The sequence below is a fragment of the Hyphomonas oceanitis SCH89 genome (assembly GCF_000685295.1).
Taxonomy (GTDB): Bacteria; Pseudomonadota; Alphaproteobacteria; order Caulobacterales; family Hyphomonadaceae; genus Hyphomonas; species Hyphomonas oceanitis.
The window spans coordinates 165,132-209,439 of record NZ_ARYL01000003.1; the positions used below are offsets into that span (position 1 = coordinate 165,132).

The window sequence follows — 44,308 nt, forward strand, 5'->3', positions numbered from 1 at the left end:
AGCATGCCGGCGCCTGCCTATGCTGCACCTGTTCCGCAGCCGAGCGACGGCCTGTGGACCTATTTCATAAGGGCGTTGACGAAGAACTTTGCCCAGTTCAATGGCCGGGCCCGCCGAGCGGAATACTGGGGCTATTTCCTGTTCGTGCTGATCACCTACTTCGTCGTCTTTATTATTGATGTCGTTCTGAGCCTGTCATTCTATGGAACGAGTGAATATGGCGACCCGAACATCGTTCCGGTCCTGACCATCCTGTTCTGGCTCTATAATATACTTCCAGGCCTATCGATCAGCGTGAGGCGGTTGCATGACCAGGACCTGAGCGGCTGGCTCGTCCTGCTCAACCTCGTGCCCTATGTCGGTGGGTTCATTCTTCTGGTCTTCATGTTCATGGACAGCAAGCCGGCCACCAACAAGCATGGGCCGAGCCCGAAGTATGCTGGTGCCATGACAGCCGATACATTCGCCTGACGCTGTATAAGTCTGCTTAACCAAGTATTGATGATGAATAGATGGCCGCCTCCTTCGGGACGCGGCCATTTTTTCGCGTGATGCGGGAGTTTTAGGGGTGTTTTGGGGCAAAAAGCCGTTTCGTCGCAGTAACGGTTAATGCATTCGGCCAAATGTTAACTCTCTTCACTTGAAAAAGACCTATGCTTATCAATTCATTAGGAATGCCAGCGTAAATATACTCAAACTACAACAAAAGTTGAGTGATGGTGATACTAATGATGATTTCTGAAATGCAGGAAACTGCACCCCTTTCCGTCGGCGAGTCTTTCCTCAAGTCTCTCTCCCTTCTTGAACAGGCGCACCGTCGTCTTCACAATGTCGTCAAGGACGATCTCGAGCGCGGTGGTGAACGGTCGCTGACCGGCGTCCAGGCTCTGCTGATCTATGAGATTGGCGATGACGAAGCTCCGGCTTCGGTCCTGCGGGCCCGTGGCGCCTTTGCCGGCACCAGCCTGTCGTACAACGTCAAGAAACTCCAGGAAGGCGGCTACCTGATCCAGACGCGTTCCGAGGATGACAAGCGTACGGTGACCTTGCGTCTGACCGAGCGTGGCCTGAAAGTGCGTGACCGCGTGGCTAACCTGTTCGAGAAGCAGGCTACCGCTCTTGAACCAACGGCGAGCGTGCGTCATGACGATCTCTCGCAGCTGAACAAGACCATTTCGCGCCTTGAGCGCTTCTGGTCCGACCAGATCCGCTTCCGCCTCTAGGCGAACGCCGCAATCTGCGTCTCCAAGTAAAAGCCCCTGCCGCATGGCGGGGGCTTTTTGCTGTGAGGGGCAGTTAGGTTATTGACCTCAACCTTGGTTGAGGTCCGACAAGGCCATGTTTGAAACCACTGGAGAACAGACATGACCCTTGAGCACGCGACGATCCGTATTGCCCGTCCGACGGATGACCTGGACGCCTTGCTTCCATTTTACCGGGACGGGCTGGGCTTCAGCGTTCTTTATGAATTCCGCGACCATGATGATTTTGATGGCGTGATGCTGGGGCATCCCGGCGCGCCCTATCATATGGAGTTCACAACCGCGCACGGCCATGCTGCGGGGCGTGCGCCGACCGAAGACAACCTGCTTGTGTTCTACCTGCCGGAAGCGGATCGGTTCGCGGCGGCCGTGGAGCGTATGCGCGCGGCGGGGTTCAGTCCGGTTAAGGCATTCAATGCCTATTGGGACGCGAAAGGCGTGACGTTCGAGGATCCTGACGGTTATCGTGTTGTGTTGCAGAATACGTCCTGGGGTGCCTGATAAAGGCTGGATACGGGGCGCCATTTTTTGCTGGGCGGCGCTGCGTTTTTCCATTAACCTTTGCAACCATGCGGGGATGGGGTGCAGTTCTTCTCGGTGCGATTGTCGCCGTAGGTCCGGCTGAGGCGGGCCCTTGGGCGCGTGATCTGGGCGGCTTTTACCTGCGCGGCCTCGTCTCCAGCGAGACGCTCGAGGGGATCAACGGCTACCGGGCGGATGTCTATGGCGAGTATGGTCTGACCGACCGCTGGACGCTGACGGGCAAGAGCGAAGCGGTGGCCTACCAAGACAGTATTGGCAGCATTGACCGCCAGTCATATCGGCTGACAGCGCGGCGTCAGCTCTGGTCGCGTAAGGGGTTCACGTTCGGCGTTGAGGGTGGTCCGGTATATGGCAGCGCGATTGCGGGCACTTATGGCTGCGACGAGTGGGGCGCTGAGGCGCGGCTTAGCAGCGGCTATTCAGGCGTGCGGCGCAGCCTTGGTTATTACCTGTTCGCCGATGTCGCCGCGATCAGCCACCAGGACGGTTGTGTTCGCGAGCGGGCGGAGTTCGGTTATGGCGCCGATATCAGCGACCGCATCTTCGTGACTCAGCAGGTGTGGCTGGAACGCAGCAATGACAGCGCGGACTCGAACAAGTACGAGTCGCAGATCGGCTATCACTTCGGGCATGTCGATGTGGCGGTTGGCTATCGCGAGGAATTTGGCGGCGCGTATGAGGAGAGCGCCTGGCTGGTGGCGCTCACCACACGGCGCTAAGGCTGAGGCGCTTACTCGTTCGGGGCGTCGCCTTCAGCTGACGTGTAGCCGGTCTCAAGCATCAGGTAGGCGATGAGGGCATCGCGGTCTGCCGGCTTGCGGACGCCGGCAAAACTCATGCGGTTACCCGGGAGGTAGGCGCGCGGATTGGTCAGCCATTCGTCGAGATGGTGAGGCTCCCAGATGAAATCGGCATTAGTCAGCGCATCGGAATAGGCAAAGCCTGGAAGCGAACCGACCTCGCGGCCAAAAAGGCCGTGCAGGTTGGGGCCGACGAGATTGCCGGCACCCTCAGCCGTGAGGTGGCATGACTGGCAGAGTTTGAACGTGCGCTTGCCGATCGCGTAGTTGGCCGCGTTGTAGGGGGCGGGGAGGCTCGCGAATTCAGGGCTGGGTTCGCCGGGCGCTACAGCAACAGGTGCGGGGGCCGGGGTTGACGCTGCGACCGGCGCCGGGGTTGCGGCAGGCGCTGCGGTGACTTCAGGCGGGGTGGATTCGTCGGCGCCAGAGCCGCCACATGCGGCAATCATGGCAAGGGCGGCGATTGCGGCAACGGGCTTCAGCATGGTCTTTGTATCCTCTTGAGACAGTCGAGGGGCAATGTGAGCCGAAGCGTTGCGGGTTGCAACCGCCTGAAACGCGACACTTCGCGCTGACAGGCATGGCCTGATGCGGGACCGCGACAAAACCCACCTGCTGGGTTAGGGTCTGCGCATGCCTGATTCCGTTCGTCCCCAGCCGCAAATACGCAAACTGCCCCATGATGTGGTCAACCGCATCGCGGCGGGTGAAGTGGTCGAGCGACCCGCCGCCGCCGTCAAGGAACTGGCGGAGAATGCACTGGATGCGGGGGCGACCCGCATCAACATTGCCATCGAGGATGGCGGCCTGAAGCGGATGACGATTGAGGATGACGGCTGTGGCATGTCATCGGATGACCTGCTGCTGGCGCTGGAACGCCATGCGACATCCAAACTGGCGCCGGGCGCTGATGGACGGGTAGACCTCCTGAACATCCACACGATGGGTTTTCGCGGTGAGGCACTGCCGTCGATTGGCTCGGTCAGCCGGATGACCATCACGTCGCGCGCGACTGGTGAGGACGCGGCGGACGTGTTTGTCGAGGCTGGACGGATCGAGGGGCCAAGACCGGCGGCATTTACCGGGCGCGGCGAGACGGGCACACGCATTGAAGTGCGCGACCTGTTCCATGCGACGCCGGCCCGATTGAAATTCATGAAGGGCGAACGGTCCGAGACGATGGCCGTGTCGGATGTGGTCAAGCGGCTCGCCATGGCGAACCCGACCGTGGCGTTCAGCCTGGAAAGCAATGGGCGCAGCCTGTTCCGACACGCGGCAGAACCGGAAGGCGAGGATGGCCAGCTGTCGCGCCTTGGCGCCATCATGGGGCGGGACTTCCGCGATAATGCGGTGGCGATCGATGCGGAGCGGGAAGGCGTGCGGCTGACCGGCTTTGCAGGCCTGCCGACGCTCAATCGCGGCAATGCGCAGATGCAGTTCATGTTCGTCAACGGACGGCCCGTGAAGGACCGGATGCTCAATGGCGTGATCCGCGCGGCCTATCAGGACTTCCTGGCGCGCGATCGCCACCCGATGGCGGCGCTGTTTGTCGAGCTGGACCCGGAATATGTCGATGTAAACGTGCACCCGGCAAAGACGGAAGTGCGCTTCCGCGATGCGGGCAATGTGCGGGGGCTGATGATTGGTGCGCTGCGGCACTCACTGGCGGCGGCGGGGCACCGGGCCTCGACGACGGGGGCGGGGTTTGCGTTGGGCAAGGCGAAGGCCGAGGCGCCGATGCCGAGCGGGGCGCTGTTTGCGTCGCGGCCCGCCTATGGTGCGAATGACGGTTACGGCGCGGCCAGGCCTCCGGCGGATGCTTACCAGCCGGGCGTATTCGCGGAGCCGCCAAGACAGCCTTATGATGCAGAGAATGCACCGACGGCGCGCATAGAGCCGGTGCCAGCGCCTGCACAGGTGGATTTCCCACTCGGCGTGGCACGGGCCCAGCTGCACGAGACCTATATCGTGTCGCAGACGGCGGATGGCATTGTGATTGTTGACCAGCATGCGGCGCATGAGCGCCTGGTCTATGAGGACATGAAGCGCCAGATGGCGGCGGGCGGCGTGAAGCGACAGGCGCTACTCATTCCTGACGTGGTGGAGCTGACCGAGGACGAGGCAGCGCGCGTGCTGGAGCGGGCGGGTGAGCTGGCCGAGCTGGGGCTGGAGATCGAGGCATTTGGGGCGGGCGCAGTGTGCGTGCGGGCGACGCCGGCGCTGTTCGGCGAGATGGACGCGATCGGCCTGATCCGCGACCTGGCGGATGATTTTGCAGAGTATGAAGCAGGGTTGGCGCTAAAGGAGCGGTTCGAGGAAGTCATGGGAAATATGGCCTGTCGCGGATCTGTGCGTGCGGGCCGGCGGCTGAATGGCGATGAGATGAACGCGCTGCTGCGGCAGATGGAGGCGACGCCCCATTCCGGCCAATGCAATCATGGTCGACCGACCTATGTCGAGCTGAAGCTCGCCGATGTAGAGCGCCTGTTCGGGCGGCGCTAGCCATCGGCTTTCAGCGCCGACGCGTTCACATGCGGACACATCGTGAGCTATGACATTCGCATGGAAATCGGCTTGCCTTCAGGGCGTATTTTCTGTGGCATTGACGTTGCGCAAGCGCCCTTTCGTGTGATTGCGCGCGGGGTAAATCCTGCCTAGTGTCCCGCCCATGAGCCGGGTTTCACAAGCGATCAATATCAGTGACTTGCGCGCGCTGGCGAAGCGTCGCCTGCCGCGCATGGTGTTTGATTATATCGATGGCGGGGCCGAGGACGAAGTGACCTTGCGGCATTCCGTCGACCGGTTTGCCGATTATGGCTGGCAATGGAATTCGCTGGTCGATAGTTCGCAAATCGATACCAGCACCACTGTGCTGGGCGAGACGATTGCCCAGCCATTCTTCATTTCGCCCACCGCCGCCTCGCGCCTGTTCCACCCGCGCAAGGGCGAGCTGGCGGTTGCTGCGGCGGCACAGAAGGCGGGTATTGCCTATTCGGTATCGACGCTTGGCAGTCAGACGCTGGAGGATATTGCGGCGGTCGCGCCCGACGTGCCGAAATTCATCCAGATCTATGTCTGGAAAGACCGGGGTATCGTGCGCGACTTCATGGCACGGGCGAAGGAAGCTGGCTATACCGGATGTATACTGACGGTTGATGCGACGGTTGCAGGCCTGCGTGAGCGTGACCCGCGCAATGGATTCTCGATTCCGCCGAGCATCAACGCGAAGACGGCGACGCAGGCGATGGCGAAGCCCGGCTACCTGTTTGACATGTTCACGTCATCGCCCATCGGGCCGGCCAATTTCGAGAGTGTCGATACGGGCGGGCGCGATGTGATGGCCGTGATCAACGACCTTTTCGACCGGACCATGTGCTGGAAAGACCTTGAATGGTTCGTCAATGAATGGGGCGGGCCGTTTGCCGTGAAAGGACTCAGCACGGCGGCGGATGCGCGCCGGGCAGTGGATAGCGGTGCAAGTGCCGTCTGGGTGTCGAACCATGGCGGGCGGCAGATTGATACATCCGTGCCAGTGATCGACCTGTTGCCGGAAATCCGCGCGGCAGTCGGTGCGGGTGTTGAGATTATTGCAGACGGCGGCGTGCGCCGGGGCGCGCATGTGCTGAAGCTGCTGGCGCGCGGGGCCAATAGCGTGGCGCTGGGACGCGCTTACCTCTTCGGCCTGGCGGCCGGCGGCGAAGCCGGTGTGACGCGGGCGCTCGACATACTCGCAACCGATGTCACGCGCGGCCTGTCGCTGCTGGGTGTGCCGAAAGTGGCGGACCTGGACGGCACATTGCTGAGACTGTGCCGCCCCTGATGCGCCCTATGTGAGGAAGCCGAGATTTTTCTCGGTGAAGTTCGACAGGTTGGGCAAGGCGGCAGAGAGTTCGCCAGAGTCGAGCCCGAACCATGAACCGAGCGTTGCCGCATATTGCTCCACCGAGACTTTCGGGATGAGGCGTCCGTGCGTCGACGTGAACGTATCGGAATCAAGATCCGGCGTGGGGATGTCGCCATAGATTTTCTGACCGACGACAGAGCCGCCCGCGACGAAGTGGTGTCCGCCCCAGCCATGGTCGGTGCCGTCGCCATTGTCGATCGTCGTGCGGCCGAATTCCGACATGGTGAACAGGGTGACATCGTTCCAGACGCCCTGGTTGATCATCTCTGTGCGGAAGGCGGAAACGGCCTCGGAGAGCTCGGTGTGTCGCGAAGGTATCTGACCGGCTTGTCCGCTGTGCGTGTCGAAATCACCCATGAAGACATAGAAGACCTGACGCTTTACGTTGAGGGCATCACGGATGCTGATGGTTCGGGCCACGCTGGCCAGCTGGTTGGCAGTATAGCTCGCCGGGAACGTGGCCGTGAGCCCCGGCTTGCCGCTGAGGGCGGCGTCATAGGCATTGTTGTTGATGACCGCATTGCCGGACTGACTGATATAGTCGCGGGCATAGAGATTGTCTTCGGAGAAGCTGGCCTTGGCGACATAGTCGTCGAGCGCGCGCCGCGCGGCATCATACTTGGACTCGCCGCCGAGCGTGTAGATGTCGTCGACAAGCTTTACCTGCTGTGCCCCGGCAAAAGAGGTTGTGAACTGGCTGGCTTCCGTGCCCGAAAGGAACACGTCATTGGGGCCTGCCGAGACCATCGCATAGAGCGGGTTCATCGTGGAATTGGACCGGATGGCGGCATCGGCAAAGGCGCCGCCCCAGCCATACTGCGCGCCTTCCACACCAAGCGACATCCATGTGGATTGCTGGTCGTTGTGCGAGAAAAGGCGTGGCGGCAGGCTGAAGGTTGCCTTCTCGAGATCGGGGCGGGTCGTCGGTTGTATCAATGGGCCGACATTGCCGACGATGGCCATTTCGCCCGCTTCAAACATGGATTGGAAGCCTGCCAATTGCGACGGCAATCCATACTGGCGCGAGCCGAAATTGGCGGCGTTGGTTGGGTTGATGGGCAGGAGGTTGCTGCGGTCGCGAGAACCGCCCGATCCATAGGCGCCGAACAAGCCAGGCCGGGCCTTGGCCAGCAGGTCGTAGGAGGCCACATCGCGCGGGAAGACTGTATCCGCATGATCCATGCCGCCTTTGAGGAAGATGCAGACGAGCGCCTTGTATCCGGACGTGCTGGCAGCAAAGGCCTTGCCGCTGGTCAGCGTGCTGAGGACGCCGGTGCCGGCAAGAAAGCCTGTCGCGGCTCCGGCCTGGAGAAAGTGGCGGCGATTCATTTTAGCCATTCTGGTTATCCCTGAATCTGGAGCTATCGCTGGATGGCGTAAGCGGATGAGGTGATCGTCATGAAGGCGGCGAGCTTGGCACGTTTCTCGCGGTCGGAATCAGACGCAACGGGTATGGAGGAGACGGCATCAACGATGTCGGCCTTTGCCGCATCCGTCATCGTGTTGCCGGTGAGCAGGAGGTCGAGATAGTCGGTTAGCGCCTGAGCATCGTCGGCAATAGCGATTTCCGGGCTGTAATCCGGGATGAAATTGTCGGCAGGTCCGCTGGTGTCGAAGATGAACGCCGTCATGAAGTTCATGAAGCTGACGATTGAGCCCTGGTTCACCACCTGGAACTCCGGCGCGGTCAGTCCCTGTGCACCTGTCTCTGTTCCCGGGGCGACATAGCCGGGCCGGTAGAAGTTGAACACGGATGGAGACCGCATGGGCTGCTGGCCAAGGCCTGTGGATGGCGATGACGTATCATCGAGCATGCCTTCACGAGACGAATCTATGTTTCTGACATCAAAGGCGCGGGCCCAGTTGACGAACTTCAGGACAGGCTCGCGGATCTTGCCTTCGCTCTCATAATTGTTGGCGTCATTGACGCTCGGGTCGAGCAGGATGGCTGCCACTGTGGCTTCGAGGTCGCCGCGCTTGCCGGTGCCGAAGACGCGTCCGTTGAGGGCGGTGAACGTACCGGCGTCAAATACGTCCGCGACGCGTTTGACATATTCCGGGCTGGGCGAACTTGCGGTGAAGCGCTGGATCAGCTGGCGGGAGACGAAAGGCGCCGTGTTCGGATGCTCGAAGATCGTGTCGAGGGCAATCTTGATGCTCTCGTCGCCACCCGTGTTCGGAGGAATGACCACGCCAAGAAAACGCTTCTCTTCAGACGAATGCATGTAATCGAACATGACGAGTCGCTTGTACTGCGAGTTTGCGTCTTCCTGATAGAAATTGGGGCCGGCCCAGCTGAGGCCGGTAAAGACTTTTGCGAGGCCTTCGACATCGTCATTGGTGAAGGTTTCGACCTGCTTGCCATTGACCAGTTTCGGTGTGCCATCCTGATTCAGTTCGACAACGCCGATGGTGAAGAGCTGCATGACTTCGCGGGCATAGTTCTCGTCCGGCATGCGGCCGGTTATCGGATCGCCCTTTTCGTTGCGCCAGTAGGTGAGGTAGCGCGCCATGGCGCTGGAATAGGTCACTTCCTCCAGGAGGTCACGGAAGTTGCCGAAGGCATTCTTCGACAGCACGTCCATGTAATAGGCAATTTGCGGCGTTGCGTTGTAGGCGGTGTCATCCGAGACGACGAACAGTTGGGACAGGGCAAACAGCATGCGGGTGCGCAGCTGGTCATTGCCGGCAATCATGTTGTCCCAGAGTATATCGCGATGCTTGTAACCGTCGATATTCTCGCCACTATCCCGGCGGGCGAGCAGGTCACTCAGGTAGAGCGACGCCGGCTTGTCGATTTCAGCCTGCAGCCAGTCTTCCGCATCAGTACCGACGAGCGACACGATGCTTGAAAAGTCACCACCAAAGGTTGCCCGTCCCAGCCATTGCTGGGCCTCGACCCTGTTGTCGATCCGCGTGTCATATGTCCCGGTCGGCGTCGGGCCCGTGGTGGGCGGAGGAGGTGGCGACGGGGGGGGAGGTGGCGGAGGAGGAGGGGGAGGCGGCGAGCCCGGCGTGGTGGGCGGGTTCGGCGTATCTATGCCGCCGCCTGTGCCACCGTCACTGCCACCACCGCCGCAGCTCGCGACGAGGCTCGCAAACACGAAGCTTGCGGCGACTGTCTGCACATATTTGCGCGACCGCTGTTTCATTGAAAATCCCTCTACACTTGCTCAACGTGTATTGCGGCTTCTCCGGCATTCGTGAACTGAAGGATTGGTTAGAATCCGCTGTCCCCATTGGGCTTTCGTGACATTCTGTCCATGCCCGGAGTTGAACTGATGGGCTCATTGCCTCATCCCCGACAAGAAGCGCAATAGTTAATGTCATCAAAATCTGAGGAATATCAGGGGGCCGCAGGCAAAGCCTCGAAATTGGTCGCCTAATGACTGCTGCAGCCATTGGGATTCGCACGGGCTCCCGCTCGCAACAAGGTAGAAACATTAATTATTTATAGGGTTGAAATTAAAGCAGTCTTGCGCGGATTTCAGGCTAGCTTTTCGGCTTTGGCGCGGGCTTCGACGCCTTGCTTTTTTCCGCCTTGCGTTGGTTCTTGCGCTCGCGTTTGAACGCGTCCGCCTTACCCGATGCGACCCACCAGAAAATGCGCCACGCCTCGCCGAGCGTCATATGAGGGGCAGGCGCGATCGTGCCGACCTTCTCTTTCGCCGCGATACGGGGGGCCTTTCGTTTGCGCGACCGGCGCTTGCCGACGGGCTCTGCGGGTTCGGGTGGCGACGTGATCGTCTCCACCTCCTCCGCATCCGTATATTCCACTTGGGCCGGCACATCGCCCTTCTCGAATTGCGGTTCGAGATTGTGCAGGAGATGTTCGTCCGAGAAGTCGATGGCCAGTTCGACCCACAGGGGCAGGTGATCTGACATCTGCCAGGTCAGCCAGCGTTTGGAGTAATAGTCCTTGTCTTTGTTGCGATCCTTGGGCGAGCCATCGGCATTGAGGTCGCGGTGGCGCGTCGGCAGAACCGGTGCGTAATGGTCATAGTGCTCAGGGGTGAACAGCGTTTTGGTGAAGTTGAAGACGCCTGCTGACAGGAACGTGACTTCGTCCTTGCGCGTGCGGAATGCGATCTGATCGTAATACTTCGTGCCGAGAATGTTGGAGGGGAAGAGGTCTGGCGGCAGCTGGAACCCGGCCTTTGTCAGCGCCTGCATGGTCTCGTCGACAGTGTTCTTGATATTGAAGTCGCCCAGAAGGATGAAGTTCTCGTTCTCGCGTTCGGCGCGGCCCGCCATTTCCTTGGCGATATATTCGATTTCCTTGACGCGGCGCTGGTAGCCTTCGCTCTCCTTGCCATCGTCACCAAAATAGATGTGCACGGTACAGAGGGAAAACTTGAACCAGCCAGCCTGGAACGACACCATGAAGGGCGTTCGAGCGAATTGCTGTTCGTCCGGCAACAATGCGTGCTTGGGCAGAACGATCTCGCCAGCGATGTTGCGGAAGCGCACCTTCCGGCTGTCATAGACGAAGGCCATGCGCTCACGGTTGCCGGATGGGCCAACGGTGACATCAGTGGCGATGAAGTCCCAGCCGGGCCCCATGAGGCGGATGACATCCTTGATGGGCGAGAGGTCTTCGTTGACTTCCTGAATCGCGCAGATGTCGAATGCCGACAGGATCTCTGCAATGTAGAACAGGCTTTCGCGGCGGCGGGGGCCGTGGCGGAACTTGTTATTGTCAAAGTCGCGCAGGTTCCAGGTGCCGATAATGATCGAGGCATCCTTGGTCTTGCGGGGGACGCCATCAGGCAGGGCCGACTTCAGGCGGGCGCGCAGATCAAGCAGGCGCCGGGATGTCCAGTCGCGCTCGGAGGGCGAGAACAGGCGTGTGTCCCGAAGGTCGGTATACCAGGCCATGCCCCGTCAACTCCGCATTCTGCGATGGTTAGCATCTCGGCAAGTTTGGTTACTGAAGAGTTAAACCGAGACCACCCGCCCCGGATTCATGATGCCGAGGGGGTCGATGGCGCGTTTGATGGCGCGCATGGTTTCGGTGGCGGCAAGGGGGCGGAGGTTGGCGAGTTCGTCGCGCTTGAGGCGGCCAACGCCGTGTTCTGCGCTGATCGACCCGTCATGAGCCATCGTCTGGTCATAGATGATGCGTGTGACGGCAGGCGTGTGACCCTTGAGGACGGGCGCATTGGCGCCAGCCGGTTCGCAGACCGAATAGTGAAGGTTGCCATCGCCGACATGACCGAAGATGACGAATTCTGCGCTGGGCACGACCTCGAGGACGGCTGCATTGCAGCTCTCGATGAAGGCCGGGATGCGGCTGACGGGAACGGCGATGTCCTGATTGATCGATGTGCCATAGGCGCGCTTGGAGAGCGGGATCGTCTCGCGGATGTGCCAGAAGCTCTGGGCTTGCGCCTTGCTGGCGGCGACGACGCCGTCTTTCACGAGATCCTGTTCGAAGGCGGCTTCGAGGGCTTTCTCTAGTGCATCACGGGCATGGGCTTCGTCGACCATGGAGACTTCCATGAGTACGCGCCATGGCAGGTCTGAGGGCAGCGGGTCGCGGGTGCCGGGCACGTCTTCCAGCACCATGGCGATGGCGCCGGACGGGATGATCTCGAAACTCGTAACCGTGTCGCCGGCATGCTGGCGCACGAGCGCGAGGAGGGAGACAACGTCTTCCGTGCTGGAGCAGCAGACCCAGGCGCTGGCGCGCTGGACCTGCGGGAACAGCTTGAGCGTCGCGGCGGTGATCAGGCCGAGCGTGCCCTCGGCGCCAGCGAACAGGTGTTTCAGGTCATAGCCTGTATTGTTCTTGCGCAAGCCCGACAGGCCATTCCAGATTTCGCCGGAGGGCAGGACAACTTCGAGGCCGAGGATCAGGTCACGCATCATGCCATAGCGCAGCACGGCGACGCCGCCGGCATTGGTCGAGATCAGGCCTCCGATCGTGGCTGTGCCTTCGGAGCCGAGGGAAAGGGGGAAAAGGCGGCCTGCGTCTTCGGCCGCCTGTTGCGCGGTGACGAGCGGCGCACCTGCTTCAATGACGAGGGAATTGTTGAACTGGTCGACGCTGCGGATTGCATGCATGCGGGTCATGGAGACGACGATCTCGCCATGCGGCGTGCCGGCATCGACGAGGCCCGTATTGCCGCCCTGCGGCGTGAGGGCGACGTGGTGGGCAGCGCAGAGTTTCACGAGTGCCGCAGCTTCCGGCGTGCTGGCAGGCCGGGCGAGGAAAGGGGTTTCGCCTGTAAAGGAGCCGCGCCACGGCGTTGCGACCTTGCCCAGCTGTTCGGGATCTTCGCTCCAGCCCTTTGGGCCGAGCAGGTCCTTGGCAGCGGCGAGGAAGGCGGCGGGTGGTTTTGTCATGATGTGTGTTTTCGCATTTCTTCGGCGATGGCGATACCGCCCTCGTGGGTGGACAGGCCGGCGATCACACCCGCGCGTGCCTCTGCGGGCTTGTTCTGGCCAAGCTTGGTTGTGCCTTCGAAACGCTCGGGCACAAGGATAAAGGCGCGGATGCCGCGCAGCATGGCCTCGAAACGTCCGGGCGTCATCTTGTGGCGCGTCCATTCGGGCTTGGGCGCGAGCGGAGCTTCATGGAGGTGCGAGAGATCGTCGAGGACCTGCGTTGCGCCTGCATCGTCCAAGAGCGTGACGGGGCCCTCGGCCTCGACTGACAGGTAGTTCCAGGTCGGCACCTGATCGTCCATGCCATACCAGTCGGGCGAGATGTAGGCATCGGGGCCTGTAAACACGATCAGGGCGCGGCTGCCGGACTGCAGCGCGGCCGTGACGGCATTATTGGCCGAGAGATGGAAGCGCAGGGCGACCTTGCCGTCTTCCTGGTCGATCAGGACGGGGGCATGCGCAGCCATGACGCGGCCATCCTGTGTGGCGCAGACAAGGGCGAACGAATAGGCGCGGGCCCGCGCGACGAGCGTGGCGATATCGGTCTCGTGGAAGGGGCGGGCTGGGTGCATGCGTGTGACTTAGCAGGAGTGGTGTGACGGCGCGAGAGGATCAGTCGCGATGGGCAGCGCGGGCGAGGCGGTCATTGATGGCCTCGCCGAGGCCCGTTCGCGGAATGGGGGCGACGGCGATACGCTCATAGCGCAGGTCGAAAGCGCGCAGCATGGCGAACAGGTTGGCGGCGGCTTCAGCCAGGTTGCCACTGGGCGAGAGATTGCCCTCCAACGGGCAGTGGTCGCCAAAGCCGAGATAGCCTTCGCCGGACATGGGGGTCGCGGCGTCGAGGCGCAGCGTGGCGCGGGGCGCATAATGGCTTTTCAACTGGCCGGGCGCGGTGATGCCGGAGCCGCCGCCGGGACGGGCCAGCGTGAGGCCAAGCACGGCTTCGATCTCGGCGGTTTCGAGGGCGCCGGCGCGCAGCAGCATGGGCGTTTCGCCCGTGAAGGCGACGATGGTGGACTCGATGCCGCGCGCGCAGGGACCGCCATCGAGAATGTAGGCAACCTTGTCGGCGAGATCGCTGCGGACGTGTTCCGGCGTGGTCGGGCTGACATGGCCGGACCGGTTCGCGGACGGTGCCACGAGCGGACCACCAAACGCATCAAGCAGGGCCTGCGCAACCGGGTGGGCCGGACGGCGCAGGGCAATCGTATCGAGGCCGGAGCGGGCGAGATCGCAGGTCTGGCCAGTGGCAGCGACGGCGAGGACCATGGTGAGCGGGCCTGGCCAGAAGGCCTCCGCCGCCTTGCGCGCGAGGGGGGTGAACACGGCTTCGCGCTCCGCCATGGCCTGTGAGGCGACATGGGCGATCAACGGGTTGAAGTGCGGGCGCCCCTTGGCCTCATAAAGGCCTGCGACAGCTTCCGGATTGGCCGCGTCACAGGCGAGGCCATAGACAGTCTCGGTCGGCATGGCGACGAGCCCGCCCGTTCGCAGCACGTCTGCGGCACGGGCCAGCACGTCTGGCGTCGGAGTTACGATCTTCGCGGTCATGCGCGCGGCCATAGCATTGCGGTGCGAGCGGCGGAACCTATTTGCGTGTTGCCTTGCCGGTGACCGTCACCTTGACCGCATCCTTCACCCATTGGGCATTCGGATCGGACGTCTGGCCAAGATCGAGTTCCTTGCGGTCGAACGTTGCTTCGCCGTTAAGCGTCGCCACATCGCCATCGATATCGAGCGTGAAGGCGAGAGGCGTGCTGACGCTGCGCTGTTTGAGCTCCAATGTGGCAGTCGCGGTATAGCCCGTATCGGTCTTGGCGAAGTCTGACAGGCGGACCGTGGCGGCGGGATAGGTCTTCACGTCAAACCATTCCGGGGCACGCAGGCTGTCATTATAGAGCTTCTTGGGCGTAGAAGCCGTTCCCGTCTGGACCGTGACAAGGACGGCAGAATTGGCCAGATCGTCGGGATAGAAGGCCACATCGGCTGTCCAGTCCTTGAACGTGCCGGTGAAGTCATTGCCGTCATGGACGCCAGCAAAACTGATTTCGGAGGCGTCGTAGTCGACAGTCCAGTTCGCCTCGATTGCGGCAGGCGCTGCGGCTTGTGCTTCACCTTCCGCAGCAGGCGGTTGTGGCGCCGGGGAAGTACCGGAGGATCGGCCAATCAGCGGCGCAGCGGCAATCAGCGCGAACAGGAGCGCCGAGCCACCGAAGGCAACAAGGAAACCGCGCGCTGGCGGTTGCGGCGGGGCCGTTCTACCGAACAGGCCGGGGATCATGCGCTTCAGAACGCCTTCCTCGCCGGAGAATTCATGCTTGATCGCGCCAGCTACGTGCAGGACGAGCAGGCCGATAATAACCCATGCGCCTTTTGAGTGGAGGGTTTCGAGTATCGCGTGGACGATTTCGTTGCCACGCAGGCCACCGAGGAAAGGAATGTTGGGCCAGCTGACCGTGCCGAAGAGAACGGTCGGAACCTGGAATTTCGAGGTCGAGACCAGGGCCCAGCCGAGCAGGGGCATGGCGATTATCAGGACATAGAGGCCCATGTGAACATAGTGCGATGCCGTCTTCTCGAGTGGCTTCATGTCCGCCGGGAGGGGCGGCGGCGGATTCATCACGCGCCATGCCACACGCGCAACGGAGAGGATGAGGATCGAGATCCCGATCGACTTATGCAGCTGGTAGCGTGTTTCATTCTCTTCCATGTTCCAGCCGAGCCAGATCATGAAGAGGATGAGTATCGCGATCGCCCAGTGAAGGGCGATCGCGACGGCTGTGTAACGTGATGTATTTGTAGCGGACATGAAGTCGGGTTGTTCCTTATTCGGCCGGAGCGCCGACTTCGGCGAACTCGGCTTCGATGACGATTTCGACTTCGTCGCCGACATAAGGCGTGCCAGCCGACAGGCCGAATTCCGAGCGTGTCAGTGTGCCCGTGGCGGAGAAGCCGATATGGTCTTCTTCAGGCGCCCAAGGGAAGTTGGCGACGCCGTTGTACTTCACGTCGAGTGTCACGGGCTTGGTCACGCCGAGGAAGGTCAGGTCGCCGGTCACGGTGCCGGTGTCAGGGCCTGTTGTGGTGATATCGGTGGACTTGAACGTGATCTCCGGGAACGCGCCGGCATTGTAATAGTCAGGGCTCTGGCTGAGTTCTTCGTCGAACGAGTTGTACGGGCTGTCGGGGTGACCGGCCTTGAAGTCGCCAGGATAATCGGTTTCGACAGATGTCGGGTCGATCGTGGCGGTCAGCGACGTGGCAGACGCATCATCGGAATTGAAATCCAGCGTGGCGTCAAAATTCGTGAAGCGGGCTGTGTAGTTCGACAGACCCATGTGCTTCACGCGCCAGGTCAGAGATGCGTGTGTGGGGTCGAGCTTGTAGGTGGCTGTTTTGCCGTATTTCACTTCGGCAGCGGGTGCCTCGGCTGGTGCAGCGGTTGGTGTCGCTTCGACGGGAGCGGCGGCAGGTGTTTCAGCCGTTTCGGCTGGGGTCGAGGCTGGGCCGCTGCACGCAACGAGCGCGATGGCGGATACGGAGGCTAGAAAAAGGCGCATGGGGATAACTCCTGATGGCTGAAAATTGCAGAACGGTAATTCTGGACTGCACTTGGACCTTGGCCGTAGGCGCGGTAACTGCTTATCGCGAATAACATCTATTCACAATCCGGAGACACCCCAGATGGCCTATGATGCGCCTCTCGACGAAATGGCTTTCACCCTTGAAGCTGTTGCAGGCTTGAAGCGCCTAGAGGGCCTTGCCGGGCTGGAGGCCTATGACCCGGAACTGCTTGCGCCAATCCTGGACGAAGCAGCCAAACTCGCGCGCGACGTGCTGGCACCGCTGAACCAGACTGGCGATTCGCAAGGCGCGACGCTCACAGAGGACGGCGTAAAGTCGGCGCCGGGCTTTGCCGAGGCGTATGCGGCGTTTCGCGATGGCGGCTGGATGGGCCTGACTGCGCCGGAAGAATGGGGCGGGCAAGGCCTGCCAAAAGCCCTATCGCTGGCGGTGATGGAGATGTTCCACGGCGCGAACATGGCGTTCGGCCTTTGCCCGCTGTTGAGCTTTGGCGCGATCGAGGCGCTGCTGGCGCATGGGACGGATGAGTTGAAAGCGGCCTATTTGCCAAATCTCGTCTCCGGCACATGGACCGGCACGATGAACCTGACCGAGCCACAGGCGGGCAGCGATGTCGGCGCCCTGAAGACGAAGGCCGCGCCGCAGGACGATGGCAGCTATGCGATCAGCGGCCAGAAAATCTACATCACGTGGGGCGACCATGACGTGGCCGAGAATATCGTCCACCTCGTTCTGGCGCGCCTGCCGGATGCACCTGCGGGATCGCGCGGCGTCTCTCTATTCCTCGTGCCCAAGTTCCTGCTCAAGGAAGATGGTACGCCGGGCACGCGCAATGGCGTCAAATGTATCGGCCTTGAGAAGAAGATGGGCATCCATGCCTCGCCGACCTGCGTTATGGAATACGACAATGCCAAGGGCTGGCTGATTGGCGAGGAAAACAAGGGGCTCGCTTGCATGTTCACGATGATGAACGCGGCGCGCCTGAATGTCGGCCTGCAGGGCGTGGCGGTGGGCGAAGCGGCCTACCAGACGGCCTTCGCCTACGCGCAGGAGCGCAAGCAGGGCATGATCAAGGGCGTCGATGGCCCGGTGCCGATCCTGCATCATGCCGATGTGCGCCGCACGCTGACCACGATGCGCGCCCACGTCGCGGCGGCGCGGTCCATCTGTTATGCCTGCGCAGTGGCGGCGGACCTTGCCGAATCTGCGGCAGACGCGGAAACGCGTCACGCTGCCAAGCTGCGCGAAGACCTGCTGACGCCGATTGCCAAGGCGTGGTCATCCGACATGGGTGTCGAAGTGGCCAGCATGGGCGTGCAGGTGCATGGCGGCATGGGCTTCATGAACGAGACGCTCGCGGCGCAGCTTTACCGCGATGCGCGGATTGCGCCGATCTATGAAGGCACGAACGGCATTCAGGCAATTGACCTTGTCGGGCGCAAGCTGAGCGGGACGAATGGCGAGTCGATGCGAGTGATGCTGGGCGAGGTCGAGGCTTCGGCAGCAGCGGCGCGGGCGACGAATGACCCGCAGCTTGTGCAGATCGCTGACCGGCTGAAGGCGGGCGCCGATGCGCTGCGCACGGCCAGCGACTGGATGCTGGAGCAGATGAAGAGCCGCGATCAGGACAAGGCGCTGGCCGGTGCGACGGCCTATCTGGAACTCGCAGGCGATGTGATCGGCGGGCACTTCCTGACCAAGGCGGCCGTGGCAGCCCGCACCAGCGACGGCGCAGCGCGGGCGCGGCGACTGGCACTGGCGGGCTTCTTTGCCGAGACAGCGCTGGCAGCGGCGCCCGGCAAGGTGGCCAGCATTACCGAAGGTGGCAGCCGCTTCCTGGAGAATAGCGAAGCGCTGTTCGGGGTCTGATTGCCGGCTCAGGCCTTCAGTTTCGGCAGGACAGCAAGGCAGAGCAGCGAGCCGCACGATACGGCGGCGGCAATCGCGGCGAGCGGCGTAATGCCGAGCGTCACGAAGGGCGCCGCAGCGGCGGTGCCAATGGCGGTCGTCATCAGGATTGCCAGAAGGACAAGCGCGGCGCCACGGGCGTCATCGCCGCCGGATGCAACAATCGCGCGGTAGAATCCGGGCGGCCCCCGAAAGCCGAGCCCGGCGTTGACGGGCGCAAACAGGATGGCGAGCGCGATTGGGTCGCTGCCGCCGAGCAGGCCATAGACCAGCAGTGATACAACGCCCGCTGCCGATAGGGCCGTGCCGAACCAGATCATTGGTTCAGCGCCGAACCTGTCGACGAGGCGACCGGAAAGGTTTGAGGCGATGATGAAGACCGCAATGCCTGCGACCTGCATGATGATGAAATCATTCAGCGTGCCGCCGAGACCTTTCGTGATCATGGCCGGTGCCCCGAACACGAAGATGAGCAGGCCGCCGAGCGTGAAGGCCTGGCTGAGAGCATAGCGCAGGAACACGGGGTTCACGGCGAGGCGGAGATAGCCGCCAGCGCCCGGCGTCGGGTCTGGCGCGGGCAGGCGGTGACGCAGGACGCCGACCAAAGCTGCGACGACGACGCTGAGGACGCCGATCACGATGAACGAGCTTTTCCAGCCAAAGGCGACGAGCAGCCAGACGCCGACCACTGGCGCGAGCGCCGGGACGAGGGATTCGACGCTGCCCATGAAGCCGAGGGCCCGGACGGCGCGCGCCTCGCTGAACATGGCGCGGATCATGCCCGGCGCGAAGACTGCTGCGGCCGAGCCTGTGAGCCCTTGAAGGAAGCGCAAGCCCACCAGAACGGTCAGGGAATGGGCAAGGATGCACCCCAGCGAGATCAGGGCGTAGGCCATGAACGACCAGACAAGCAGGTTACGCTGGTCGAAATGCGCACCGAGTTCGCCGTAAAGGATGAGCCCGACGCAGCCGCCCGCCACGAAAGCGGCCAGCACCAGCTGGGCCATGGCCTGGCTGCCGCCGAGCGTATCGGGAAGCGTTGGGATTGCCGGCAGGATAAGGTCTGTTCCGGCAATGCCGAGCGTCGTGCCCAGAATGAGCAGCGCAAACGCCAAGGCAGGCGCGGACGGGGGGGCGGGCGTTTGAGACATGGGAGCGGGCATATGGCCGGAATCGCCCAGCGTGTCGACATCAGGTTGCGAGGGGCCGGGCCTGCCTATATGACGGGCGAAACCGCCGCAGGAGGCATCATTCGGCCATGGCGTGGACCAAGACATATTCCGGCAGTGAGCCGATGCGCGTCAACAAGTGGCTGGCGACCGAGGGCGTATGCTCGCGGCGCGAGGCCGATGCGCTGATCGAGAAGGGCCTCGTCAAGATCAATGGCGAAGTACTGACCGAGGCTGGCTACAAGATCGAGGACGGGCAGACGCTCAGCCTGACTGAGAAGGCGGCGCGGCGGCTGGATAACCAGCTGTCGCTGATGTTCCACAAGCCGATCGGCATTGTGTCGGGCACGCCTGAGCCGGGTGAGATACCCGCTGTACGCCTAATCAATGAGCAAAGCCTGTCGGGCCGGGCACATGCCATTCCCGGGCGCAACAACAAGCTGGCGCCGCTGGGCCGTCTGGACAAGGATTCGCGCGGCCTGCTGATCATGTCCGAAGATGGCGTGCTGGCGAAGGCGCTGATCGGTCCGGAAAGCAAGCTGGAGAAGGAATACCACGTCAAAGTGCGCGGAGACGTGACGGAGGAAAAGCTGAAGCTGCTGCGCCACGGGTTGGAGCTGGATGGACGCCAATTGCGACCGGCAGCGGTCACGGTCATCAAGGGCAATGAGCTGAAATTCCTGCTACGCGAGGGCCGTAATCGGCAAATCCGACGGATGTGCGACCTGGTGGACCTGCGCGTGCTGGACCTTATGCGGGTGCGGATCGGGCCGCTATCGCTCGCCGGGCTACCGGAGGGCAAGTGGCGCCCGATCAGTGCGCGGGAACGCGATGAGCTGCTGCGCTGGGAAGCCAAGGGCTTTTCGGCTGAGCCGACGGCGCCCGTGATCGCTGAACCGGTGCGGCGCCCGGCGCCGGCTGGCAAGCGACCACCCGCCGGGGGCAAACGTCCGGCCGGACCCGGCAAGAAGCCGCTGGGCAAGCCGCGTAGCGATGCGCCGCCCTCGTCCAAGCCGAAGCCCAATGAGCCGAAGTTCAAGCGGACGAAACTGACGCCTCGCAAACGGACGCCGATAAAATGAGAGACCTCGTCATCGTGATGGGTGTCGCAGGCAGCGGCAAGACCACGGTGGGCGCCGGACTGGCAGAGGCGGCAGGTTGGCCCTTTGTCGAGGCGGATGCGTTTCACCCGGATGCCAATCGTGAGAAGATGGCGTCGGGGACACCGCTGACAGATGAAGACCGCGCCGGCTGGATCAGCGCTATCACTGCACATGTGGCGCAGAGCGACGCGCCGCGCATGGTGCTGGCCTGTTCAGCGCTGACGCGGTTCGTGCAGGCGCGCCTGGTGCGCGATAGCGGGCGTGTATGCCGCTTTGTCTGGCTGGATGTGCCAGCGGACGCCTTGCGGGCGCGCATGGCGTCGCGGGCAGGGCATTTCATGCCGGTGAGCCTGCTGGATAGCCAGCTGGCGGCGCTGGATGTGCCTGATAGCGCAGAGCGGATAAATGCCATGCGCCCGGTGAGCGAGCTAGTTCAGATGCTACAGGAAGCCTTGCCGTCGCCTGACCCAGCGTGATGGCTCGACGCATGGCAAGCTTGGCATATGCTGGGTCATGGACGGATTTCAGACAAAAACACCGAAGCGGCCCAATCTCGACTATCCGCACGGCGATGTGCGGCCCGGGCTGGCCGAAGCGATTAAAGTCGCGCCGGGGATTGAATGGGTCAGCATGCCGCTGCCTTTTTCGCTCAAATTCATCAACCTTTGGCTGATCGATGATGGCGACAGCTGGACGATTGTCGACACAGGCATGCCGCTGAAGGAAACGCGCGATGCGTGGAAGGCTCTGCTCGATACGCGCGTTACACCGGAGAAGCCGCTTAAGCGTGTGATGGTAACCCATATGCACCCGGACCATGTCGGTTGTGCGGGCTGGCTCTGCTATAAATATGGCGCCGAGCTGTGGATGAGCCGGCTGGAATATACGACGTGCCGCATGCTGGTGTCGGACACGGGGCGCGAGGCACCGCAGGCGGGAATCGACTTCTATCGCCGGGCGGGCTGGAACGATGCCCAGATTGACAATTACAAGGAACGGTTCGGCGGCTTTGGCCGCGGTGTCAGCCAGATGCCTGATTCCTTTCGTAGGCTGGCGGATGGCGACACGTTGCAGATGGCCGGCGAGACGTGGGAAGTGGTCATGGGAAATGGCCACTCACCGGAGCATTCGTGTCTGTATTCCCCGGCGCTGAGCGTGGTGATCTCGGGCGACCAGCTGCTGCCGCGCATATCATCCAATGTGTCAGTGCACCCGACGGAGCCGGAGGCCGATCCGCTGCTGGACTGGATGATGAGCTGCGAGAAGCTGCTGGCGCACTTGCCGGAGAATGTGCTGGTTCTGCCAGCGCACAATGAGCCTTTCCGGGGCGCGCATGCGCGGTTGCGCCACTTGATTGACGGGCATGAGACGGCGCTCTCGCGCCTTAAGGGCCGGATGCATAAGGGGCCTTTGACCGTGATGGACACGTTCACGAGTCTTTTCGGCCGGGCCATACAGCCTGACGAAGTTGGCATGGCGAGCGGCGAGGCCATTGCCCACCTGAACTGCATGATTCATCGCGGCGAAGTTGTCCGGATTGCTGGCGAAGACGGCGTTGATCGCTACGCCCTAGCCTGACACCTGCTGCTGAAGCCCTTGTCATGACGGGCAATTTGCAGTGCCGGAACAGTTTACACCTTCGCAAGAGAAGCGTGTTTCGTCTAAGTAGATTCCTGAGAGACACAGATCAGGTGAGGCCTCAATGGCAGACGACGGCGAAAAGGCCCACTCCGTGGATGAGGACGAATCCCTAACTTTCGGCCAGAAGGTTAAGCGGGAACTCCACGAATGGGCGGTCACGCTCGCAGTCTTCATTCCGGTCTTCATGATTTTCTCGGGCCTGCTGTATGAGCAACGGGTTATCCCGTCCGAGAGCATGGTGCCGACGCTGCAGGTCAGTGACCGCGTGGCCGTGTCCAAGTTTGCCTATGGCTATGACCGGTACTCATTGCCGTTCAGCCTTGGCCGTTACCTGCCTATTCCAGAGGGGCGGATTTTTGCCCGTACGCCCAAACGCGGCGATGTCGTGGTGTTCGAACACCCGCATACGGCGCGTGTGATGATAAAGCGCGTGATCGGCCTGCCGGGCGATCGGATCCAGATGATCGGCGAGACCGTCTACATCAACGGCAATCCCATCGACAGCGAGTTTATTCGCACTGTGCGCTATGTGCCCCATGGACGGAGCCGTGCCGTGACCGCGTATGAATGGCGCGAGACGGCGGAAGATGGAACGTCCTGGCTGACGCACCGTCAGGAAAAGGGTGATCGGGGCGACAATACGGTCCTGTTCGTTGTTCCGGAGGGGCACCTGTTCCTGATGGGCGACAACCGGGACAATTCGCTCGATAGCCGGTTCCTGTCGGGCCATTGTCCACCGATTGATGGCGTAGTGGACCGTGTTGGCTGTCCGCTCAGCGTTGAATCTGACCAGGCATCCGTTGGTTTCGTGCCGATGGACCACTTGGTCGGACGGGCCGAAACGGTGATCATGTCGCTTTATCGCTGCAAGTTCGAAGACAGCGAGCCTTGCAAGAAACGCGTGTGGCGCGGGCTGTAGGCTTGCATTCATCAACAGGTTGCCGCGCGAGCGGGCGATTGACGCCTTGCCGCATGCCGCCACCACCGCTAGTGGCAATTCCTAGACCGGGCTCGCGGGGCCCTGAGCAGGTTTGAAGACAGGCTGATTGGCGATGCCAGATACGACATCGACAGAAACCCGGCGCGGCCCGATCGTGGTCTCGCGCCATGGCCGGCCACAGCTTGACCGGACAGCTGGCCCGCGTCTTGGATGGCGCGATTACAAGGATTGGTGGGCTCGCTACGAGGAAAGCCCTCTGCGCGACGACCAGAATGCGCCGGAAGTCCTGAAAGGCCTTGTTGCCGATTCCACACTCGTGTTTGCATCGGCGCGTATCCGGGCACAGCAGACGGCTGAACGCGCGGCGCCTCATATGGCGGCTGTGCATGACCCGGTTTTCAATGAGGCGCCATTGCCGCCGCCGCGCCTTGTGGGCGTGAAATACCTTCCCAAGACATGGAATATCCTTGCGCGCGCAGCCTGGCTGAGCGGCCATGCGCTGGATGGCGAGAGCGTTTCGGAAGCGCGTGTGCGGGCGGCTGAAGCCGCCGCGAAACTGCATGCTGCGTCTGAAGGGCAAAAAGTCTACCTGGCCGCGCATGGCTGGTTCAATCGCATGCTGCGGCCGGAGTTGAAGAAGCTCGGCTGGCGCTGTGTGCACGATGGCGGTGACAGTTACTGGAGCCATCGCATCTACGAATACACCGGCAAGTAACCGCTTAGGTGGTTGTGGAGCCCATGTGAGCGCTCTAGAGTCACCCAATATGACCAACGGGCAGAACACTATGGCTGATGCAAAAGACAAATCCGTCGAGAAGATGAGCTTTGAGGACGCACTCGCCGAGCTGGAAGGTATTGTCAAACAGCTGGAAGCCGGTGAAGTCGAGCTGGAAAAATCCATCGCTATTTATGAGCGCGGTGCGGCGCTGAAGGCGCATTGCGAATCGCGCCTCAAATCGGCCGAGCTTAAAGTTGAGCAGATCGTCCAGGGCGCAGGCGGCGTTACGACCGAGCCTGCAAGCTTTGACTAGGGCCGATGCACCTATGGGGGATGAGGCTGACTTCGAGCTGCGCCTGAAGGAGGTTGCCGACAAGGTGACCGTCGCGCTTGACCAGCTGATCCCGCCTGCCAGCGGACCGGAAGCGGACCTTATGCGAGCCATGCGCCATGCCGCGCTCGCCAATGGCAAGCGGATGCGCCCCTTCTTCCTGCTGGAAACCGGCGCCATGTTTGAAGCGCCGGAAAAGACCCTGCTGCGCACAGCTGCCGCGCTTGAGTGCATCCATACATATTCGCTGGTGCATGATGACCTGCCCTGCATGGACAATGATGATTTCCGGCGGGGGCAGCCGACAGTGCACAAGGCCTTCAACGAGGCGACTGCTGTGCTGGCCGGTGATGGCCTGCTGACGCTGGCTTTCAAGATTCTGGCGTCTGCCGAAACCCACGATGATGCCTCTGTTCGCGTGATGCTGATCGAAAGGCTTGCGGATGCCGCAGGCGCGCGGGGTATGGTGGGCGGCCAGATGATCGACATGCTGGAAGAAGACAGCCCGCGCGACCTGAATACGATTACGCGGATGCAGCGGCTGAAAACGGGTGCGCTTATCTCCTACGCCACGGAAGCGGCGGGGATTATCGGTCGGGCACGGGAACTGGAGCGCAACGCGCTGGCCGGATTCTCGAATGATCTTGGTCTCGCCTACCAGATTGCAGATGATTTGCTGGATGCGACGGGCGATGAAACCGCCGTTGGCAAGCCGCTTCGGACCGACGAAATTGCCGGAAAAGCGAATTTTGTGACCCTTCTGGGGGTGGACGGCGCCCGACAGAGAGTGCGGCTACTCGCCGCTCAAGCGAAGGAACACCTCGCAATATTTCGTAATAAGGCCGATATTCTGCTGCAATCCGTTGATTTTGTACTGGATAGAACACGTTAAGTAAGGCGTGCCATAGTATAAACACTTACAATACGTCTTAAGACAGACTGCGACTATTCAAGGGTCCACAGAAAGATGACCGAACTCAGCCCGAACCGGCTTCTCGACGCGATCAATTCGCCCGACGACCTGAAAGGCCGGTCGCGGGCGGAACTGAAGCAGATTGCGCAAGAGGTCCGTGAGGAAGTCATTGATGTTGTGTCGGTGACGGGTGGGCACCTTGGGTCCGGGCTTGGCGTGGTTGAGCTGACCGTGGCGATCCATGCCGTGTTCGATGCGCCAGACGACAAGCTGATCTTCGATGTTGGTCACCAGTGCTACCCCCACAAGATCCTGACGGGACGGCGCGACCGTATGCGCTCACTGCGTCAGGGCGGTGGTCTCTCCGGTTTCACCAAACGCGACGAGAGCGAGTATGACCCGTTCGGCGCGGCGCATGCTTCGACCTCGATTTCGGCGGGCTTCGGCTTTGCCAAGGCGCGCGACCTGCAAGGCAAGGACAATGACGTCATCTGTGTGATTGGCGACGGCGCCATGACCGCCGGCATGGCTTATGAAGCGATGAACAATGCCGGCGCCGACAAGTCGCGCCTGATCGTGATTCTCAACGATAATGACATGTCGATTGCCCCGCCGGTTGGCGCGATGAGCAATTACCTGTCGAAGCTGGTTTCGTCGCGGCCTTATCGGGGCCTGCGCAAGATCGCGAAGAAGATGGTGAGCCCAATGGGGCTGGAGTCGCCGGCGCGACGCGCAGAGGAATACCTGCGCGGCTTTGCCATGGGCGGCACCATGTTCGAGGAACTGGGCTTCTATTATATTGGGCCGATTGATGGGCATGACCTCGATACGCTGATCCCGATTCTCGAGAACGTGAAGGCGATGCGCGAGGGGCCGATCCTGATCCATGCAGTCACGCAGAAGGGCAAGGGCTATAGCCATGCCGAGAAGTCGGCCGACAAGTATCATGGCGTGTCGAAGTTTTCGGTCATTACGGGCGAACAGGCCAAGGCCAAGCCAAAGGCGCCAGCCTATCAGAAAGTGTTTGGCCAGACGCTGACCAAACTGGCCGAGACCGATCCCAAGATTTGCACCATTACGGCGGCGATGCCTTCGGGCACCAGCACGGATATTTTCGAGAAGTCGTTCCCTGAGCGCAGCTTCGATGTGGGCATTGCCGAGCAGCACGCGGTGACATTTGCCGCTGGCCTTGCGGCGGATGGAATGCGCCCGTTCTGCGCGATCTATTCGACCTTCCTGCAGCGCGGCTATGACCAGGTGGTCCACGATGTGGCGATCCAGCGTTTGCCGGTCCGCTTTGCGATCGACCGCGCTGGCCTTGTCGGCGCTGACGGCCCTACGCATGCGGGCAGTTTCGATATAGGCTTTATGGGCGCCCTGCCTGGCATGGTCTGCATGGCCGCCGCTGATGAGGCTGAGCTTGCGCGTATGGTCGTGACAGCTGCGCAGATTGATGATCGACCGAGCGCTTTCCGCTACCCACGCGGCGAGGGTACGGGTGTTGCGATCCCGGACATGCTTCTGCCGCTGGAAATTGGCAAAGGGCGTATCCTGCGCGAAGGCACGACGATTGCGCTGCTTTCCTATGGTACGCGTCTGCAGGAAGCACTCAAGGCGGCCGAAATGCTTTCGGCGCAGGGCTTGTCCGTGACGGTTGCGGATGCACGCTTTGCCAAGCCTCTGGATACTGACCTTGTCGAGCGGCTTGCGAAGAATCATGAAGTGCTGATTACGCTGGAAGAGGGCTCGACGGGTGGCTTTGGCAGCTTCGTTCTGGAGCACCTGGCCCGCGTTGGCGCGCTGGATCGTGGTCTGCGCATTCGGCCGATGACGCTGCCGGATGAATTCCAGAACCATGATACGCCTGACGCCATGTACGAGGAAGCAGGCCTGACGGCGCGTCATATCGCGGCCCGTGCCATCGAAGCGCTGGGACGCGGAGACCTTGCAGAAATAGACCGTCTCGCTCGCGCTTAGCAGACATGACGGAAATGCAATTTGTTCGGCGAGTCTGACCCGGAGTAGGGTGCCTGCATGACTCCCAAACTGATTCCTCTTCGCGCACTTGTTGTGGCTGTCTTCCTGGCAGGCTGTGCCACTGCGCCTCCCGCTGACATGGGCCCGGCCTTTGATGTCGCAATGTCGGAAGCTAAATCCGACTCAAATCCCTATGAGGCCGACAAGACGCTGACCACCCTTCTGGAGCGTAGTGACCTTTCGACTGATCAGCGCGCCCGCGCGCTTTATGCCCGCGGTAGCCTTCGTCGGCAGGCAAGCGATGACCGCCCCGGTGCGGTGAAGGATTTCGAGGCGATGCTGAAGCTGGCGCCTGATCATCCGCTGGCACCGAATGCGAAAGAAGAACTGGCTTTTGCCGAAGCTGATGTCGAGACGGTCGAGGCCGGACTCAAGCGCATGCTGACCCTGTCCCAGTGGTTCGACAGCAAATGGGTGCTCGGCGAACATGACGAGGCGGCAGCGCGCTATCGCAAATCTGGGATCAGCCCGAATGAAGCGCAGGTTAGCAAGCTGAAAGCCGCCGGCTATCTTTGCGAAGATGAGGATGGCGGCGCGCCCGTCTACACGGTGGGCGATACGCGACCGGATCTTGAAAACACGTATTGGTGTGGTAGCGGGGCGCCTGAAAAATCGGCGCAATCGTAAGAAACACACTTTCTCCACAATGCCGCCCTGTCTCCGCTCGCCTTGGGCGGTTAGGGAAGGTCATCACACGCCAACAGACTGTCCCCATGGAGCCCGACACATGATCCGTATTTCCCTCCTCGCCGCAGCTTCGGCTCTCATGCTGGCGGGTTGCGCTTCGGCCCCCGAAACGGCGAAGGTGCCCGGCGGCATCGACGTAGAAGCATCCAGCACGGCGCCTGATAGCGCTTTTGAACTCGCCATGCAGACGGTCGAGAACCTCGTTGATGCCGGCAACACCCAGGCTGCAGTGGACCGTCTCACCCAACTGCTGGGCAGCCCGACGCTGACGAAGGATGAATATGCCGAGGCGCTGTTCCGTCGCGGTGAGATCCGTTTTGGGCCGGGAGGCTATGACGCTGTCGGTGCGGTCGAGGATTTCGAAGAGATTGTTGATTCCTATAGCGATACGGAATGGTACACGGCGGCTGTTCCGATGCTGGATTCCGCGCGCGGCAAGGTGACGACGCTGGAAACCCAGCTTGCCCAGCCCGAGACAAGCAAGATGCAGAAGTTCAATTTCCTGATGGAACTTGGCATGCATCAGGATGCGATTGACCTTATGATCGCGAATGACCTGCTGCCGAGCAATGAAGCCCTGATCGCCATGTATGACATCGGCTATCTCTGTGAGGGAGACGAACTCACGGGCCGGAGTTATGAAGCTGTGGAGGCTGATGGCACGACACGCGAATTGCGGTTCTGCGACTTCGGCAAATAAGTTCTGGCGACAATATTGCCGAAAATACCCTGCAGCAGACGCTGCGGGGTATTTTTTTGCCCGGAAAGCGGCGTTTCCACACATGGGGTACTTTAAACCCCTGAAGCGGCGTGGTTTCTGTGTTTCAGAGAAGAAATCACCGGAGGATACCGAATGCCTGCAGATAGCGCTGCGCCAGCCTGGCCTGTCATGTCGATAGCGGATGCCAATGCCGCGCTTGGCGGGCCGGGTTCGCCCCTCGAGATCAAGGATGGCGAAGTCGATGGCGTGAAGCTGAAGGTTTATGTCAACGCGCCCCCGACAATCCGCTCCATCCTTGAAATGGCCGCCGCCACATGGCCCGAGCGCGATTATATCGTCTACGAAGACGAGCGCGTGACTTTCAAGGCGTTAATGCGGGCGGTTCAGCATTTCGCGAAAGTGCTGCGTGAGACCTATGGCATCCAGAAGGGCGACCGGGTTGCCATCATCATGCGCAACTATCCGCAATGGCCGGTAGCCTTCTTTGCGGCTTGCAGCATCGGCGCCATCGCGACACCGATGAACTCATGGTGGACGGGCGACGAGCTGGAGTACGGCCTCTCCTTTGCGGGCGTGAAGCTCGCCGTTGTCGACGGCCAGATCTATGAGCGCATGCGCGAGCATATGAAGAAGCTGCCGGAACTGGAGCATGTCATTATCGCCCGGGACAAGGGTGAGGATCATGCCGATCCGCGTGTGAAAGGTCTTGAGACTTATATTGGCGACGCCAATAGCTGGAGCGTGCTGGACGATATCGGCCTGCCTGCTGTCGAGATCGGTCCGGAAGACGATGCAACGATCATGTATACGTCGGGCACCACCGGAAAGCCGAAGGGCGCGTTGGCGACAAACCGTGCTGTCATTTCCAACATGTTCAATTCATCGACCTGTCAGGCGCGCATGCTGTTGCGTCGTGGCGAGGCCATTCCGGAGCCAGACCCCAACGAGCAGAAGGCGACACTTCTGGCCATTCCGTTCTTCCATGCGACCGGGTCGTTCGCGATCCTGATCCCGTCCATGCTGCGTGGTGACAAGATTGTTGCCATGTATAAGTGGGATGCTGGTGAGGCGCTGCCGATCATCGAGCGCGAGAAGATCACGGCGGTGGGCGGTGTGCCTGCCATCGCATGGCAGCTGCTGGAGCATCCTGATCGGGACAAGTTTGACTTGTCATCCATTCAGGCGATTTCCTATGGCGGTGCTCCGTCTGCGCCGGAACTGGTCAGCACGATCAAGAAGCGCTTTCCTGATGCGGCCCCCGGCAATGGCTGGGGCATGACCGAGACGTGCGCCACGGCAACGCTGAATATCGGCGAGGATTATGTGAACCGTCCTTCGAGCGCCGGCGCGCCTCCCGGCGCTGTCGAGCTCAAGATCTGTGATCCGGATGGCAACACGATGCCAGCTGGCGAGGTTGGCGAGCTATGGTGCAAGAGTCCCTCGAACTGCAAGCGCTACTGGAACCGGCCTGAAGCCACTGCGGAGACGTTCCGCGAAGGCTGGGTCGTGACGGGTGACCTGGCGCGCATTGATGAAGAGGGTTTCCTCTTCCTCGTTGACCGCGCCAAGGACATGCTGATCCGAGGTGGCGAGAACATCTATTGTATCGAGGTCGAGAGCGCACTCTATGACCATCCGGCAGTGATGGACGCGGCTGTGGTCGGCATTCCGCACAAGGTGCTGGGAGAGGAAGTTGGCGCGGTGGTGCAGCTGAAGCCGGGCAAGACGGTGACGCAGGATGAGCTGCGGGCGCATGTGGCCGGAATATTGGCGGCGTTTAAAGTGCCGGTCGAGATCCAGTTCCAGGACGAGCCGCTGCCGCGCAATGCCAATGGCAAGATCCTGAAGCCCGAACTGCGTAGCCGGTTCACGGCCCGCGCGTGAGCGAGACGCCGCCCAAGCCGGTCGCGCTCGAAGCGCGCGAGGCCGGCGAGGACGGGCGGCGCTTTTCGCCCTCGGTGGCGCGTAATCGGGAGCCGATCCGGGGCGTGTTTGCCAAGCATGTCGCGCGCGAAGGGCGTGTGCTGGAGGTTGCTTCCGGCACGGGCGAACATGGCGCCTTTCTTACCGATGAATTGACTGGTCTTGAGTGGACATATTCGGACGTGGATGCGGATAGCCGGGGGAGCCAGGCCGCGTGGGTGGCTGCGGCAACGCATGACCGGCTGCACGGGCCACTGGTGCTGGATGCAAGCCTTGCTGACTGGGGCGAGGCGGAGGCTGAGCGACCATGGGACGTCGTCGTCTCTATCAACATGGTGCACATTGCGCCGATGAGCGCCGTAGAAGGCTTGTTTGCAGGCGCGGGACGGCTGTTGAAGCCCAGCGGGAAGCTGTTCCTTTATGGGCCGTTTGGGCGCGATGGAATCATGGCGCCCTCCAATGCGCGTTTTAGCGAAGACCTCAAGCGGCGTGACCTGGAATGGGGTGTGCGAGATCTCGACATGGAGCTGTTGCCGCTCGCCTCGTTGGCTGATCTGATCCTGCAGGACATTGTGGAAATGCCCGCCAACAATCTGGCTGTTGTGTTCGAGCGGACCTGACTGAACTCTGCTGCGCTGATTGACAGGCACGGCGGCGCGGAACTTACATGAGCGACACCAGACAGACAGGTAAGCTGACATGACTTTTTCGAGACGGAATGTTCTTGGCGTCGGGGCAGGGTTATCTGCCGTCGGCCTTCTCGGCGCCTGTGCGGGTCGCGGACCTCAGTCAGGTGCGCCAGTCGAACAGCGTCGCTTGATGATCAATGGCAACATGGTCATTCCGGGCAATTCCGATGAGCCGCTGAGCGATGAGGACAAGGCGCTCATACGCGCTACGGACATTTCAGCGCTCAAGATTACGGCTGGCGGCAGCCAGGGTACATATGAAGAGACGCTGGAAGAGCTGGCGTCCTACGCGAAGGTCTTCGCGAATAATCCCGACATGTTCATGAGCATCGACTCTGTAGCGGATATCGAGACCGCGTTTGCGATGCAGCGTGTTGGCATCACTCTCGGTTTTGAGGCCTCCACGATGCATGACGGCAAGACCGAGCGAATTGCAGAGTTTGCAGGGCTCGGCGTACGTGTGATGCAGCTTTCCTATAATGTGGCTTCTCCCTTCGGTACGGGGGTGATGGTGACGGAAGTTCCAAAGGGGCTGACCGAACTTGGCCGTGAAGCAATTGCCGTCATGGAAGCAAACAGGGTGCTACTCGATCTCAGCCACTCGGACCGCGAGACGACGCTGGAAGCCATAAAGATTTCAACCCACGCTCCAGCGATCACGCATGCGGGCTGTGCTGCCGTGAATGCGCATCCGCGCAACAAGACGGATGATGTTCTTCGCGCACTTGCCGACAAAGGTGGCGTGGTTGGGCTTTATGAGCTGAGCTACCTCACACCCGAGCTGACGCAGACACCCCTCTCGGCCTATATGGCGCACCTGGAGCATGCGCTGAATACGTGCGGGGAGGACCATGTCGGGATTGGCAGCGATGCGCTGATGCTGGCGTTCGATACGAGTCCTGAGAGCAAGGCGGCGTGGGACGAGTCCATTGTTGCGCGTCGTGAAGCAGGGGTTGCGGCGCCCGGGGAGGGGCCGATGCCCTTCGTGGACGGGCTGAACGGCCCGCAGCGCATGTCTGTGATTGCCGATAAGCTCGCACTACTGGGCTATAAGTCCGGTGTGGTCGACAAGGTGATGGGGCGGAATTTCGAGCGCGTCATGAAGCAGGCGTGGGCGACAATCTAGCGGGTGGACTTTCCGGCAATCCCGTTTGAAATATGCGCCATGAAACAGATCATGAGTGTTGCTTTCGTTGCGTTGCTGGCGGCCTGCCAGACGGCGCCCGTTCAAACGCCTGCCGCTGCTGGCGCGCCTGTCGAGGCTGCCGCAGTGGTGAAGCCTTCAGCGGGCCAGCAATGGCTGTTCGGCTCCGCCGAGGCGAGCGTTATCGTGCGCCAGACATGGGAAACTATTGCGGATTATGTTGAGTCCAAGGCTGCGGAGGCGCCGACTTATGGTGTTGTGCTTACGCCAGACAGTTCGCCCGTACAGCCGGGTTTCCTCGCGTGCGAGGGCAGGCCGCTCGCGGCGGTGTTTGATGCGGATGAGACGCTGATATGGAACCTCGGCTCCATGGCGGCTTTCGAGCGCATGGGCATCGGTTTTGATCCGGCCATCTGGGACGAGTGGGAAAAGACAGGCGCAGGCAAGGCGGTGGCCATTCCCGGCGCTTTGGAGGCGCTGGCGCGCATCCGCGAGGCTGGTGTTACGGTGATCGTGAATACGAACCGTGCGGCTGAGAATGCCGCCGGGACGGAAGCGACATTGGAGGCCGCCGGCATTGGCGAGTTCTCGCACGGCTCGACGCTGTTCCTGCGTGGCGACGCGCCGGACGGGACCGGCAAGGATGGGCGTCGCATGATGATCTCGGAGAATTACTGCGTGATCGCGCTGGTCGGTGACCAGCTGGGCGATATCGCGGATCCCTTCAATGCGAAGAACCTGGGTGTGTTGGACCGGAAAGTGCTGACAGAGGCACCTGCAATTTCAGGCCTCTGGGGCAATGGCTGGTTCGTGTTGCCAAACCCGGTCTACGGTCCGTCGATCCGGGGCGACTTCGACGACATCTATCCTGAGGCAACGCACTGGGCGCCATCAGCGGCGAGCGAACTGCCCGCCGCCAACTAAGGCTTAGTTGCCGCCGCCGAACTGCTCGGTCCATGCGGCGACCTGCTCGTCCTCGATTTTTTGGAAGAGCACGTCTGGTGGCGTGATCGGCATGCCGTGGGGCAGGGCGTCCAGCAGCTTCGCGAAATCCGTATTCGGTTTGGCGCCCGGCAGGTTGCGGTGCTCTTCCGGGATGCCTAGGGCATCGAGGATTTTCTTACCAGCATCCGGGATGATCGGCAGGGCTATAATGCCGAACAGGGCCGCGAGGTTCAGGCCTGCGCGCACGCCCACGGCTGCTGCATCGACATCATTCTTGTATTTCACCCACGGCTCGGCCTTGGTGAGATATTCGTTGCCCGCAGCCCAGATGGCGCGCGTCTCGGCGGCGGCCTTGCGGAACTCCATGGCTTCATAATGTTCGATGAGGCGGGGCAGGCGTTCGGCGAGTTCAGCGGTCATCCACGCCTCGGCATCGCCCGGCTCGCCCGTAGCGGGCACCTGACCGTCGAACTTGCTTGCGGCATATTTGGTGATGCGGTTGATGAAGTTGCCAAGCACGTTAGCCAGGTCGGAGTTTACCGCCGCCTGGAAGCCTTCCCATGTGAAGGCCGCGTCGGAGCCTTCCGGTGAGTTGGCGATCAGGTACCAGCGCCAATAGTCTGACGGGAGCAGCTCCAGCGCCTGGTCCATGAAGACGCCGCGCTTGTTGCTGGTCGAGAACTTGCCGCCATACCAGGTGACCCAGTTGAACGCCTTGAGTTTGTCGACCGTCTTCCACGGCTCGCCGCTACCGAGCAGCGTGACGGGGAAACTGACCGTGTGGAAGGCGACATTGTCCTTGCCCATGAACTGGACGTATTCGGTTTCGTCGGCGCCCTTATCGGTGCGCCAGAGGGCTTCCCAGTCGCCGCCGGTGGCTTCGGCCCATTCCTGCGTGGCGGCGATATATTCGATCGGTGCATCGAACCAGACATAGAAGACCTTGTCCTCATAGCCGGGGCGAGGCGCACCGTCTTGGCCCAGCACCTTGATGCCCCACGACAGGTCGCGCGTGATTGAACGGTCGATGAGTCCTTCATCCAGCCATTTGTTGGCAATCGAGACGGCAAGGCTCGGCCAGTTGGCGCCCTTTTTGTTCACCCATGCGCGGATTTCGTCCTGCGACTTTTCCTGCAGCAGGTAGAGGTGATTGGTGTCGCGGATCTCGATATTCGTACCACCTGAGACGGCGGAATAAGGATTAATCAGGTCGACGGGGTCGAGCAGGTTTCCGCAATTGTCGCACTGGTCGCCACGCGCTTTTTCGAAGCCGCAATGGGGGCAGGTGCCTTCGACGTAGCGGTCTGGCAGGAAGCGGCCATCATCGACCGAATAGACCTGTTTCGATGTGCGTTCTTCCATCAGGCCTCGAGCCTCAATCGCCTGCGCGAAATGCTGTGTCAGGGCGTGATTGGCCGGACGGGAGGAGCGGCCGAACCAGTCAAAGGACAGGTTGAAGCCTTCCCCCGCCTTGCGCTGGATTTCGAATTGTTCGTCGCAATAGGCTTGCACGCTCATGCCCGCGGCTTGGGCGGCCAGTTCGGCGGGCGTGCCATGTTCGTCGGTGGCGCAGATATAGGTCACTTCGTGGCCCATCAGGCGCATCACGCGGGCATAGACATCTGCCGGCAGCATGGAGCCAGCGAGGTTGCCGAGGTGCTTGATGCCGTTGATATAAGGCAGGGCGGACGTAATCAGGATGCGCCGGGGTCGCGACATGAAGGTATTTCTTTCCGGTTTTGCCTTCGGGGAGGCGTGATTCGGGCTGTTTGCCCGCTGGAACGGGACTTTTAGCGCGATGGGCCGGAAAAGAAAGAAACTTGGGCGGAATTGGACAGTTGCCACTGTCGGGAATGTCGCCAATTCCAAAAAAGCCCCGGAAGGTCGTGGGACCAGTCCGGGGCAGTGTTTGGACGGAGGGGAGCGGTGAACCACCCTCCGTGCCAGCCAAATGAATGGGTATTAGAGGCCGTAGCCTGGCTGAGCCGTCAGCACGATATCTACACGTCGGGCCAGCGGTGCGTTGGTGCCGACAGGCATGGCGACATCTACCTTGGGCGAAATATCGGTGTGAACTTCACGTGCCTGGATCCCGTGGGCGTTGAACGCTTCGAGAACGGCCGCTGCGCGGGCTTGGGACAAGTCTGCGAGATCTTCGTCGTCATGGGCTTCCTCAGAGACCACTTCCGCGTTGATTTCGGTCACAGCGCACCCAGCAAGGCGCTCACTGGCCGCATTCACGGCGCGCATCGAATACGAGGACAGCATGGATTCATAGGCCGAAAAATAAACGGACATGCTGACATCTTCGCAGGACTTGGCGTGTGCTATGTCAGCCGGTTGGCTCGGCGGGGCAGCGGGCACCTCGGCAAAGGCCGGGGCCTGCATAACGGTGGCGACAGTCAAACCGGCGAGGGCGATCATCGAGCGTTTCATGGTGTATTCCTTCATGCACTCATAGTTGTTGATACTGGACCTACGCATGAAATGAGGCTGAAAGGTGCAAGCCGTTGGGCGAATGGGGCGGTTGCAAGGTGATTGCGAGAATTTGCATTCGTCAAAAAATGATAGCGCAAACAAAAATATTGGTCAGACTGCCGCAGGCCCATTGCTTTCTTTTGCTGCGGTGCAACATATGGCGCATGGACAACCGTGCGATCTACACGAGCCTCAAGACGGGCAAGCGCATTTACCTGAGGCCTATTCGGCCTCAGGACAGTCTGCGCATACGCGAAACAATCGCGAACTTGTCGGAGCGGTCACGCTATTATCGTTTCTTTTCAGGGATGAAGAAGGTGCCTGAGCCAGTGCTGGAGCGCCTGGTGGCTGTCGATGGCGTCAATCATCTTGCCTGGGGTGCGCTCGATCTTGGCGAGCATGACCTGCCCGCCATCGGTGTGATTCGTGTCGTGCGCGACCCCAAATCGGGCGTTGCGGAGCTTGCCATCGCCACCCTGGATGCGTTTCACAATACTGGCTTGGCGCGTATCCTGATGGCCGTCATCATCTGCGATTGCTTGCAGGCGGGGATTGAGACGATGCAAGCGAATGTGCTCGCGGAGAACAAGAAGGCGCGTGCGCTGTTCAAGACATTTGGGGGTGTCTGCACCCATTCAGACGGTGCTTACCTGACCTATACGCTTGATGTCGCCAAGATGGATGAGCTGATCCACGGCGTCGACATTCCCGAAGCCGTGAACGATGTTTTCCACGCTTTTGACCGTTTCAATGCCTACAAGTCTCGTTTGGCGGGCTAAGTCAGCGCGTCGCACAAACCTGACTTGCGCCCGCGCGCTGATCGAAGTAGTGAGACCCGTTCCAGCCGCCGGTTTAGCTCAGCTGGTAGAGCATCTGATTTGTAATCAGAGGGTCGGGAGTTCGAGTCTCTCAACCGGCACCACTGGACACGTTGCGGTAGGGTTACCAATGCGGTCCTTTTGGGCCGCTTTTTTTATTTGCTGTAACGAAGAGTCAAATTCCAGCGATCGGGGCGGACTGCGAAGCGCGACGTCTGTTTATGATCTCGATCCGTGGCGAAGGCGCGACAGATATTGTTCCACGTCTGGGGACGAAACTCCGCAAGATGTATGCGTTCTCACACATGCTGGCGACCAGATTATGCGCGATCAGGCGATCGGGGTGGGTAATGGATTAGCGCTTGCGTTCGTCTGCTGCGAGGCTGCACGATATTAGAGACCTGCGGGAGAATTGAATGCCCCTTCCACTTAGAGCAAGCCAGCGTCAACGCGCCCGTCGGGTGCCTCATAATTTCATTCTGGCTGGAGCAAGCCTCTTAGCTGCATGTCAGGCGCCGATGGATGCAGTTGTGCCCGAAGATACTGATGTATCGCCTAGCTTCACAATGACGCTTCATCCGACAGTCAACGCTGATGGCGAAGTGGATGCAATCGAGGTCGAGGCTGTGGTTACCGGAGGTCTGGAGCCGGGTGACGAGTCGTTCAAGCTGATGGCCCCGGTTGTCTACGTTAATGTCCAGAACATTGCTAATCGTGTTACAGACCTAAAGGTCACCGATGTTGAGGGAGATGTCTCATTTACAATAGAGGATGATGAACCGGTCCCCGGTGGATATCCGTATTTCCGTCATTGGACAGCGGAGCGTCCCGTCGAATTTCCGGTCCAGATCAGCTATCGCGCGCTTGTGCAGCCAGAAGGTGGTCCGCGCGGACCTGCCTTTGGCATTCGTCCTTCAGCAGGCGGTATCAGTGGTGCGGGGGCCGGGTTCATGCTCGTGCCGGAAAATGCCGCGTCTCAAAATTCTACGCTCGACTGGGACCTGACAGCATTCGAGAAGCCCTCAGTTGGCGTGACGACGTTTGGGGAAGGAGCGGTGAAGGTGCCGGGCCCCCCCTATAATGTCATGCAGGGGTGGATAATGGCCGGCCCCGCCGAACATTATCCTCGGGTCGACACCGACAGTAAATTTCACGCCTATTGGCTCGGTGATTTCCCGTTCGATGAGCGTGCCGCAATGGCCTTCACCAGCGAGATGTACTCCTACTTTGATACCTATTTCGATCATCTGGATCCTGCGCCTGATTATCGCGTTTTCATGCGCTTGCTGGATACACCGCCTTATGGTGGCGGGACTGCACTCGCAAATTCCTTCATGCTGTCGCGAGGTCCTCTCGGAAAGGATGAGGTGTATGGTGAAAGCCCCAAGAGCACCTTTGTGCATGAGCTTCTACACCAATGGACCGGGTCGCTCAGCGGTGGTCCGATTGATACAAACTGGTTCTCTGAAGGGCTCACTACGTATTTCGAGTATACGCTCCCATTCAGGGCGGGACATATTTCGGTTGAGGAATATGTGGATGGCCTGAATGAGCTGAGCCGCAAATACTACACAGGTAGAGCGCGAGACTGGCCAATTAGCGACATAAAGAAAGTGGGATTCGGAGATGATGACATCCGTCATGTGCCGTACCAGCGCGGGGCGCTTTATTTTGCTGATCTTGATTCCCGGTTGCGCAAGGGGTCGGGAAGCCAATACGGCCTGCATCATTTTCTGAGCCCCCTTCTTAAGGCGCGCGAGTCTGGCGAACTGGACTTGACGACAGAGGCCTGGAGCAAAGCCGTTTCCGACGTACTCGGGGATGACGAGTTGGCATTCGTTCGATCACTTCATACTGACGGCGAGACGTTTTTCCCAGCACCGGACAGCTTCGGTCGCTGCGTCATAGGCGAGCGAACCGTGCTCGAACGCAACGGCGAGAGCTTTGAAGGTATGCGTTGGGTTCCAGTGCCGGGCATGGCGCCGGAATCCTGCTTTCATGACGACTAAAGCCAGAGCTATCCTGCGCCAATGTTTGTCGCCAGCTTAGCCATAGCAAGATCATTTATGCGCGTACTGGGGGCTGGGCACCCGGCTTTGCATAAATTTTCTCTGGGCCGGACCTATTGTCAGATCGAACGACCCTGAGAGGGCGTCTGTTTACGACCTTGAATTGGTGGGTCGCAGTATAAGGTCAGTAGCTTTGAGCGGAATCAACAACACCTTCGCTGAGGGCACCCAGATAAGCTATGCTCACTGGGTGCGCGATGCGATTACGCTGATGCGTTCCGGTAAGCCGGGACAAGTCAGCTTGTTTGAAAGTTCGGTTCCGGAGCCATCGACCATGCTGGCCGAAACGACGCTGCGCGCCTTCCGCTCAGGTCCGCCCGTGAGCTTCACCAGTGTATTCATGCGCAGCCATCCCGATATCGTCTCTCACCTTGCCGCTAGATACCAGGTACGTGCGGGAAACATTCGTTGCACAACCGGCGCTACGACGGCCGTCTCGCTGGCATATGGCGCGTTGCTGTCGTCCGGCGACATGGTGCTGATTGAGCAGCCTGGGTTTGATATATTTGCAAATTGTGCACGGGATGCCGGTCTGGAGTTTGACTTTTTCCAGCGGCGAGCACCTCGCTTCGAGGTCATTATCAATGACGTCCTTGAAGCGCTGACGCCCAAGACGCGTATGGTTGTGCTCAGCAACTTACATAATCCAAGTGGCGTGCTCGTCGACATGGAGGTTCTGGCGGCATTGGCAGAAGCCCTGGACGACAGGAACGTCTTGCTCCTGATAGATGAGGTATATCAGGATTATGCTGGCATAGGTGCTGCGGGGCTGGATGTTGAGCGCTATCCCAATGTTATTCGTATTGGTAGCATGACGAAGACGTTCGGCCTGAATGCGTTGCGATGCGGCTGGATGTTCGCCAGCGGCGACGTCATGAGCCGCCTCAGAGCCCATTGCGACCGTGTGGATTTTGGCGTTTCAAAGCTTGCCCACTGTGTCGCTGCAGAAGTACTGGCAAACGCGCATGAATATGACACATGGCGCGATTCCATTATGGAAGCCTCGTTGCCGGTTGCCGAAGTAGAATTGCAGGGCATGGTTGATCGCGGGCTCCTAGAGCTTGAGCTTCCCTTGACAGGGTGCACATGTTTTCCGCGGGTCGTCGGCGTGCAGGATACACGTGCGCTGTCGCGTTGGCTGATCGCGCGCCATGGGGTTGTCGTCGTTCCTGGCGAATGCTTTGGAATGGCTGGGCATATACGTATCGGAGTCGCGCTTAACGCCGACAAACTGAAGAATGGACTTGAGCGCCTGGCTGCCGGCTTGCAGGAATACGGCGAGCACATTGAAGCCGCAGAAGGACCTGTCGGGCAAACCATAAATGCCAAATAACGAACCGCCAAAAGACGGGCTTCGGCGTGATATCGGTGTAACTGGTATTGTCGCTCTGGGGCTGGGAACAGCTGTCGGGGTATCGGTGTATTCCGTGCTCGCGCCCGCAACGCAGCTTGCTGGCGTGGCGATGATTGTTTCCATGCTGCTCGCCATGGTTCCTATGCTGGTCTACGCCATAATCTATGCTTTCATGGGGGCGGCGGTGCCCGTCACGGGGGCGTCCTACGAATGGCCACGCCGCTTCGTTCACCCTTTTCTGGGCTTTATCATTAGCTGGCTTCGCATAGCTGGCAGTACCTCAGCTGTCATTGTGCTGACCATGGTCCTTGTTTCCTATGTTGGCACATTCGTGGCCTTGCCCCTGAAGCTGACCATGTTCGGCCTTCTGGTTTTTGTTCTCATCGTAAACTTGCTTGGGGTATCTGCAGCGGCAAAGAGCCAAGGCGTGATGCTCGCGATCCTTTTGGGTACATGCGCCTTGTTTGTGTTTGGCAGTATGCCTTCCATTGAGGCATCCAAATTTACCCCTTTCGCAACTCATGGCATAGCGGGGATCTTTGCGGCGGTGCCATTGCTTATTTCCTTGTTCCTGGGAATCGAAAGCGCTACGGAAGTGGGCGGCGAGGTCAAAAATCCGGCCAGGTCCATTCCCCTTGGCATCTCGATTTCTATCGTCCTGACGGCGGTGGTCTATCTGGCTGTCGCGATGGCTGCGCTGGGTGTGCTGGGGCCGGAAAAGCTGGGCGCATCGTCTGCGCCGCTGCTCGACGCGGGTGTGGCTGCTTTCGGGCCTGCGGGGCGCTACCTGATTGTGGCGAGCGCGGTCGTCGCGATCGGTAGTTCGATCAACGCCACCTTCATTATCATGTCGCGCTTTCTTTATGCCATGGCGAGAGAGGGGATGCTGCCCTCAGCCCTTGGAAAGGTTTCCGGCAAACATGATGTGCCGTTAGCGGCAATCCTCTGCGCTTTCGTGATGTGCTGTGTAGGACTGTTTCTGCCGAGTAACCTGGTTTTCCTTTTTCTCGCCGTGAATATCCCAACCATCCTCAAATATTGCGCAACTTGCGCTGCAGCGGTCGGATTGGTGAGGATGCGTCCTGATCTTTACGAGGCGGCTGGTTTTCGTCCTTCAAGGAGGGTGATTTATGCCTTGGCGATGGCTGGCGTAGGTCTGGGCATATTGATCATCATTGCTGGCTGGACAGCCGATTGGCGTCCTTATGCCTTGTTAGGCGCTTGGGCGACTGTTGGTTGTCTCTATTACTTGGTGATGCGCCGCCGCTGACAGAAGAAAGCCGCGCAGACAGCATAAATGGCGGGTGGATGATATATTCTCCGGGGATTGTCTGGAGAATAATTGTTGCTGTGTTCCCGATGGGACGGTCTCAAATAGGATAAAAAATCCGTCACACTCTTCCTAGCGTGTTGTCAGTCTGGAAGTTGGCGAACGCGCGGGTGCAGGGCCGATGGACATTTGAACATAAGGGGTTCGAGATGAAGAATGATTTGCTGTTGAAAAGCTTGCTTGGCACATGCGCGATGGTAGCGCTCGTCCCAGCGATTGCCTCGGCGCCTGCCTATGCTCAGGAGCAGGACGCAGAAACTGTGTCGGCACCTGTCGCCGAAGACGAAACGGCCACATTGCAAACTGTCGTGATTACCGGTTCGAGGATTCGTCGCGAAGTAGCGTCGACTTCGGCGCCGGTCACGACGTTGAGCAATGATGTCTTTGCCGAGCGTGGTCTAACTAGCGCAGCAGACGCCCTGAACCAGATCACGTCCCTCGTTCCCCAATTCAACCAAGCTGCTGGCGATGGCACAAGCAGCGGCGACGGACAGCAATATGCAGAACTGTTCGGTCTGGGCGCCGGGCGCACACTGACGCTCGTCAATGGCCGCCGCTTTGTTACGACCTCCAGTGGCCTGGGTGATGCGCAGGTTGATGCAAACATCATCCCAACCGGATTGATTGACCGCATCGAAGTTGTGCAGGCCGGGGGCGCGGCCGTGTATGGCTCGGATGCGATTGCCGGTGTGGTAAACTATATCCTCAAGGATGATTTCGAAGGTGTCGAACTCGACCTGCAATATGGGGACACCGAGCAAAGCAACTATGAGCAGACATCCTGGCGCCTCACAGCCGGGAGCAATTTCGACAATGATCGCGGCAACGTAGCGGTGAACGTCGAAGGCTCCAGCTCGCCCATCGCGCGTTTCTCCGATTTCCCAGCTTCTAACCGGTCGCGCATCACATCGGGAAATCCTGATGATACCGGACCGGATGATGGCATTCCGTCGCTTACCGAAGTCATGCCGGCCTATTTTTGGAATTTCAACGGTAACGGTACTATCTACAACGCGCCCGCCCCGCCGCCTTTCCTCCAGACGACGCTTAATGGCTCGCCGATTCAGTTTTCACCTGACGGGTCGATCATTCCGTACAATCCGGGCAACATTATCGGCATTCCTTTTGCCGAAGGTGGTGACGGCACGCGCTATAGCGATCTGGCCGGCCTGCGAACAGGTGTTGATCGCCTTAGCGCGAATGTCATCGGTCACTATGATCTTGCGCCGAACCTTAGACTAAATGCAGAGCTGCTCTACTCGAACACTGAAGCGGAGAGCATTCCGCAAGGCTACGCGCGTACCGTGCTGAACCAGACAGATCCAGCTCTGGGTGCGATCATGTTCACGGCGAGCAATCCATACCTGACCGACGACGCTATCGCGTCGCTCTCCGCCGCCAATCCCGGCTTCGCTTTCGGTGCGCCGCTCTGGCTGTCACGTCACTTCTATGACGACCTGTTCCCAAGCAACATTCAGAAAAACGAGACAGAAACCTGGCGTGCCCAGCTCGGTCTCGATGGCAATTTCGACGCCGCTGACCGTAATTTCTACTGGTCCGTCTCCGGCAGCTATGCCGAGGTCAGCGGCTCCCAGCGCGTGTGGGATGCCAACGTCTCCAAATTCAACGCAGCGGTCCGTGCTGTGGATGATGGTACTGGCAATATCGTTTGCGCCATCAACGCTGATGCGGATGCAACCAATGATGACCCGTCCTGCGCTCCCCTGAATCCGTTTGGTGCTGGCAACATCAGTGAGGCTGCGTCACAATATGTTTCAGTTATGTCTGGTCAGGATTATGAGAACACCCAGTTCGATTTCCTGGCAACGATTGGCACAGAAGTGTACCAACTGCCTGCTGGTGCTATCGACATGGTGCTTGCCTATGAGACGCGTCGTGAAGAGGCGAGCTTCACCCCACTCGAAGCCAATCAGCTGGGTCTGATTGGTACGGGAACTCTGGAAGTGCCGACTTCAGGCGATTATGACACGAACGAATTCTCGGCCGAGGTTCTCGTGCCGATCTTCGGCGGCGAGGTCACGCTTCCATTCGTACAGGAATTCGACATCAACGGTACTTACCGCTTTGTCGATAATTCAATCGCCGGTGAAGAAACGGTCTGGAGCCTGGGCAGCCGCTGGGAAGTTGTTGATGGTGTCACTCTGCGTGCAACGCAAAGCCGGAATTTCCGTGCACCAACGCTGAACCAGTTGTTTGCGCCGTCGACCACTGTTGTTGGCAATTCAGGTTTTGACCCATGTGATGCTGACCGTATCGATGCCGGTCCAAACCCTGCTGTGCGGCGTGCAAATTGTGAGGCCGAATGGGCCGCCAATCCTCAATATGGCGCCCTTGCTGGCTTCCAGGACCCGGCTGAGAACTTCTCTGTCACTACGATTGAGACAGGTGGTAATGCGAACCTCCGGAACGAAGTATCCGATACGACCACTTATGGTGTTGTGTTTGACAACTTCGTCGTGCCTGGCCTCACGGTTTCGGTTGACCGGATCGAGATTGAGCTGACCGATGGTCTGTCAGCCTTTACGACGGAAGACTTCATGGCTGCCTGCTACGACAGCGCCTCGCCTTCGGATGCTGTTTGCTCTGCCTTCACACGCCTTCAGACAGCCGACGGAACCAACCCTGCGGGTACTGTGGCGACGGGTCGTACAACGACCTTCAACGCGGGACAGATCAACTTCAAGGGTGAAGTCTACTACGCCAACTACGGCTTCGATCTCAAAGATGTCGCAGCTGCGTTGACGGGTGACATTACTCTTGGCTTCGAAGCTACCCACGTTTCGGAACTCAGCACATCCGTCACGGGCACCACATTCAATCGTACAGATGACACGGTCGAGAGTCCTGATTGTGTTCCCCGTCAGCGACCATGAGACAGATCG

At 60.3% G+C, this 44,308-nt stretch carries 38 protein-coding genes and 1 tRNA gene (1 of these 39 running past the window's edge); 27 read left to right on the forward strand and 12 right to left on the reverse strand.

Annotated features, from left to right (window positions below; all coding sequences use genetic code 11):
- The 4 genes from HOC_RS03610 to HOC_RS03625 form a co-directional block, all read left to right on the forward strand.
- A protein-coding gene (locus HOC_RS03610) for a DUF805 domain-containing protein (RefSeq protein ID WP_035535906.1) crosses the window boundary here: on the forward strand, positions 1-471 show its 3' portion. Its footprint begins 234 nt before the window's first position; only the last 471 of its 705 coding nucleotides appear in the window; its start codon lies beyond the left edge, outside the window; it ends in the stop codon at positions 469-471.
- Between the two features lie 257 nt (positions 472-728).
- A complete protein-coding gene (locus HOC_RS03615) occupies positions 729-1,223 on the forward strand; it encodes a MarR family winged helix-turn-helix transcriptional regulator (protein ID WP_241766885.1) in 495 nt (164 codons plus the stop codon).
- A gap of 141 nt (positions 1,224-1,364) precedes the next feature.
- Positions 1,365-1,763, forward strand: a complete 399-nt coding sequence (locus HOC_RS03620) for a VOC family protein (protein ID WP_035535908.1) — start codon at positions 1,365-1,367, stop codon at positions 1,761-1,763.
- Positions 1,764-1,831: 68 nt separating this feature from the next.
- Complete coding sequence (locus HOC_RS03625; RefSeq protein WP_035535909.1) at positions 1,832-2,524, forward strand: hypothetical protein; 693 nt, start codon at positions 1,832-1,834, stop codon at positions 2,522-2,524.
- Positions 2,525-2,535: 11 nt separating this feature from the next.
- Here HOC_RS03625 and HOC_RS03630 read toward each other — a convergent pair whose 3' ends face one another.
- Positions 2,536-3,090, reverse strand: coding sequence for a c-type cytochrome (locus tag HOC_RS03630; protein ID WP_035535910.1), 555 nt, complete (start codon positions 3,088-3,090; stop codon positions 2,536-2,538).
- 148 nt (positions 3,091-3,238) lie between these two features.
- Between HOC_RS03630 and mutL the strand changes: the two genes are divergently transcribed.
- Positions 3,239-5,107, forward strand: coding sequence for a DNA mismatch repair endonuclease MutL (mutL, locus tag HOC_RS03635; protein WP_035535911.1), 1,869 nt, complete (start codon positions 3,239-3,241; stop codon positions 5,105-5,107).
- A gap of 166 nt (positions 5,108-5,273) precedes the next feature.
- Positions 5,274-6,425, forward strand: coding sequence for an alpha-hydroxy acid oxidase (locus HOC_RS03640; protein WP_035535912.1), 1,152 nt, complete (start codon positions 5,274-5,276; stop codon positions 6,423-6,425).
- A 6-nt stretch (positions 6,426-6,431) separates the two neighbouring features.
- Here HOC_RS03640 and HOC_RS03645 read toward each other — a convergent pair whose 3' ends face one another.
- From HOC_RS03645 to HOC_RS03680, 8 genes are all read right to left on the reverse strand, one after another.
- Positions 6,432-7,847: a DUF1501 domain-containing protein gene (locus HOC_RS03645; protein WP_084146115.1), complete on the reverse strand. Its 1,416-nt coding sequence runs from the start codon at positions 7,845-7,847 to the stop codon at positions 6,432-6,434.
- A 23-nt stretch (positions 7,848-7,870) separates the two neighbouring features.
- Complete coding sequence (locus HOC_RS03650; RefSeq protein ID WP_035535914.1) at positions 7,871-9,661, reverse strand: DUF1800 domain-containing protein; 1,791 nt, start codon at positions 9,659-9,661, stop codon at positions 7,871-7,873.
- Positions 9,662-10,001: 340 nt separating this feature from the next.
- Positions 10,002-11,387, reverse strand: a complete 1,386-nt coding sequence (locus HOC_RS03655; protein WP_051624490.1) for an endonuclease/exonuclease/phosphatase family protein — start codon at positions 11,385-11,387, stop codon at positions 10,002-10,004.
- 60 nt (positions 11,388-11,447) lie between these two features.
- Complete coding sequence (locus HOC_RS03660) at positions 11,448-12,857, reverse strand: FAD-binding oxidoreductase (protein WP_035535915.1); 1,410 nt, start codon at positions 12,855-12,857, stop codon at positions 11,448-11,450.
- Positions 12,854-13,471, reverse strand: coding sequence for an FMN-binding negative transcriptional regulator (locus HOC_RS03665; protein ID WP_051624491.1), 618 nt, complete (start codon positions 13,469-13,471; stop codon positions 12,854-12,856). Before HOC_RS03665 ends, HOC_RS03660 begins: the two co-directional genes overlap by 4 nt.
- A gap of 40 nt (positions 13,472-13,511) precedes the next feature.
- Complete coding sequence (locus HOC_RS03670; protein WP_035535972.1) at positions 13,512-14,453, reverse strand: L-threonylcarbamoyladenylate synthase; 942 nt, start codon at positions 14,451-14,453, stop codon at positions 13,512-13,514.
- A 37-nt stretch (positions 14,454-14,490) separates the two neighbouring features.
- Positions 14,491-15,711, reverse strand: a complete 1,221-nt coding sequence (locus HOC_RS03675; protein ID WP_035535916.1) for a cytochrome b/b6 domain-containing protein — start codon at positions 15,709-15,711, stop codon at positions 14,491-14,493.
- A gap of 16 nt (positions 15,712-15,727) precedes the next feature.
- Complete coding sequence (locus HOC_RS03680) at positions 15,728-16,462, reverse strand: YceI family protein (protein ID WP_035535917.1); 735 nt, start codon at positions 16,460-16,462, stop codon at positions 15,728-15,730.
- A gap of 124 nt (positions 16,463-16,586) precedes the next feature.
- On the opposite strand from HOC_RS03680, the gene HOC_RS03685 reads away from it, so the two are divergent.
- A complete protein-coding gene (locus tag HOC_RS03685; RefSeq protein WP_035535918.1) occupies positions 16,587-18,356 on the forward strand; it encodes an acyl-CoA dehydrogenase family protein in 1,770 nt (589 codons plus the stop codon).
- An 8-nt stretch (positions 18,357-18,364) separates the two neighbouring features.
- Here the strand turns inward: HOC_RS03685 and HOC_RS03690 are convergent, their stop codons facing one another.
- Complete coding sequence (locus HOC_RS03690; protein WP_035535919.1) at positions 18,365-19,546, reverse strand: MFS transporter; 1,182 nt, start codon at positions 19,544-19,546, stop codon at positions 18,365-18,367.
- Between the two features lie 107 nt (positions 19,547-19,653).
- Here HOC_RS03690 and HOC_RS03695 point away from each other — a divergent pair, with 107 nt between their 5' ends.
- The 14 genes from HOC_RS03695 to HOC_RS03760 all read left to right on the forward strand — a co-directional run bounded on the left by HOC_RS03695 (position 19,654) and on the right by HOC_RS03760 (position 33,335).
- Positions 19,654-20,646: a pseudouridine synthase gene (locus tag HOC_RS03695; RefSeq protein WP_084146116.1), complete on the forward strand. Its 993-nt coding sequence runs from the start codon at positions 19,654-19,656 to the stop codon at positions 20,644-20,646.
- On the forward strand, positions 20,643-21,143 hold the full coding sequence (locus tag HOC_RS03700; protein ID WP_035535920.1) for a gluconokinase: 501 nt from the start codon (positions 20,643-20,645) through the stop codon (positions 21,141-21,143). The genes HOC_RS03695 and HOC_RS03700 overlap by 4 nt, the downstream gene beginning before the upstream one ends.
- Positions 21,144-21,180: 37 nt before the next feature.
- On the forward strand, positions 21,181-22,245 hold the full coding sequence (locus HOC_RS03705) for an MBL fold metallo-hydrolase (protein ID WP_035535921.1): 1,065 nt from the start codon (positions 21,181-21,183) through the stop codon (positions 22,243-22,245).
- A 124-nt stretch (positions 22,246-22,369) separates the two neighbouring features.
- The gene (gene lepB / locus HOC_RS03710) at positions 22,370-23,227 is read left to right on the forward strand and encodes a signal peptidase I (protein ID WP_051624492.1); all 858 of its coding nucleotides are present in this window, start codon (positions 22,370-22,372) and stop codon (positions 23,225-23,227) included.
- Positions 23,228-23,360: 133 nt separating this feature from the next.
- On the forward strand, positions 23,361-23,963 hold the full coding sequence (locus HOC_RS03715) for a histidine phosphatase family protein (RefSeq protein WP_035535922.1): 603 nt from the start codon (positions 23,361-23,363) through the stop codon (positions 23,961-23,963).
- A gap of 70 nt (positions 23,964-24,033) precedes the next feature.
- The gene (locus HOC_RS03720) at positions 24,034-24,279 is read left to right on the forward strand and encodes an exodeoxyribonuclease VII small subunit (RefSeq protein ID WP_156950366.1); all 246 of its coding nucleotides are present in this window, start codon (positions 24,034-24,036) and stop codon (positions 24,277-24,279) included.
- Positions 24,280-24,292: 13 nt separating this feature from the next.
- Positions 24,293-25,189, forward strand: a complete 897-nt coding sequence (locus HOC_RS03725; RefSeq protein ID WP_035535924.1) for a polyprenyl synthetase family protein — start codon at positions 24,293-24,295, stop codon at positions 25,187-25,189.
- Positions 25,190-25,264: 75 nt separating this feature from the next.
- Positions 25,265-27,187 carry a 1-deoxy-D-xylulose-5-phosphate synthase gene (dxs, locus tag HOC_RS03730; protein ID WP_035535925.1) on the forward strand — a complete coding sequence of 641 codons (1,923 nt, stop codon included), beginning with the start codon at positions 25,265-25,267 and terminating at the stop codon, positions 27,185-27,187.
- 57 nt (positions 27,188-27,244) lie between these two features.
- The gene (locus HOC_RS03735) at positions 27,245-27,874 is read left to right on the forward strand and encodes a hypothetical protein (protein WP_035535926.1); all 630 of its coding nucleotides are present in this window, start codon (positions 27,245-27,247) and stop codon (positions 27,872-27,874) included.
- Positions 27,875-27,974: 100 nt separating this feature from the next.
- Entirely contained in the window at positions 27,975-28,634 is a 660-nt protein-coding gene (locus HOC_RS03740) for a hypothetical protein (protein WP_035535927.1), read from the forward strand.
- Between the two features lie 153 nt (positions 28,635-28,787).
- The gene (locus HOC_RS03745; protein WP_035535928.1) at positions 28,788-30,539 is read left to right on the forward strand and encodes a class I adenylate-forming enzyme family protein; all 1,752 of its coding nucleotides are present in this window, start codon (positions 28,788-28,790) and stop codon (positions 30,537-30,539) included.
- Positions 30,536-31,198 carry a DUF938 domain-containing protein gene (locus tag HOC_RS03750; RefSeq protein ID WP_035535929.1) on the forward strand — a complete coding sequence of 221 codons (663 nt, stop codon included), beginning with the start codon at positions 30,536-30,538 and terminating at the stop codon, positions 31,196-31,198. The genes HOC_RS03745 and HOC_RS03750 overlap by 4 nt, the downstream gene beginning before the upstream one ends.
- Before the next feature lie 79 nt (positions 31,199-31,277).
- Positions 31,278-32,393: a dipeptidase gene (locus HOC_RS03755; RefSeq protein ID WP_084146117.1), complete on the forward strand. Its 1,116-nt coding sequence runs from the start codon at positions 31,278-31,280 to the stop codon at positions 32,391-32,393.
- A gap of 39 nt (positions 32,394-32,432) precedes the next feature.
- Positions 32,433-33,335, forward strand: a complete 903-nt coding sequence (locus HOC_RS03760; RefSeq protein WP_035535930.1) for a 5'-nucleotidase, lipoprotein e(P4) family — start codon at positions 32,433-32,435, stop codon at positions 33,333-33,335.
- Positions 33,336-33,338: 3 nt separating this feature from the next.
- Here the strand turns inward: HOC_RS03760 and metG are convergent, their stop codons facing one another.
- Both metG and HOC_RS03770 read right to left on the reverse strand, forming a co-directional pair.
- The gene (gene metG / locus HOC_RS03765; protein WP_035535931.1) at positions 33,339-35,075 is read right to left on the reverse strand and encodes a methionine--tRNA ligase; all 1,737 of its coding nucleotides are present in this window, start codon (positions 35,073-35,075) and stop codon (positions 33,339-33,341) included.
- 243 nt (positions 35,076-35,318) lie between these two features.
- On the reverse strand, positions 35,319-35,792 hold the full coding sequence (locus HOC_RS03770; protein ID WP_156950367.1) for an OmpA family protein: 474 nt from the start codon (positions 35,790-35,792) through the stop codon (positions 35,319-35,321).
- Positions 35,793-35,866: 74 nt separating this feature from the next.
- Between HOC_RS03770 and HOC_RS03775 the strand changes: the two genes are divergently transcribed.
- The 6 genes from HOC_RS03775 to HOC_RS03800 all read left to right on the forward strand — a co-directional run bounded on the left by HOC_RS03775 (position 35,867) and on the right by HOC_RS03800 (position 44,299).
- A complete protein-coding gene (locus HOC_RS03775) occupies positions 35,867-36,613 on the forward strand; it encodes a GNAT family N-acetyltransferase (RefSeq protein WP_156950368.1) in 747 nt (248 codons plus the stop codon).
- 67 nt (positions 36,614-36,680) lie between these two features.
- A tRNA-Thr gene (locus tag HOC_RS03780) sits at positions 36,681-36,756 on the forward strand.
- Between the two features lie 312 nt (positions 36,757-37,068).
- Complete coding sequence (locus tag HOC_RS03785; RefSeq protein WP_084146118.1) at positions 37,069-38,661, forward strand: M61 family metallopeptidase; 1,593 nt, start codon at positions 37,069-37,071, stop codon at positions 38,659-38,661.
- Between the two features lie 193 nt (positions 38,662-38,854).
- Positions 38,855-40,054 carry a pyridoxal phosphate-dependent aminotransferase gene (locus HOC_RS03790; RefSeq protein WP_051624495.1) on the forward strand — a complete coding sequence of 400 codons (1,200 nt, stop codon included), beginning with the start codon at positions 38,855-38,857 and terminating at the stop codon, positions 40,052-40,054.
- On the forward strand, positions 40,044-41,345 hold the full coding sequence (locus tag HOC_RS03795) for an APC family permease (protein ID WP_035535934.1): 1,302 nt from the start codon (positions 40,044-40,046) through the stop codon (positions 41,343-41,345). The genes HOC_RS03790 and HOC_RS03795 overlap by 11 nt, the downstream gene beginning before the upstream one ends.
- 209 nt (positions 41,346-41,554) lie before the next feature.
- Positions 41,555-44,299, forward strand: coding sequence for a TonB-dependent receptor (locus tag HOC_RS03800; RefSeq protein WP_084146119.1), 2,745 nt, complete (start codon positions 41,555-41,557; stop codon positions 44,297-44,299).
- The last annotated feature ends 9 nt before the right edge of the window (positions 44,300-44,308 follow it).

Bases quoted from the DNA above. Each gene is read 5' to 3' on its own strand.
- HOC_RS03615 (WP_241766885.1), top strand. From the start codon at position 729: ATGATGATTTCTGAAATGCAGGAAACTGCACCCCTTTCCGTCGGCGAG.
- HOC_RS03620 (WP_035535908.1), top strand. From the start codon at position 1,365: ATGACCCTTGAGCACGCGACGATCCGTATTGCCCGTCCGACGGATGAC.
- HOC_RS03625 (WP_035535909.1), top strand. From the start codon at position 1,832: ATGCGGGGATGGGGTGCAGTTCTTCTCGGTGCGATTGTCGCCGTAGGT.
- HOC_RS03630 (WP_035535910.1), bottom strand. From the start codon at position 3,090: ATGCTGAAGCCCGTTGCCGCAATCGCCGCCCTTGCCATGATTGCCGCA.
- mutL (WP_035535911.1), top strand. From the start codon at position 3,239: ATGCCTGATTCCGTTCGTCCCCAGCCGCAAATACGCAAACTGCCCCAT.
- HOC_RS03640 (WP_035535912.1), top strand. From the start codon at position 5,274: ATGAGCCGGGTTTCACAAGCGATCAATATCAGTGACTTGCGCGCGCTG.
- HOC_RS03645 (WP_084146115.1), bottom strand. From the start codon at position 7,847: ATGGCTAAAATGAATCGCCGCCACTTTCTCCAGGCCGGAGCCGCGACA.
- HOC_RS03650 (WP_035535914.1), bottom strand. From the start codon at position 9,661: ATGAAACAGCGGTCGCGCAAATATGTGCAGACAGTCGCCGCAAGCTTC.
- HOC_RS03655 (WP_051624490.1), bottom strand. From the start codon at position 11,387: ATGGCCTGGTATACCGACCTTCGGGACACACGCCTGTTCTCGCCCTCC.
- HOC_RS03660 (WP_035535915.1), bottom strand. From the start codon at position 12,857: ATGACAAAACCACCCGCCGCCTTCCTCGCCGCTGCCAAGGACCTGCTC.
- HOC_RS03665 (WP_051624491.1), bottom strand. From the start codon at position 13,471: ATGCACCCAGCCCGCCCCTTCCACGAGACCGATATCGCCACGCTCGTC.
- HOC_RS03670 (WP_035535972.1), bottom strand. From the start codon at position 14,453: ATGACCGCGAAGATCGTAACTCCGACGCCAGACGTGCTGGCCCGTGCC.
- HOC_RS03675 (WP_035535916.1), bottom strand. From the start codon at position 15,711: ATGTCCGCTACAAATACATCACGTTACACAGCCGTCGCGATCGCCCTT.
- HOC_RS03680 (WP_035535917.1), bottom strand. From the start codon at position 16,462: ATGCGCCTTTTTCTAGCCTCCGTATCCGCCATCGCGCTCGTTGCGTGC.
- HOC_RS03685 (WP_035535918.1), top strand. From the start codon at position 16,587: ATGGCCTATGATGCGCCTCTCGACGAAATGGCTTTCACCCTTGAAGCT.
- HOC_RS03690 (WP_035535919.1), bottom strand. From the start codon at position 19,546: ATGTCTCAAACGCCCGCCCCCCCGTCCGCGCCTGCCTTGGCGTTTGCG.
- HOC_RS03695 (WP_084146116.1), top strand. From the start codon at position 19,654: ATGGCGTGGACCAAGACATATTCCGGCAGTGAGCCGATGCGCGTCAAC.
- HOC_RS03700 (WP_035535920.1), top strand. From the start codon at position 20,643: ATGAGAGACCTCGTCATCGTGATGGGTGTCGCAGGCAGCGGCAAGACC.
- HOC_RS03705 (WP_035535921.1), top strand. From the start codon at position 21,181: ATGGACGGATTTCAGACAAAAACACCGAAGCGGCCCAATCTCGACTAT.
- lepB (WP_051624492.1), top strand. From the start codon at position 22,370: ATGGCAGACGACGGCGAAAAGGCCCACTCCGTGGATGAGGACGAATCC.
- HOC_RS03715 (WP_035535922.1), top strand. From the start codon at position 23,361: ATGCCAGATACGACATCGACAGAAACCCGGCGCGGCCCGATCGTGGTC.
- HOC_RS03720 (WP_156950366.1), top strand. From the start codon at position 24,034: ATGGCTGATGCAAAAGACAAATCCGTCGAGAAGATGAGCTTTGAGGAC.
- HOC_RS03725 (WP_035535924.1), top strand. From the start codon at position 24,293: ATGGGGGATGAGGCTGACTTCGAGCTGCGCCTGAAGGAGGTTGCCGAC.
- dxs (WP_035535925.1), top strand. From the start codon at position 25,265: ATGACCGAACTCAGCCCGAACCGGCTTCTCGACGCGATCAATTCGCCC.
- HOC_RS03735 (WP_035535926.1), top strand. From the start codon at position 27,245: ATGACTCCCAAACTGATTCCTCTTCGCGCACTTGTTGTGGCTGTCTTC.
- HOC_RS03740 (WP_035535927.1), top strand. From the start codon at position 27,975: ATGATCCGTATTTCCCTCCTCGCCGCAGCTTCGGCTCTCATGCTGGCG.
- HOC_RS03745 (WP_035535928.1), top strand. From the start codon at position 28,788: ATGCCTGCAGATAGCGCTGCGCCAGCCTGGCCTGTCATGTCGATAGCG.
- HOC_RS03755 (WP_084146117.1), top strand. From the start codon at position 31,278: ATGACTTTTTCGAGACGGAATGTTCTTGGCGTCGGGGCAGGGTTATCT.
- HOC_RS03760 (WP_035535930.1), top strand. From the start codon at position 32,433: ATGAAACAGATCATGAGTGTTGCTTTCGTTGCGTTGCTGGCGGCCTGC.
- metG (WP_035535931.1), bottom strand. From the start codon at position 35,075: ATGTCGCGACCCCGGCGCATCCTGATTACGTCCGCCCTGCCTTATATC.
- HOC_RS03770 (WP_156950367.1), bottom strand. From the start codon at position 35,792: ATGAAACGCTCGATGATCGCCCTCGCCGGTTTGACTGTCGCCACCGTT.
- HOC_RS03785 (WP_084146118.1), top strand. From the start codon at position 37,069: ATGCCCCTTCCACTTAGAGCAAGCCAGCGTCAACGCGCCCGTCGGGTG.
- HOC_RS03795 (WP_035535934.1), top strand. From the start codon at position 40,044: ATGCCAAATAACGAACCGCCAAAAGACGGGCTTCGGCGTGATATCGGT.
- HOC_RS03800 (WP_084146119.1), top strand. From the start codon at position 41,555: ATGAAGAATGATTTGCTGTTGAAAAGCTTGCTTGGCACATGCGCGATG.